The 51,130-nt window shown below is 42.1% G+C and carries 55 protein-coding genes and 1 pseudogene; 5 read left to right on the top strand and 51 right to left on the bottom strand.

Going from position 1 to position 51,130, the window contains the following annotated elements; all coding sequences use genetic code 11:
- Positions 1-262: 262 nt before the first annotated feature.
- From HGO97_RS22235 to HGO97_RS22145, 19 genes and pseudogenes are all read right to left on the bottom strand, one after another.
- Entirely contained in the window at positions 263-1,279 is a 1,017-nt protein-coding gene (locus HGO97_RS22235; RefSeq protein WP_216245350.1) for an ATP-dependent DNA helicase, read from the bottom strand.
- A 112-nt stretch (positions 1,280-1,391) separates the two neighbouring features.
- Positions 1,392-1,688, bottom strand: coding sequence for a Dabb family protein (locus tag HGO97_RS22230; RefSeq protein ID WP_216245348.1), 297 nt, complete (start codon positions 1,686-1,688; stop codon positions 1,392-1,394).
- A 22-nt stretch (positions 1,689-1,710) separates the two neighbouring features.
- Entirely contained in the window at positions 1,711-2,184 is a 474-nt protein-coding gene (locus HGO97_RS22225) for a flavodoxin (RefSeq protein WP_216245365.1), read from the bottom strand.
- 18 nt (positions 2,185-2,202) lie between these two features.
- The gene (locus HGO97_RS22220) at positions 2,203-2,718 is read right to left on the bottom strand and encodes a nitroreductase family protein (RefSeq protein WP_330654327.1); all 516 of its coding nucleotides are present in this window, start codon (positions 2,716-2,718) and stop codon (positions 2,203-2,205) included.
- A complete protein-coding gene (locus tag HGO97_RS22215) occupies positions 2,715-2,948 on the bottom strand; it encodes a flavodoxin (protein ID WP_408610871.1) in 234 nt (77 codons plus the stop codon). The genes HGO97_RS22220 and HGO97_RS22215 overlap by 4 nt, the downstream gene beginning before the upstream one ends.
- 172 nt (positions 2,949-3,120) lie before the next feature.
- Positions 3,121-4,482, bottom strand: coding sequence for a KAP family P-loop NTPase fold protein (locus tag HGO97_RS22210; protein ID WP_216245346.1), 1,362 nt, complete (start codon positions 4,480-4,482; stop codon positions 3,121-3,123).
- Positions 4,483-4,756: 274 nt separating this feature from the next.
- Positions 4,757-6,421 carry a hypothetical protein gene (locus tag HGO97_RS22205; protein ID WP_216245344.1) on the bottom strand — a complete coding sequence of 555 codons (1,665 nt, stop codon included), beginning with the start codon at positions 6,419-6,421 and terminating at the stop codon, positions 4,757-4,759.
- Between the two features lie 293 nt (positions 6,422-6,714).
- A complete protein-coding gene (locus HGO97_RS22200) occupies positions 6,715-7,098 on the bottom strand; it encodes a DUF6262 family protein (RefSeq protein ID WP_216245342.1) in 384 nt (127 codons plus the stop codon).
- Complete coding sequence (locus HGO97_RS22195; RefSeq protein ID WP_216245340.1) at positions 7,073-8,587, bottom strand: tyrosine-type recombinase/integrase; 1,515 nt, start codon at positions 8,585-8,587, stop codon at positions 7,073-7,075. Before HGO97_RS22195 ends, HGO97_RS22200 begins: the two co-directional genes overlap by 26 nt.
- On the bottom strand, positions 8,577-10,340 hold the full coding sequence (locus HGO97_RS22190; RefSeq protein ID WP_216245337.1) for a tyrosine-type recombinase/integrase: 1,764 nt from the start codon (positions 10,338-10,340) through the stop codon (positions 8,577-8,579). Before HGO97_RS22190 ends, HGO97_RS22195 begins: the two co-directional genes overlap by 11 nt.
- Before the next feature lie 12 nt (positions 10,341-10,352).
- Positions 10,353-11,465, bottom strand: a complete 1,113-nt coding sequence (locus tag HGO97_RS22185) for a tyrosine-type recombinase/integrase (RefSeq protein WP_168866725.1) — start codon at positions 11,463-11,465, stop codon at positions 10,353-10,355.
- A 172-nt stretch (positions 11,466-11,637) separates the two neighbouring features.
- A pseudogene (locus HGO97_RS24480) lies at positions 11,638-13,603 on the bottom strand (ATP-dependent DNA helicase).
- Positions 13,604-14,161: 558 nt separating this feature from the next.
- Positions 14,162-14,587, bottom strand: a complete 426-nt coding sequence (locus HGO97_RS22175; protein WP_216245335.1) for an RNA polymerase sigma factor — start codon at positions 14,585-14,587, stop codon at positions 14,162-14,164.
- Between the two features lie 361 nt (positions 14,588-14,948).
- Complete coding sequence (locus HGO97_RS24315; RefSeq protein ID WP_216245333.1) at positions 14,949-15,668, bottom strand: winged helix-turn-helix transcriptional regulator; 720 nt, start codon at positions 15,666-15,668, stop codon at positions 14,949-14,951.
- Positions 15,669-15,888: 220 nt separating this feature from the next.
- A complete protein-coding gene (locus HGO97_RS22165) occupies positions 15,889-16,302 on the bottom strand; it encodes a DUF3788 domain-containing protein (RefSeq protein ID WP_216245331.1) in 414 nt (137 codons plus the stop codon).
- A gap of 56 nt (positions 16,303-16,358) precedes the next feature.
- Positions 16,359-17,270, bottom strand: coding sequence for an alpha/beta fold hydrolase (locus tag HGO97_RS22160; protein ID WP_216245329.1), 912 nt, complete (start codon positions 17,268-17,270; stop codon positions 16,359-16,361).
- Between the two features lie 11 nt (positions 17,271-17,281).
- The gene (locus tag HGO97_RS22155) at positions 17,282-17,548 is read right to left on the bottom strand and encodes a hypothetical protein (protein WP_216245327.1); all 267 of its coding nucleotides are present in this window, start codon (positions 17,546-17,548) and stop codon (positions 17,282-17,284) included.
- 22 nt (positions 17,549-17,570) lie between these two features.
- A complete protein-coding gene (locus tag HGO97_RS22150) occupies positions 17,571-18,680 on the bottom strand; it encodes a DUF4097 family beta strand repeat-containing protein (RefSeq protein ID WP_216245325.1) in 1,110 nt (369 codons plus the stop codon).
- A 307-nt stretch (positions 18,681-18,987) separates the two neighbouring features.
- Positions 18,988-19,212 carry a hypothetical protein gene (locus tag HGO97_RS22145; protein ID WP_216245323.1) on the bottom strand — a complete coding sequence of 75 codons (225 nt, stop codon included), beginning with the start codon at positions 19,210-19,212 and terminating at the stop codon, positions 18,988-18,990.
- Positions 19,213-19,606: 394 nt separating this feature from the next.
- On the opposite strand from HGO97_RS22145, the gene HGO97_RS22140 reads away from it, so the two are divergent.
- Positions 19,607-20,800, top strand: a complete 1,194-nt coding sequence (locus HGO97_RS22140) for an IS110 family RNA-guided transposase (protein ID WP_216245321.1) — start codon at positions 19,607-19,609, stop codon at positions 20,798-20,800.
- A gap of 324 nt (positions 20,801-21,124) precedes the next feature.
- Here HGO97_RS22140 and HGO97_RS22135 read toward each other — a convergent pair whose 3' ends face one another.
- The 7 genes from HGO97_RS22135 to HGO97_RS22110 all read right to left on the bottom strand — a co-directional run bounded on the left by HGO97_RS22135 (position 21,125) and on the right by HGO97_RS22110 (position 27,293).
- The gene (locus HGO97_RS22135; RefSeq protein WP_216245319.1) at positions 21,125-21,562 is read right to left on the bottom strand and encodes a pyridoxamine 5'-phosphate oxidase family protein; all 438 of its coding nucleotides are present in this window, start codon (positions 21,560-21,562) and stop codon (positions 21,125-21,127) included.
- A gap of 47 nt (positions 21,563-21,609) precedes the next feature.
- Complete coding sequence (locus HGO97_RS22130; protein ID WP_330654329.1) at positions 21,610-22,053, bottom strand: ClbS/DfsB family four-helix bundle protein; 444 nt, start codon at positions 22,051-22,053, stop codon at positions 21,610-21,612.
- A 245-nt stretch (positions 22,054-22,298) separates the two neighbouring features.
- Positions 22,299-22,427, bottom strand: a complete 129-nt coding sequence (locus HGO97_RS24105; RefSeq protein ID WP_281420042.1) for a hypothetical protein — start codon at positions 22,425-22,427, stop codon at positions 22,299-22,301.
- Positions 22,428-22,662: 235 nt separating this feature from the next.
- Positions 22,663-23,031: a WHG domain-containing protein gene (locus HGO97_RS22125; protein WP_246597697.1), complete on the bottom strand. Its 369-nt coding sequence runs from the start codon at positions 23,029-23,031 to the stop codon at positions 22,663-22,665.
- Positions 23,032-23,091: 60 nt separating this feature from the next.
- Complete coding sequence (locus tag HGO97_RS22120; protein ID WP_216245317.1) at positions 23,092-25,335, bottom strand: ATP-binding cassette domain-containing protein; 2,244 nt, start codon at positions 25,333-25,335, stop codon at positions 23,092-23,094.
- A gap of 4 nt (positions 25,336-25,339) precedes the next feature.
- On the bottom strand, positions 25,340-26,722 hold the full coding sequence (locus HGO97_RS22115; protein WP_216245316.1) for an MATE family efflux transporter: 1,383 nt from the start codon (positions 26,720-26,722) through the stop codon (positions 25,340-25,342).
- A 67-nt stretch (positions 26,723-26,789) separates the two neighbouring features.
- On the bottom strand, positions 26,790-27,293 hold the full coding sequence (locus HGO97_RS22110) for a GyrI-like domain-containing protein (protein ID WP_216245315.1): 504 nt from the start codon (positions 27,291-27,293) through the stop codon (positions 26,790-26,792).
- Between the two features lie 294 nt (positions 27,294-27,587).
- Here HGO97_RS22110 and HGO97_RS22105 point away from each other — a divergent pair, with 294 nt between their 5' ends.
- A complete protein-coding gene (locus HGO97_RS22105; RefSeq protein ID WP_216245314.1) occupies positions 27,588-28,448 on the top strand; it encodes an AraC family transcriptional regulator in 861 nt (286 codons plus the stop codon).
- Between the two features lie 165 nt (positions 28,449-28,613).
- Here the strand turns inward: HGO97_RS22105 and HGO97_RS22100 are convergent, their stop codons facing one another.
- The 6 genes from HGO97_RS22100 to HGO97_RS23935 all read right to left on the bottom strand — a co-directional run bounded on the left by HGO97_RS22100 (position 28,614) and on the right by HGO97_RS23935 (position 34,603).
- Positions 28,614-29,300, bottom strand: coding sequence for an ABC transporter ATP-binding protein (locus HGO97_RS22100; protein ID WP_216245313.1), 687 nt, complete (start codon positions 29,298-29,300; stop codon positions 28,614-28,616).
- A 14-nt stretch (positions 29,301-29,314) separates the two neighbouring features.
- Positions 29,315-31,792 carry an ABC transporter permease gene (locus HGO97_RS22095; protein WP_216245362.1) on the bottom strand — a complete coding sequence of 826 codons (2,478 nt, stop codon included), beginning with the start codon at positions 31,790-31,792 and terminating at the stop codon, positions 29,315-29,317.
- Positions 31,793-31,814: 22 nt separating this feature from the next.
- On the bottom strand, positions 31,815-32,186 hold the full coding sequence (locus HGO97_RS22090; RefSeq protein WP_216245312.1) for an FMN-binding protein: 372 nt from the start codon (positions 32,184-32,186) through the stop codon (positions 31,815-31,817).
- Between the two features lie 103 nt (positions 32,187-32,289).
- On the bottom strand, positions 32,290-33,714 hold the full coding sequence (locus tag HGO97_RS22085; RefSeq protein WP_216245311.1) for a sensor histidine kinase: 1,425 nt from the start codon (positions 33,712-33,714) through the stop codon (positions 32,290-32,292).
- Positions 33,715-34,419, bottom strand: a complete 705-nt coding sequence (locus tag HGO97_RS22080; RefSeq protein WP_216245305.1) for a response regulator transcription factor — start codon at positions 34,417-34,419, stop codon at positions 33,715-33,717.
- On the bottom strand, positions 34,412-34,603 hold the full coding sequence (locus HGO97_RS23935) for a helix-turn-helix domain-containing protein (protein ID WP_246597695.1): 192 nt from the start codon (positions 34,601-34,603) through the stop codon (positions 34,412-34,414). The genes HGO97_RS22080 and HGO97_RS23935 overlap by 8 nt, the downstream gene beginning before the upstream one ends.
- Before the next feature lie 274 nt (positions 34,604-34,877).
- On the opposite strand from HGO97_RS23935, the gene HGO97_RS24100 reads away from it, so the two are divergent.
- Entirely contained in the window at positions 34,878-35,000 is a 123-nt protein-coding gene (locus HGO97_RS24100) for a hypothetical protein (RefSeq protein ID WP_281420041.1), read from the top strand.
- A 99-nt stretch (positions 35,001-35,099) separates the two neighbouring features.
- Here the strand turns inward: HGO97_RS24100 and HGO97_RS22075 are convergent, their stop codons facing one another.
- The 18 genes from HGO97_RS22075 to HGO97_RS21990 form a co-directional block, all read right to left on the bottom strand.
- Positions 35,100-35,405, bottom strand: coding sequence for a hypothetical protein (locus tag HGO97_RS22075; RefSeq protein ID WP_216245304.1), 306 nt, complete (start codon positions 35,403-35,405; stop codon positions 35,100-35,102).
- Positions 35,402-36,040, bottom strand: coding sequence for an ATP-binding cassette domain-containing protein (locus tag HGO97_RS22070; RefSeq protein ID WP_216245302.1), 639 nt, complete (start codon positions 36,038-36,040; stop codon positions 35,402-35,404). The genes HGO97_RS22075 and HGO97_RS22070 overlap by 4 nt, the downstream gene beginning before the upstream one ends.
- A gap of 30 nt (positions 36,041-36,070) precedes the next feature.
- Positions 36,071-37,414 carry an ABC transporter permease gene (locus HGO97_RS22065; protein ID WP_246597694.1) on the bottom strand — a complete coding sequence of 448 codons (1,344 nt, stop codon included), beginning with the start codon at positions 37,412-37,414 and terminating at the stop codon, positions 36,071-36,073.
- 226 nt (positions 37,415-37,640) lie between these two features.
- The gene (locus tag HGO97_RS22060) at positions 37,641-38,777 is read right to left on the bottom strand and encodes a sensor histidine kinase (RefSeq protein ID WP_216245299.1); all 1,137 of its coding nucleotides are present in this window, start codon (positions 38,775-38,777) and stop codon (positions 37,641-37,643) included.
- A gap of 2 nt (positions 38,778-38,779) precedes the next feature.
- Positions 38,780-39,439, bottom strand: coding sequence for a response regulator transcription factor (locus HGO97_RS22055; protein ID WP_216245297.1), 660 nt, complete (start codon positions 39,437-39,439; stop codon positions 38,780-38,782).
- Positions 39,440-39,590: 151 nt separating this feature from the next.
- Positions 39,591-39,884 (bottom strand): hypothetical protein, encoded by a 294-nt coding sequence (locus HGO97_RS22050; protein WP_216245366.1) that lies wholly within the window; start codon positions 39,882-39,884, stop codon positions 39,591-39,593.
- Positions 39,781-40,029, bottom strand: a complete 249-nt coding sequence (locus HGO97_RS24580) for a Dabb family protein (protein ID WP_216245294.1) — start codon at positions 40,027-40,029, stop codon at positions 39,781-39,783. The genes HGO97_RS22050 and HGO97_RS24580 overlap by 104 nt, the downstream gene beginning before the upstream one ends.
- Before the next feature lie 22 nt (positions 40,030-40,051).
- Positions 40,052-40,525 (bottom strand): flavodoxin, encoded by a 474-nt coding sequence (locus tag HGO97_RS22040; protein ID WP_216245360.1) that lies wholly within the window; start codon positions 40,523-40,525, stop codon positions 40,052-40,054.
- Positions 40,526-40,543: 18 nt separating this feature from the next.
- Positions 40,544-41,059, bottom strand: coding sequence for a nitroreductase family protein (locus HGO97_RS22035; protein ID WP_330654322.1), 516 nt, complete (start codon positions 41,057-41,059; stop codon positions 40,544-40,546).
- Positions 41,056-41,751: a flavodoxin gene (locus tag HGO97_RS22030; RefSeq protein ID WP_246597691.1), complete on the bottom strand. Its 696-nt coding sequence runs from the start codon at positions 41,749-41,751 to the stop codon at positions 41,056-41,058. Before HGO97_RS22030 ends, HGO97_RS22035 begins: the two co-directional genes overlap by 4 nt.
- Positions 41,752-41,765: 14 nt before the next feature.
- Complete coding sequence (locus HGO97_RS22025; RefSeq protein ID WP_216245292.1) at positions 41,766-42,299, bottom strand: flavodoxin family protein; 534 nt, start codon at positions 42,297-42,299, stop codon at positions 41,766-41,768.
- A 27-nt stretch (positions 42,300-42,326) separates the two neighbouring features.
- Entirely contained in the window at positions 42,327-43,190 is an 864-nt protein-coding gene (locus HGO97_RS22020; RefSeq protein WP_330654321.1) for an aldo/keto reductase, read from the bottom strand.
- Between the two features lie 14 nt (positions 43,191-43,204).
- On the bottom strand, positions 43,205-43,618 hold the full coding sequence (locus HGO97_RS22015) for a MerR family transcriptional regulator (protein WP_330654320.1): 414 nt from the start codon (positions 43,616-43,618) through the stop codon (positions 43,205-43,207).
- A 109-nt stretch (positions 43,619-43,727) separates the two neighbouring features.
- Complete coding sequence (locus tag HGO97_RS22010) at positions 43,728-44,600, bottom strand: LysR family transcriptional regulator (RefSeq protein WP_216245290.1); 873 nt, start codon at positions 44,598-44,600, stop codon at positions 43,728-43,730.
- Between the two features lie 102 nt (positions 44,601-44,702).
- Positions 44,703-45,548, bottom strand: a complete 846-nt coding sequence (locus tag HGO97_RS22005) for a GIY-YIG nuclease family protein (protein ID WP_216245289.1) — start codon at positions 45,546-45,548, stop codon at positions 44,703-44,705.
- Positions 45,549-45,688: 140 nt separating this feature from the next.
- Positions 45,689-47,389, bottom strand: a complete 1,701-nt coding sequence (locus HGO97_RS22000; protein ID WP_216245286.1) for a recombinase family protein — start codon at positions 47,387-47,389, stop codon at positions 45,689-45,691.
- A gap of 65 nt (positions 47,390-47,454) precedes the next feature.
- Complete coding sequence (locus HGO97_RS21995; RefSeq protein WP_216245284.1) at positions 47,455-47,634, bottom strand: hypothetical protein; 180 nt, start codon at positions 47,632-47,634, stop codon at positions 47,455-47,457.
- Positions 47,631-48,686, bottom strand: a complete 1,056-nt coding sequence (locus tag HGO97_RS21990) for a replication initiation factor domain-containing protein (protein WP_287842482.1) — start codon at positions 48,684-48,686, stop codon at positions 47,631-47,633. The genes HGO97_RS21995 and HGO97_RS21990 overlap by 4 nt, the downstream gene beginning before the upstream one ends.
- Positions 48,687-49,115: 429 nt before the next feature.
- On the opposite strand from HGO97_RS21990, the gene HGO97_RS21985 reads away from it, so the two are divergent.
- Entirely contained in the window at positions 49,116-49,721 is a 606-nt protein-coding gene (locus tag HGO97_RS21985) for a helix-turn-helix domain-containing protein (protein WP_216245280.1), read from the top strand.
- A gap of 169 nt (positions 49,722-49,890) precedes the next feature.
- Here the strand turns inward: HGO97_RS21985 and HGO97_RS21980 are convergent, their stop codons facing one another.
- Positions 49,891-50,514: a hypothetical protein gene (locus tag HGO97_RS21980; protein WP_216245278.1), complete on the bottom strand. Its 624-nt coding sequence runs from the start codon at positions 50,512-50,514 to the stop codon at positions 49,891-49,893.
- 136 nt (positions 50,515-50,650) lie between these two features.
- Here HGO97_RS21980 and HGO97_RS21975 point away from each other — a divergent pair, with 136 nt between their 5' ends.
- Positions 50,651-50,893, top strand: a complete 243-nt coding sequence (locus HGO97_RS21975) for a helix-turn-helix domain-containing protein (RefSeq protein WP_132273904.1) — start codon at positions 50,651-50,653, stop codon at positions 50,891-50,893.
- The last annotated feature ends 237 nt before the right edge of the window (positions 50,894-51,130 follow it).

Below are 51,130 nucleotides of genomic sequence, written 5' to 3'. Positions count from 1 at the left end.
GCTGATCTGCGATCGGCATGTGCCGAAACGCGGATTGTATCAAATGAGCTGATGCGCGGTCTAACTGCGCTAAACTGCGGCCTAGGTGGGCCGCAGGCCCGGAATAATCAAAGGTCTCTGCACACCCCATCAAGGCAGCAGAGTTACTCTATATTATACCTTATTTCTACTCTTTTGCAAAACTGTTATTTTACTCGTGCGGGCAAAGCTACCGTCTCCACGTGTGATAATTAGGCTATACCCCCAAATGCTATATTTCATTTCAATTTATTTCACTCTTAAGCAAAGCTACATCATGGCTATTATTCTTCGGTTCTATTCTATCAAGAACATTCTTTTCCACAGCTTGTGTCCAATAAATTTTTAATTTCTTTCTTGCACGAGTAATAGCAGTATAAAAAATACTGTGAGTTATCAATTCATCAATCTCATCCGTTATAATAATTTTCACAGAATCATATTCCAGTCCTTGTGCTTTGTGGATTGATACCGCATATGCTATTTGAAACGGAACAATGGTTTTTGTAGCACCATCATCATCTTCATCTGTACTTTTGTTTTTATTAACTGCAAAACGGATAATCGAATGTCCGTTCTCAGCATTTCCAATAATATCAAAATCATAATCATCCACATTTAACTCGATAAGCGGCCTATCAATTTCTATATCAAATTGTATACGCTCGGTTGGCCTGTCTTTATCCCAAGTTATAAAATCTACAATTCGGGCTTTCATATTATTATGAATAATTGGCACTTGTTCTTTATTCCGAGTAAAAAATTTATCAGCAGAATCATTAAACAGAATTGGATCGCCGACTTTATACCGTTGTATCCCTCTCCACATCTCTTTGCGGTTATTATTTTCTTGCATAAAATGGTTAATATTATTAATTCCGTATAGTCTCCCATAATTCAAACAAAGAATTATTTCCTCATCTTCAGCTATTGTAAAAATAGCCGGATCAAGGTTAGCTGAAAATTCACCGCCTTGCAATCTATCAAGAACATCATCTTCCATTTTGCGTACATTATCCCATAACGCAAGCAACTGCTTACTGTTACTTCTATATGGTTTAGCCAATTCATAAACTGCTGATTTGGGTAAAAAGCTACGAACAGCATCAAACCAATTACCAAATTCAATAGCTTCTATCTGATAAGTGTCCCCAACCAAAACAAGTAGATTAAATTTTGCAAGTTCAAGCAATTTTCTCATATTTTGATTACTTATAGTACTACATTCATCAATTATCAGAATGTCGTATTCTCGTCTCAAATTTTAATGAAAAATATGCTTTTTTATTTCTTTCATTCAAAAAAGAAACAGTTGTTTTCATTTCAACTGCTTCTTCGTAGATTTTAATATCAAATTTAAAAATGTAGATTTCTTAATATTCAATCTGAGAAATCACAAAGTTATCCGTTTCAAACGCCTCTGCCGCCTTGTTTCCAACTTCTATATGAGCCGGACTTGCCATAAGTGTATCGAAAGCATTTCTGTCTTTCAGGTCAATTACCATTGTTACAGTATTCGCGGCACCCACCCATCCGAGGCTTCTGTTTACCATAATGCTCTCAATTTCTGGAACACTGTCCTTCATCGCTTTCATTTCTTCCATTTTCTGATTTACGATTTCATCTGAAACACCCTCTTTGATTGTAGCTATAAAAATATGTCTGACCATTTATTTTTCCTCCGTCTTTTCATTAAATTTTTTCTGCCCATGCTTTCAGTTCCTCTGCTCTGGCATTGGAAGAAAAACGCCTGCCTTCCTTCAACTCTGCACCCTTGCAGGAATCTTTCAAGTCTGCATTTGTTCCCCCCATTCCGCTGCTTCCGGATGTGGCAAAAGGTACAATTACTTTTCCTTCCAGATTATAAGATTCCAAAAAAGTGTTGATGATTGTGGGAGCCACATACCACCAGATCGGGAATCCTACATATATCACATCATACTGCTCCATGTTTTCAACCTGATTTGCAATCGCCGGCCGGAAAGATTTGTCATTCATTTCCACACTGCTGCGGCTCTTTGTGTTTGTCCAATCCAAATCTGCTGATGTATATTTCTGCACAGGCAAAATCTCATGTAAATCTGCACCGATGGCAGATGCCAGTGTCTTTGCTACCTTTGCGGTCACACCACTTGCTGAAAAATATGCTACTAATTTCTTACTCATCATGAATTCCTCCGTTTCTTACATATAGGTAACTGTTTCTGAAAGTTCTTTTCTCTGCGTATGCATAGCGAGTGGTGTTGTTCCCTCTACCGGATAGCCGAGGTCAAGAATCATCAGGACTTCCTCATTTTCAGGCAGTCCAAGCTCTTTCGCTGCCACTTCCGGATCGAAGAAGTTAATCCAACAGCTATCAACACCTTCCGCTTTTGTAGCCAGCATCATATGAGTTGCTACAATTGTTGCATCCTCAACACCTGAATCACGCTTTTCTCCCGGATATGTAAATACATTTGTCGTATCAAACGCTACAACGACAACCGTTGCGGCACCATATCTGCAGGGAGTTACCTTGTCAATTTTGGCAAGACCTTCTTCTGACTGTACAACATAGATACGCTGCTCCTGCAGGTTCTTCGCTGTCGGCGCCAGTCTCCCTGCTTCGAGGATTGCATCAAGATGCTCCTTTGCTACTGGGCGTCCATCAAATTTCTTACACGCATAACGATTTTTAACTACTTCAAAAAACTCCATCATCTTTTCCTCCATTCGTTATTTTTCGTTTCTATTCCAAGGCTTTGAACCCAATCCCGGACAGTATCAACATCCGTATCACTTGAAAACTTGTTAGCAGCAAGCCAATTCACATCAGAGGAACACAGTTCCTTTAAATTGCCTTCACTTGTACTGATACCGCTTCCTCCGGATGTACAAAAATCAATCATTGTCTTACCGGAAAAATCATAGCTTTCAAGAAATGTATCTATAATGCGAGGTTCTTCGCCCCACCAAATCGGATGTTAAAATGTAGCCTATCCCTCTTATGTCTTGAATTTACTGGCTTTAACAGAAAACACAATTGTGTACTGTGTATTATTTCTGTGTACATAAAAAGCAAACTGAGTTTTTTTTCATAGCCTCATACTTGTTTCTTTAATTTTAGTAATATGTATATCCATTATACGCTGCAATACATTTTGACTTTGTGTCGCGATCTAAATCGAATCGTTCATAGTATTCGTCACCTTCAAAGTCAAATATATATTTATATATATTTACGACTTCTTCACAACCAATTTTAAATTTTTCCTCTTGTCCGTCTCTGCTTCCATCACCTATAACCCTAAGAACAAATTGCTTATAAATTTCAATCTGAGGCAAAGTTTTTTCTACAAAATCGCTTTTACCTTCTATAAATTTTTTCTTCTCTTTGGCATCAACTATATCTAATAAAATCATGCAAGGCACAAATAATGCGATCAAAAAACTTTCTCCTCGGAGACAATTAACCGCCTGTTTTGGAACTACTTCTATTCTGCTTCTATAAATAAGTTTATCTCTAAGCGATAAATGGTAATGCATCCCTAATCCGTCCGCAATTTTTGTTAACCAAAATGTTTCTTCAGTATTATTGTTATAGCATTCAACAGTACGCCTTGAATAATTACTCATTTCTGGTAAATTTATATTTTCATCAAAAAATTTATTCAAATATCTAGTAGCATCAAATCCACTACCATAATAATTGGATATGGTATGTATCAATTGTTCTTTATTTACAGATACTACAAATATAATGCGGTCATCTTCAAAGTAATGTTTTATCCTTTCTAACATTTCTATGGCAAATGTCGGTTTACAGCGATCTAATTCATCAATAAAAATAATTAATTTCTGTGTTCTTTCCACAATAATATTATCAAAAACATCTTTTACCCTCTCTCGAATTTCTTCTTCTGTTTGTACAATCGATAAAATATCTGTACTTTTACCTTTTATTTTTTCAACCATGCTTGCCAGATTTAATCCTTGCAATACTTCTATTGAGCCTGGTAATGCGGATAGTGTTCCTAATATTTTTTCACTTGTCTTTTCAGAATTTATTTTGGTATTATAAACTCCTTTGCAAATTTTAGTCATTATCAATAAAAGAGACATCAGCGGATCACTGTGATTATCATACGCCCATGCATTATAATATATCGGCAAATATGATTTACTTAGGTTTATAGAATTTGCCATCTGATTATTTCTTAGATACTCATAGGATGGTAATTGATCAACTGGATTTTCTTCGTCTTTCCATTGTTTCAATCTCGCATATTTTAAGACTTCCTCTATCTGACGAACAAAAAACGTCTTACCATCTCCCCACTTTGCGTCTAAACTAATACATGCGCTCCCCTCAATAAGATTCAATCCTTCTATAAAACTCTTTATATCTTTATTTCTGTCAAAAGTATTGTTTTGAATAGATTTCCATATATTTATATCCGTTGCTTCCTGAACATATTTTCTCATAGCTGGTCTCCTTTGAATGTATTACACACTTTTAATTCAATATACTTATTTCCCAATAATACCCCTTTTATCACAACAGGTCTGATTTAAACTTGGTACTAAAATTTCTTCTTTATCTAAACATGGCAATGCTTTCTTTTTACCGATTTTAGTATATCAAATTCATTAAAAGCCGTCCTAAAAGTGTCTTAATTTATGAAACCATTATAATTAACCTCTATCTAATTTCTAACTGTTGTTCAATATAAGGTTTCCTAAAATATTCTAACTGCTTTCATACTTTCATTAAATCAATATATGCATGTGCTAAATCATCAATATTACTATAAGAAGTAGGCGCTGAAGATGATAAATTTTTAATTACCTGCTTCTTATATGATTCTCGAACTATAATTTCACACATTGGATTTAAAGCTTCCCCATACAAATGAAATATATATCCTGCATAATTTACAGGTAATTCTCTTTTAATAAAATCAATCTTAGGATAAAGTTCATCTATTTCTCGACACCCCTTATAAATTTCTTCTAAATTTTGGGCTTCAGCTATACTTTCAAATAGATTTGACGTGCTTACTATTGGCGTGTCCGGTCTGATTTCAACATCTACCCCCAAATACCTATGTGAAACAATAACACCATATATTTTTTTCAAGTCACACTGCAAATCATATTGCTCTTTTAATTTACTCCAGTCCTCAGTAATAGCATTTAATTGCTCCGGCATTTTCTTTAAGGCCTTCATCAGTTCCCTATCAAGCACTTTTTCTTCGCAATATGATTGCGGATTATAGAAATGCTTTATTTCTATATAAACTGCAATTCCAGTTTCGTCCACTAATAATAAATCGCATTCCCTTTTCCCATGCTTTTGTGTCGGTATTTTCACATAAAAGTTGGCAACCGATTTTGTTTTTGGAAATTTATATTTGATCATTTCCCGTATTAAAGGAATTTCTCGCTCTTTAATTTTATCTTTTATTCGTAGATACCTTTCCTTATCACAGCGTCGAAGATAATTCAAGAATTGAGTTTCTGATGAATCATTAAACAATATTACCAGTGAATTTGCGAAAATAAAACCATCCTTAGTCCTAATCAAAGGTGCATCCATTATATTTGATTTTGGATAGAGTGCCTCTCCCTTTGGTTTATAAATATGATCTTCTAAAGCCTGTCGATATAATTCACTATCCTTTGTGGGTACGAATGTCTGCATTCTCGCAACACCTTCAGGCGATAATAAAATCATCATTTTCTGTGAATCCACAGTAACTATATCAAAGTCTTTTTTATACAATTTATTAAATCTACGCATTGCTGCAACAATGAAGAAAAAACTAATACCACCCCAATCCATTCTTGTATAAGGTTCATAATCATCATATTGCAAATTCTCGCTCCAAAAGTGCATGTACAAATCTGCTAGTTTCATAGCGATATCTTCATCATCTGTATTATTTTTTTGAAACTTTCCATTTGCCATTTGCAATGTATAACTCAGACATTTTCTCATACTAAAGTCACTAATAAATTTGTAATTTTTCTTAGGTAGATTTTCAATATTAAAAAAGATTTCGTCCCCCTTCTTATTCATAGTCGCTTTTCCTGAATGGAGCAATGGAAAAACATCGCATAACATAGAATATTGCATACCCAGCAAAACCATTTGAAAGGCTATCGGATATAGGTCATAATCAAATTTATAATCAAATTTATCTTCTTCTTTCAATTTTTTATACGCTATATATGTATTGTAGTTTAAGGAAAAAAGATAGTGACGTTCAAATGGTGTAAATAACATATGTTGATCAACCATTATGTCCGTATAAGCTAAATTGCAATGGTATATATATTTATTCCTTGGAATATTTTCATCCAAATTATCGTATAGCCATCTATCTATATCATTTTCTATTTTATTTACTTGATCTTCCACAAACTTATTCCTCCAAGAGTTTAGAAATGGTGCTACGGCTGTAATGTTATCAAATGCATCACCTTATTTGTCCATTATACTCCTGCTCTTCCCTTAAAACAATTCTGTTAAACTCTACATCCTAACTTTTATCATAGGCTTTGCCTTGAACAAGAACCACAAGGTTCAATCACATACCATATGCCCTGTGGTTCTTATTTAATATTCTTTTCCTTCCCCTCCGCAGGTTCTTTAGAATCTGCAATGCTGAATTTCGATATTATCACCAGAAATCTAAATAACTCTTCTCTTTCTTATAGATTTTTAATGATATTCAAATTTTTCTTATTCAACGCCTTCCGCAGCTTCTCATTCTCTTTTTTCAAATCAGCATTTTCTTTCTTCAGGCCGATGATCTGCTGCTGGAGCATTGCTATCTGCTTCTCCATCGCCATGTTTAAGATTTCACGCCGGGGATCTATCAGCCCGGCCTGCTGTTCCACCGCCTTATCCATCTCCTGCCGAATAACCTCGTTTTTGTAAAAGAACCCTCTGGACAGCCCGGTGATACGCATCAGCTTCGGTACCGTTATCCTCTCTTTCTCTTCCATCAGCTCATATATTGCCCTCTTTGCAAGGTCGATCTTTTCTTTGCTTTTCTTCTTATTTTCTTCAATCATTCGGTCGTATTTGCTCATACTCTTCTCCCCATCCGTCCAGAATCTGGTAAATAACATCTGTCATTATATTTCTCACTTCTCTTGTTTCATCCGCCATCCGCTGGTTGCTCATTTTCCGGTAGTGCTGTACGCTCCCTAGCCTCTTATGTCCCAGCAGCCTTGCTATCGTCCAGTCATCCAGATGCATTTCGGTAAGTTTTACACCGTAGTAATGCCGGAAAAGATGCGTACCAAAATGAAATAGTTCACCATTGTCATCTTTTAAATCCTCTTTTAAAATCATTCCCATGACCTTATGCTTTATGGTTGTGTATTGCAGTGGCCGCTTGGGATTCTTTTCATCCACAAATATGTATTTTGTCTCGCCGTATTTTTCTCTTGTATATTCCAATGCTTTCTGTATCAGACTTGCTAATTCCCTGCTGACTGGTTTTTGGAATACTCTTGTTTTCACCTGATGGATCTGTATCATATCCTGGCCATTTTCCTGATACAGGCAGTCGCACCGGAGTGTGGAGGTATCCGATACCCGTGTTCCCAGCATCTGATGGATGATCAGCCATCTTGCAATCTGTTCATCCAGCTTTGCTATATGTGCATTTAACTGCTGCATTTCCTTGTCGGAATATACTTTAAATTCTGCCTTGATCTCAGGTGGTATATCCGTATTCAGGAACAAGGTCTCCAAATTCGAATATTGATATAACTTTCCAATTCCCTCCAGCAGATTTCGGAGCTTTAATACATTATCACTGTTGCTCCGGTGGGAGCTATCATCCGTCATCTGGCTTATGAGATACCCTTCCAGTATATCCCGGTCAATTTCACAGCAGGATTGTATACTGGGCCATTCTTTATGCAGATAAGCTGAAAATTTCCTCATGGCTGTCAATTCCCTCAGTACGGTTCCCGCTGCCTCATATTGAAGGTTCAGATAGACAATCTTTTTTACTTCTGACCGGATATCCGGCTGGATGATATTTTGAAAATTCACAGTCTCCACATTATAAATCGGATTGTGACGTATTTCGATTCCTAATGCATCCAGCTTCCATATATCCTTTTCCACCTCATCCCGTTCATCCGGCGGCTCTACATGGTGCAAGATTTTCTTTAAATATTGGATCAGCCTTGCGTCTATGACACTGCTTGTACCATAAATGTTCTTTTTCTCATAGGTCAGCTTGATTCCTTTCTGAATCATCCAGCCTTTTAGAAGCCGTATCCATTGGTCCGGCGTTTTATCCAGAAAGCTCCTTATATTCTTCAAATCCTTTTCTTTCATAAACAGTGCGAGCTGATTGAAATATGTTTTATCACTGAGAATAGTGGTATAAGATACCTCTCTCCCTCTTTGAAAAATAAAACTTTTCATCTCTTCTCTGATTTGGCCTTCTGGTAACAGCGACAGATCGTAACACCCACTGCTTTCTTTTGGCCCGGTATTCTTCCTGTCTGCCGCCTTATAACACTGCAGTTCCCTATAATATATCCTGTCATTCTGCATTCGTATCTCCTTTCTTCAGACACGCTGCCAGATTGTTTTCTTTATGGCTGAAAAATTCTTCATTGGCTTCTGCAAGCTTCCGGGGCATGTAATCGATGTACTGCCTTGTCATTTCGTCATAGGTATGTCCCAGATAATCCCGGATACTTTGGAGGGATACCTGATTGTCATAAAACATTGTGGCTACTGTATGGCGGTAATCATGAGAGTTGAAGAGATACTCTCCATTTATGATTCTGTTTTCTTCACATGCTTTTAACATTTGATTGCGGAAGGTCTGATACAAAAAGGCTCCACCTTTTGCATTTTGAAAAATGTAACTGTCCGCCTGTATCCCATGCCTTTTCAGATAAACCTCCATAATCTGGTAAAGTCCCTCCGGTATCGGAACTCTCTTATATGATTTCATTTTTACCTGATATACCTGTATCCAGCAGTCATCTCCCTGTCTGTAGTAAGCATTCCCTTTGAGTGTACATACCTCGCTTGCCCTTAGTCCCACACACCAGAGATGCAAAAACATGCATCGTAAATGCTCCGGGAATTTATATAACTTCTGCAGTATCTCCATGTAGACTTCATATTCTACGCTCCTGTCATGATGGACAGGATGCACTTTCTGCATGTGATATTCCAGCCGGAACGGTACACGTTTGATGTACTGCCGCACTTCCATAAACTTATAAAAATGTCCAATGCCGGATAACCGCTCATTGTATCCTTTCGGTTCAATCTGTTTTTCCAGAAGCAGTTTTGCATATCGCTTAATGTGCAGGGCTGTACATTCGGTGGCTGTCAATCCTTCCTGTTCCAGAAATTCTAAAAAGTTTCTGATACAGAGATATCTTCTTGTTATGGTACTGATGGCCTGCCCGGTAATGCCTAGCTCATATTTCATATATGCCTGCGCGATTTTTCGGTTATCCGGATGCTGGATTTCCATAAAGGAGATGCTTCCTACTGGATTGCTCTCATTCATTCGATCCATTTTTAGATGAAACCGTTCTAAATACCAGACCGTTGCATCCCATGGAATTCTCTCGGCATTTTCAAAGGATATCCTTCGGCAGAAACCGATGATTGAAAGGTGTTTATCTGTTGCTGAGACTCCAGCGTCCCTCAGCCAGCTTTCAAACAGGTCAATCTGTGACTGCTCCAGCATGCCAACATCCTCTATTTGGTGCTGGGTACAAAATGTATAAAAGTTTTGTAGTGCAAGCAGCTTGTTTCGTTTCATATTCCGGTTTTTGTAAGTATCGATCACTTTGTTAAGCGTGTCAAAAACCTGTCTTTTTAACAGTTCCGGACATTCCTTTTTAAAATCCCATACCAGAACCGCCATCTGCCTTGTTACAGCAAACTGTTTCACAATATCTCCGTCTGGATGGTATGGAAGAAATAAAATCGTATTTTGATACTTCCACTGATATCTTTGTTTTCCTGCCAGCGTTTTCATCTGCTGTGCGATTTCATGCTGTTTTACCAGATCAAAAACTTTAATGTATCTTCTTACTGAGACTTTTGCATAGTTAAGTCTATTCAAATACTTTTCATACCGCACCCTCATAGGATAATCCATATCCGAGATACGCCATACCGCCTCCGCTCTCAGGAATTCTTTCAGCCTGTTCAGCGCCACCGCATCTGCAATCCCACTAGCATTTATTTCTTCTACTAAAAGCTGCTGTCGTTTTTCGTTTGCTTCCTTTGTTTCAGTCTGAACTTCTGCCTGCTGTAGCATAAAAACAGGCATGCACCCACCTCCCTATTCCAACAATTTTTCTGCCCCGAAGATAGATGCATGCTTTTCGTAAAATTCGTTGCTGGCCGCTACCAGTTCTTCATCTATCCAGTCCAGATATTTTATTGTTGTATCCAAGTGTTTGTGTCCAAGGGCCTGACTAATCAATTCCAGCCGCCATCCTGCTTTTTTCCTCATATTTGCAAAGTAATGGCGCAACATATGAGGGGTGAGTTTAATTCCTGTCTTTTTTTCCATACGATCAAACATGTCATAAACACTGTCCACCTTTAAAGGTTTCCCTTTGGTGCTGCCCATAATATTTACAAATAAGTAATTCTGGTGCTGCAGTATTTTTCCATATTTTGATAGATAATGCATTAGAAATTCAAAGGTATCGTCACTGATCTTTGCTTTTCTGTACTCTGCATTTTTTGCTCTGGCATCATTCTCATTATCCTCGCGGAAATAGACCCGGATGACGTGATTCCTGTAATCAATATCTTTCACATAGTCAATTCCCAATATCTCACCAATCCGGTATCCTGTCTCTGCCAGTAGTAAAAGCAGGAGTTGGTCCCTGCAGTTTGTACAGGCCTGCAGGACAGTAACAATCTCATTCTGTCTTGCAGATTTCCCTTTGCTCTTTTCTGCTTTCAGGTAACCGTGGAAGGCATTGTTTCTAAGGACTCTTTTCACTCCCACATCGTTGACTGCCACAATCTGATTATATGACAGCACCTTGAGGGTTCCATACTGCTCATATTCACGTTCTATAAAAAGATAGAACCTGAACACATCTTTCAAATATGCGTTACAGGTTCCATTTTTAGGAGAACTCTCTTGTTTTGTATGATTTCCAGCTTTGATCCAGTATAAGAAGTTGACAAAGTGTTCCGTCTGCTCGTCATATGGCATTCCGTATATCTCTGTTATCTGCATGTTTTTTTCTTCCAGATATTCCAGATAATATAAAATGGCAAATGCAGAACGCCGGATGGTATTAGGCGACCTTCTGACCCTTGTCTTATGCATTAGATATTTGGACGGAAGCGTCACAATATCCAATCTTTCCGTATCACGGATGTAGAAATACTTTGTTGCTGCTTCTTTTACCGTCACTACTTCATATGGCATATCCACTTCCCTTCCTTTCCTCTAACGTCATACACAGTATACCCAACTCATGCCAACATATCTATTCACAAATACCAACAATCCGGGCAAAATCCCCTCTGAAATACCACCAAACATTTTCCTCTGTTTTGTCCTGCTTTACAGCAGAACCAACAGTCCCCATGCGCCGGTTTTACATATAATATTCAGTCCCTTTCCTACTGCGGATAAACTGTTCTACATCCTCTATGGATTCTGCCATCCTGCATTCCGGCAGTGCGCTTAGGACATCCTTATGGTACCTGCCTCCTGCCACTGCACGGGTATCCAAAATCGACACCACGCAGGTATCCTGCTCTGTCCGAATGGCCCTTCCAAATCCCTGCCGCAGTTTCTTCTGCATATCCGGCACGATGTTCTCCTGAATATATTCCTCCAAATGCTCATACTGTTCTTTCTCCGCTTCCCTTACCGGGTCCGGAACAGCAAAGGGCAGTTTTACCATAATCAGGGAGGACACCATGTCTCCCGGAAAATCCACACCCTCCCAGCAGGAGCCGGCTGAGAACAGAACCGCGTTCTCTAATGATTTAAACCGACGGATTTCTTCCTGTGAATGCCTCCAGACCTCTATGAGCGGGAACGGCAGGCTGCCCCGAAGCTGCTGGCACACGCTTCCCATCAAGGAATAGGAAGTAAACAGCACCAGCGTATGCCCATAGGTAGCGCCGATCAGCCTTTGGATATGGTCTGCTATCATATGTACCTCCCCCAGGCTTCCCTTTCTCACTGGTTTTAATGTCTGGGGCAGATATAACAGACAGTTTTCTTTATAATGAAACGGGGACTCCGCCACATACTCTTTTACTTTAGATTCCCCCGTCAACCCTGTCACCTGCCGGGTCCTCTCAAATCCATTTCCGGCCTTTAAAGTCCCGCTGGTTAATATAGACGGAAGCCTCTGGCTCCACAGTGTCTCCTGTAAGCGCTTGGGAATCCTGCGGCTGATGGCACAAAAGACGGGAAACTGGTTTCTGCCTTCCTTCCAGTATAAAATGTAGTGGGAATCCTGATTGGCGAAGGCAGTCAGTACCTTTTCTGCTTCTCCCAGCCGGTTTATAAGCCACCGGGAAGTGCCTCCCGTTAGTTCCTGCTGGATCTGCCGGATTTGTGAAAGGCAGTTTTTAAGCGCCTCTCTCTGCTGTACGGAAAGTGATGCGCTATGTCCATCCGGTTCTGTTGTTTCCGCTTGGTTTCGGAAAACTTCCAAAAAAGCATGATAAGCCTCCCGCAATCTCTTTGCCTGTTTTCTCCGGAATTCTTTTTCGAGAAACCTTCCGATCTCCTCAATATCCTCAACACCCAATGTCTTCCCATACATCTGTCTTGCGGCCTCTGAACTGGTGCGCCTCATCCACAACTAATGCCCGGTAATCCGCAAGCAGCGCCTTATAGTCCTTTGCTCTGTGCAGGGCGTCTGCGAGAAGATAATTATGGTTGCAGATCTGGAAAAAGACATCCCTGCTCTTGGCTCTTTTCAAATATTGTTGATAACGGCATCCGTTCCGTCCCGGACAGTCTGACGGGCAGAATTTGGGGACGCATACCTGCCTGCGGTCAAATCCGCTCAGTCCATGGACAGCATCCATGTCGCAGATATCCTTTAATTTTAGGACTGCCTGTTTTTGAAGTGCATTCTTCTGCTTATGCCCGATCGCCTGCAGCCGGGATTCCAGCCTTCTGTCACACACGAAATGCTCTTTTCCCTTTCGCAGCACTGCCTGGATCGGCTGCTGTATCATCCCTGACTCCTGCATTACCTTAGATAAAAAGGGCAGGTACTCTTGCATAATGTCCTTTTGTAGAGCAATGCTGGATGTGGATATGGTCACTGGCCTGTGGTCGCAGACCGAAAAATGACCGAGGGCAGATGCATACTTCCTCCAGATGATGCTGGCCGTCAGATAAGCATAAGTCTTGCCAATCCCTCCCCCGGCATCACACAGTGCGATCTTATTTCCCAGCAGGGTGTCCAGCATTTGGTGGCTTAGCTGTATCTGTGCCTCCCGGACACATAAGCCATGCTTTGGGAGAATGTCCCTGAAAACTTTTTCTATCTCCCCGTGGGCTTTCTTTTCGTATTCTTTTCGATAAAACATACTCTCATCCTTCTCTGTCCGCATGAAGTTGATACCACATCAATGCGGCCATGCTCTTCACAGCCGCATGTATCTGATATCAACCACACACTTTCATTGATTTCTAAATTTAAAATGATTCTGGCTCCGTATTTGACCCCGCTCCCCCGGAAACCTTCCACAATCTTGTGGCGGGAACATTACAGGCAGACATCCGGCCAGATGTCATTCGCAAATTTCCAAAGGGTCTTGCTGATTACAACCCAATGTCCATCCTCTGCTCTTTGGCAGGTAAACGTATCATTATCCCCCGCTTGTAATCATGGCGGAAAGCCAGCCACGGCTTTATTTCAAATATAAGGAATCGCTCGAAACAAAACCAGACAGCGCAGACTGGGGAAAACAAAGTTTCTGATACTTATGTTTCCTTTTTCTGACTGCCGGTCCCATTTGTCCTGGCGCTTACTCTGTCACGCTACTACTTGCGGGAACGTACCTGTAATGCTGATATTGGATTGTCAAAGAGCAAGAGGGGGCAGATTTCCCCCTCTACCCTATAGCCGCTGAAATATATGTTTTTTATTCAAGTTTGAGAAAATTTTTTCTCAGGCGGCCGATTTTTGTATAAATGGTCTGTTCCGGCATTCCTGTCTTATTGGAAATCTCTTTTACAGTAAATCCCATCATCTTCAATAAGATAATCTGCAGCGTCTTCCTGTCTGCGTCCAACAGGATATGTAAGAGCCTTTCATCACCGATAGCATCTAATAGAGGCTGAATTCCTGTGATATCCGGTTCTTCCAGTTCAGAGGTCCAAAGGCCTGATTCCTCCGGGAAAACAACTTGATGCTCCCGATACCGCCGCTCAGACTTAAACTCTTCCCAATCCATACTCCGCAGTTCTTGGATTGCACTTTCGTCCATTCCCAGTTCCCGCAATTGCTTTTCTTCATTTTCCTTCCAATGTCTCCATTTCTTTTCTTCTCTTGCTTTGTTATAGGCCATCCTTTCCTACCTCCGATTTGATATTTTTGAGAAATCAAATCGAAGTGCGGAGGTGACCGGATTCTTTTATTTGAAGTAGTATTTTGTAAATTCTTGACGGGATTTGTCGCGGAAAAAAGTGTCACAATCCATTGCTGGATTATGACACCATATTGATTTTTCCAAAAGAATGCCTCTTTTGTACGACTTTCCTGCAAATATACTGCTCCTTTGCATGATGGGATGGTGAACTATCCCATTTTTTGGCAATATCGCAGTATACTAAACCCAACTGTCAGAAACCTGTTTACTAACTGTCAATTTACTGTCAGTTTTCGCAAGTTTCGACAAAAAAAGAAACAGACCTTTTTAAGAATCTGTTTCAGCTAAAATCTTCCTTATGTAATTCCAAGTAATACCCTATCCCACGAACATTCTTGATAATATCCGCTGCTTTTGGCTCTATAACTTTTAGTTTATCCCGAATACGGTGGCGTAAACACCAGAGGATGTTATTACTCTCTTCATAATAATGCTCTTTCCAAACAATCTGATAAATCTGACTAAACGTATATACCCTCCCTGGTGTAGCAGCCAGAAGATACAAAAAATCAAACTCATGTCTGGTAAGCCTGATTTCTTTCTCATTCCAGAAAACCTTTCGTCTAACCTGGTTGATAATCAATGGTTTCTCCACTATGATTTCCTTTTCTGCAATCATATTTTCATGCCAACATACATACCTTCTGACAAGAGCATAAATCATTAACCTAATCTCTTCACCAGCAGTAGAATACTCTATTATTGCATCAGCTCCTGTTTCAATATAGACTCTTTTTTCATCAATCGTTCCTGCCATAAAAACCAAAATTGGAGTTTTCTTCAATGTTCTGATGGTTTCAATTATACTGCGCGTAATTTCCTCATCTTGTCCCTTTTCTATAATAATCAGATGGTAGGAAATTATAGTGAGATGAAACAACGCATCCTGTAAACCGGTGGCATAATAAATTGTAACCGATTTGTCTATCCAGTCCAGAGAGTCTATATTAAATTGTTTCCCACTTGTGATAATCAGCAATTTAATTTCTATTCTCCCCACTCCTCCATAAACACCAGTTTGGAAAACTGTACCTATATCTGTATTGTCAGCTGCAACTTTTTATTATTCCTCATATGATTTGGTTTTGTCAAATCCCCCACTCCCCTTGATTATTGTTTCATATTGTAATCAAATCTAAGAAAAGCGAACGAAAAGTACACATTTCTCCACAAACCTGTAAAAAAAACATCTTTGCGTATGCCAGACGCTGGGTTCTGGATTAAGTGGAGCATTTAACTGATAATAATCTCCTTATATCATCCAAATGCTCTTTGCATGTCACACGATAATGGATCCAGCCGCCATCACTGCAGGGATATTTATGATTGATATATTCTTGTGCGTATTTTTTTACATTGTCATATTCTAATTCAAACTGAGCATTGGATAACCTCATCATCACCGTAAAAGCGTTTTTCTCTGCAAAAATATTGCAAACCAGGCTCTTCTTTCTCCTATGAGCAACTCCCCAGCCATACTGATTACCGTAGGGAAAAGTGATTTTCTGTGCTGTTTCGAAGTTTTCGCTTAACCACTCATTAAGCTGTGTAAACAGCTCTGCTGTTTCGCCGCAGTATGAAGCCATATCTGCGGGTGTGGGCACCTCTTGTTTATTCAGCATTCTTTCATACATAATAGCGTTCTCCTCTAAAATTTCCGTATATACTTACTGAGCCATTTCTGGTGATGCTATAAAAGCAACTCGGCCATGAGTTTGTTAAACCGCTCACTCTCACTCCATTGTGGAAAATGACAGGATTTTTCAAACCAAAAGAATTTTTTTTCTGTTTCTAACTGGTCAAAATAACTTTTTACAAGGGCGGATGATACATGGCTGTCATACCGTCCTTCAACAAATATGATAGGAACTTCATACTTCGTCTGGCTTTCAAAATTGATTTCCATCAACTCCTGCCATAAGTATTGGATTGCCTGTAAACTGCCCTTCTGCCTCCTGAGCAGATCAGGAATCGTATAGTATTTTGAAAGCAGAAAGGGCTTAACCAAATTATTATAATTCGTTCGTCCATAGAGAGAACCCTTGTGCTTCACAACCTGTCTTGTGACGAAAAGCAAATCGTCTAACCATTTTTCAGAAGAATAGGAAAAGTCAATTTTTTCTAACCGTTTCAAATCTTTTTTGTCAGCATGCATAAGTGCATAATCGTAGGCAGTTTTAGAAGATTTCTTCATATTCACAACCTGCCCGCAGCCGATATAAGTGCGCACCAGTTCAGGGTGAGATTGAATAAAAGAAAGTCCCAGGACACTTCCCCATGAATGACCTGCCAGGAATAAAGCGTTTTGACAAAATCGTGCCAGCAGATATTTTATGAGGGTATGAAGGTCTTGCAGGAAAATATTTATGGTTATCTCACCATCAAATTTATAATAAGACTTTCCTGCTCCACGCTGTTCCCAGATAACAACCGTAAAATACTTTTCTAATTCCTTGTTATACTTCATAACCAGTGGAAGAGCCGCATCCCCTGGCCCTCCGTGAAGATAAAGAAGCAAAGGGGTATCCTTAACTTCTGCGCGTATGGAAACAAATTGCTGCACGCCATTTATCATAATTTTTTTCTGTTCGTTAATATACATTTCCTTTTTCCCTATTCCCATCTTGGCACAAATGCAAATTTATTACACCATACAGTTATGGCTTTCTTTTTTGGTAACCAGGACGCAATAGAAATATCCATTTTCACATACACCTCTTCTATTGTCATACCGGAAGCAAGAAAACGATTTATCACCGTTTTCATATCTTCACCAACCTCTATGATATATCCGTCTAAATCATAAAATCTAATGACGCGTTGACCCCACGGGCTTACACTATCTTGTACATATTTCCACAGAGCATCATATCTGCTCATCACGTCTTACCCCTTAAAAATTTCAGTTTACTGTAAAGCTCAATATGCCATTGGGCGAGGCAGAGAGTTCCAGCACCGGCTTTCCAGTGCCAACCGTATAGCCGTCATGCCAGCCCTTGAGCAGTTCCGCTCCCCAGCGTCCGTCCCAGCCGCCGGACAGATGGAAGACCAGATTTTGAGGCTCCTTAGTCAAATGAAACTTTAGCATACCGTTTTCCACGCCGGCGAACACATTTTCTCCCACAGCGTCGATCTCGGCCGTAATCGAGCCGTTTCTGGATTCCAGTCTGGCATTGTCCAGCTGATCCACCTTTATGTCCATACTGCCGTTCTTGGTGGAGAGGTCCGCTTTGCCGGTAACGGTTGCAGCGGTGAGCGCCACACTGCCGTTTCTGGCGTTCAGGATCACGGGCGCGGACACCGTGGTACCCTGGACGGCCAAAACGCCGCGGTCGCATTGAAGTTCCACGGAAGCGGAAATCGTATTCCCAGTCACCCGGATTAGGCCGCTGTTCCCTATACCGCGGACCGGCACATCCACGCCGTTTACCAGCAGGCTGCCTACGCCGCAGTCCAGGCGGATCTCCTGTAAAACCCCGGTGGGTACACCCACGAGCACCGTGTTCACCCGGAAGTCCGGGTCGGTGTTCACGTAGCCCTCCGTGGGCATGGCGCCGGTACAGGTCACAGTGAGCACACCATCCTTTATCGCCGTTTCTACGGCGATGTCCCCGGCTTCCTTGACTCCTATGTAGCTAAACTCAAAGCTCCCGCTCTCAGAGGGCTCCACCGCTACACCGCAGAGATCGGCATTCACCCGAAGGGTCGCGATATTTTGATTGGGGATGGTCTTGATGGCCGTCACCGTGTTGGGAGTGCTGGCCGAGCGCAGGGTGGCCCAGAGATCGCTGCCGGAGTGCTTATAATAACCGCCGTCCGATTTAAACGCGAGTTTCCCAGTGGATGCGCTTACCATCGTGGACATGGCAGGATTGTCCTGATAAAGAGACTCCGCCGCTAAAGCACTGGTTGGCGGCATATCCGCACTGGCCCTCGTCACAGCGCACCCACAAAGCGCTATGGCAGCAAGTCCGGCAGCGACTGCAATGCTTAGCTTAGATCTTCGTTTCATGTCACTTTACCTCCACAAGTTTGTTATTTTGCCGTCTTCCGGCAAACTGAATTTTATGCTAATCTATTTATCTGTTAAGTTATTCTTTGCCAGAACGCATTAGTTCGTCAACGATTTCTGATAGGTGGCTAAAGTTTGGAATCATTTCGTCCATAAATTTTTCTACATCTCCATACCTTTTAATTGCATCTCTTGCAATTGGTTGTGATAGTGAACTCTCTATTTATCACGATACGTTAGGGTCAAGGATTTTCGTATTTTTTTGTTAACCTTAGCCTTTATTCTTATCTCACAAACTGGGATTTACTCAATTCATTTTCTTTCGGATTATCCACATGGCTACAAGGATTATTACAACAATAACAGCAGTAAAAATTCCCCGAATCTCAATTGATAAATACCAAGGAGCAGATTGCATTTCGTATAACCCAGGGTGAACTTTGTAGTCATAGTATTGATAGATACTGCTGCCTATAAATACACCAATGAAGCACCATAATATGGTTTTTAATATACTATATAATTTTTTCATACCTACCTCCATAACTTCTAATTTTCTGCCCGACAAGCTGGAAGTTACTTTTTTCTGGTTCTCTATTTCTTATTCATTTTATCTACCCAAGGTTTTGTTATTAACTCAATAATGCCTGCTATAAAATCAACCATACATTGTCCCTCCAAATTCCAATTCGTAATATATAAGTGAGGGTTTTAACAGCCTTCACTTTTCTTTTATACTGAAGGTGATTGGCTAACGGAATTTCCAATTGGGATACCACGCCCGGAGACAAATGTGTTAGCCAGCCTTCATGTTCCTGCATTCGATTCAGCAAGTTGTGACAGTTTATCTGCTCCCGTTTCACTAACGAATATGAATGGACCCTGAAGCGTTGGAACCAGTCAAATCTTTATTAGGAGGTATCACTATGATTGCTGTTGGAATTGATGTTTCAAAAGCGAAAAGCACCGTTGCTGTTCTTAACTCAGATGGTAGCATACGTGCCAAACCATTTATTATGCATCATACCCTTTCGGATATGGATGCTATGGTAAACTATTTAAATAGCCTTGATGATACTTTTATTATCCTCTTGGAATACACTGGGCATTATCATTATCCAGTATTAAAAAAACTTCAAGAAGAAGGATTCCCTGTATGTCTCGTAAATCCATATCAAATGAAAAAATATGGAGATGTTGAAATCCATAAGGCGAAAACTGATAAAAAGGACGCCTTGAGAATCGCAAAATACGCCTTGGAAAAGTCATATATGCTTACGCCATACACTTCTTTGGAACAAAAATATGAAGACCTGAAGTTTCTTTCCCGTCAGTACAACCAACGTATTTCAACGGTAACCTATACAAAGACACAGCTGACAAATCTTCTTGATGAAACCATGCCAGGAATAACGTCTTTGTTAAAGCTGAAAAGTCGCAAACCCGATGAGTGTGCCTTGTTACTTTTTATTAAGAAATACGGTTCTTTCGATCGGGTTAAGGCAATGGGCAAATCAAGATTCCTATCTTCCTATGCCACACTTATGAAAAAGAGCCATGATAGATATGCTCCACAAAAAAGCTTATCTATCTATGAATTAGCCTGTGACAGTATAACAACTCGTGGAGACAATGACTACATAATTGCCGCTCAAAATCAGTTAGTTGATTTATTGGCTGCTGTACAAAACGCTGCTGATGAAGAAATCGCTCAAATGCAAAACATTGCAGGAACAATACCTGAATACAGGATTTTACGTGCAATGAACGGCGTTGGAGACAGGTTAGGTCCCATTATTCTGGCTGAAATCGGAGATATCCGCCGTTTCCACAGCGCAAAGGCTCTCAACTCCTATGCTGGAAACGATGCTCCCCCATATCAGTCAGGGCAATTTGAAAGCAGGAACCGCCACATATCCAAGCGTGGCAGTTCTGCTCTCAGAAAAGCTTGTTTTGAGGTCATGCAGGCTCTCAAACTGACAAAACCTCAAGATGATCCTGTTTACCTTTTCATTCTCAAAAAGGAACAGGAAGGAAAACCTTACAACGTTGCAAAAATGGCTGGCGTTAATAAGTTTCTCCGAATTTACTATGCTCGTGCGATGGAGCTTTATAAGTAAATCATCTTAATTCTATACTTCTTTTTTCAAATCTACAATATGGTAGATTTATTAAGGTTACTCTTTTTTCTTCTGAAAAAATCAAAAAAAGGGTTGACAAACATTAGCAAGATTTATCGAGTACGCCTTTATCGCCAAGTGTGTGCTTTCCACCTATTGGCTCCTTTACCCAAGAAAATGTACTAGAACAGCCCTACAAACAATAGTTAGTGTTTCTTCCGGTGATTTCTGCGAATAATAGCAACTACTGCTCCTGCCAACATAATAGTCATATGCGTATTGATATTCTTTCTCGCAAATACACCTCCTGCTTAGAACGGATATTCAAATATCGATTTCAAATGGAATGGTAGGCACCCCATCCGAAGTCGGAATATCATCTTCAAATGCCCATCCTTTTAACTTCAATGGCTCAAATAAAATGAATTCCGCATCTCTGCCTCCCAGGGCAACACCTTCGTCAAAAGCCCCCGGAAATTTTTCACAGTAGACCTGGCGTAATTCTTCATTAGAATCCATCATCGTTGCACCTAAAAATACGGCTTTTGCTTCTGCAAAAAAAGGGCCGGCAGCAATGCAGCAGTTAGGATTTGCTTTTAGCTGCTGATATTTCAGTGAACCGGGATCCGTGAAAATTAAAATATTTCCTCTATAACCAACCGGACTAACCTGCCGCATAGTAACGCTTTCACCTGATGCCGTAGCAAGCACTACACTCATGTCCTTGCGTATAATATCAAAAAATCGAGTAATTCTGTCCATTCTTTCTCCTATCTACCTATTCTGTACTTGAAGTATATCGATATAAATCAATGGCAAATCTCTGCACGCACCTTCTTCCACTTACGAATTTTACTCCGAAATGTCTTAAAGGGTGCGGCTGTATTAATATGAATCCATTTCCAAATTGGCCAATTAGAGGGGGTGGATTGTGCCCATTTTCGACCTCCCGGTTGGAAAAGCTCGTCATCTGAAAAGTCTTGCAGCCAGTTTAGTAAGTCAGCAACTGCCTGTTTATACATTTGTTTTAGCTCTGACAGGCTCTGTGCATTATAGGTGGCATAAAACCCTTCATAAATCGCACTCATTTGGTTCCATTTATATCCCGGCGCTGGAGTAATCACTTCTTTCCCTGCCAGTTCATCACTATCCCATCCGCGAATGAGCCCCATCCAGCCAAGCTGATAGGCAAGCATTTCACGGGGCGTTCTATCCACACCCTCCAACCTTAAATCGCTGTCATCTTCTACTATGTTATCAAATTCTCCTATAAATTTAGCTGCTGTTTTTTTTTATTTCTTCAACCAAATCCTCTTTACTTGTGTATTCCTGCATCATGCACCTCCATTTTTCTTTTATTAAAACTTAATTATGATATTACTTACCAATTTAATGCAACCACGGTTGACCTCCCTCCACAAACCCTATGAAATTACAGAATCACTGACCAGCCAAGTTTTCGCTTCCTCCATATCGGTACAATAAAGCATGCCCGTTCCTAGCGAAGTGATGTCTTATCTTGAAGAATCTGATGGCATGCTTCAATCATTTCTATGTAATCAATTACTTTATCATAAGCAAACTCCTTTGTCTTGAAAAAAAACGACATTTCATCAAATCCTGCCATACATTTCTGATGCCTTATTTTTGATTATATCAGGAAAAGAGGGATTGTATTTTCGTTTTATCTTCGTGGTGTATGAATTCTTATTGACGAAAATCATACGATTTTCTGACAATTGAAGATACTATATGATAAATCGGATTTATTCCTCCACATGGTATGCGGTAATAACGCAGTCATCAAATTTAATTTCTATCGCTTTTTTCTCCCAGTTCTTTCATCCCGGCAATCAATACCTTTAGAGAAAACTCAATGTTGTCCTCCATCGGCAGCGAATGGCCAAATGCATCGTTATTAACCAGCAGTGAAAGTTCTCCAAAAACGCGCGGAATGTACGAATCAGATGATTACAGTTTTCCTCAGAAATATGTAGCGAAGAAGTAATTTTCGAGCAGATAGCAAATAGCCTTTTTGTAACCTTCTCTGCTTCATTATTCTGGTATTTGTTATACCAGAGCATAGCGCTAAAAACACCTGGATTTTCTGTCGTATAATCATAAAATGCCCTGCAGATTGCCTCCCATGCATCGTATCTACTGACCCCCACTGCAGCCTCCAACATCCTTTCTTCCATATGCCGCCAGCCATAGAGCATGAGTTTTGTCAAGCTCTGTTCTTTCTCTTCTCATTAATTTTCTAATCAGAAGCAGGGAAAACAGGAATTCGTCTATGAAATACTGGATGCACGCAGACAGTCCGCTGTCAGTGTCTTTGCATTTTGAAGCATCTCCTCCGGTGTCCCTGCAAATACCACCTCTCCCCCGTTCTTCCCTCCATCAGGGCCGATGTCGATGATCCAGTCCGCCTGCTTCATCACGTCCAGGTTATGTTCAATCACCACCAGCGTATTTCCGCCGGACACAATCCCATCAAACAGTTTCAACAGATTTTCTATGTCAGACCTGTGAAGGCCTGTGGTCGGCTCATCCATGACAATGATACTGCCCTTCTTCCCCAGGTTCTTTGCCAGCTTGATCCGCTGCCGCTCTCCCCCGGACAGGGTACTAAGGGGCTGCCCCAGCGTCAGATAGGATAATCCCACCTGCTGCATTACGCTCAGGCGTTTCCTGATCCTGGCATCCTCAAATAGTTCCATCGCCTGGGAAGCGGTCAGCCCCAGCAGTTCCACAATATTCCTGCCCTTGTAGGTACAGGCAAGCGCTTCTTTGTTATACCGCACACCGCCGCAGGCTTCGCATTCAGTGACAATCGGATCCATAAAGGCAAGTTCCGTAACGAGAACGCCTTTACCGCCGCAGACCGGGCAGGCGCCGGCGGAATTAAAACTGAACAGGCTTTCCGGCTTACTGTTCTCCCGTGCCAGAAGTTTTCGTATCTCATCAAAGAAGCCCAGGTAGGAAGCTGGTGTAGAGCGGCTGGTGGCTGTAATCGGCCCCTGGTCCACCATCACCACTTCATTCTCATATGCTCTCGCAAATACCTGGGAAATGAGGGTACTCTTTCCCGAACCGGCCACACCAGTCACCACCGTCATGATTCCCAGAGGGATGTCCACATCCACATGCTTTAAGTTATGAAGGCAGGCATCCCTTACCGGCAGGCTGCCGGTGGCTTTACGTGGCATCTGTTTTATGGGGAACGACTTTTGCATGGCTTTTCCCGTCGGGGTATCTGCCCTAAGTAGTTCCGGATAGCTTCCCTCAAACACGATTTCACCGCCGTTTTGTCCTGCCGCAGGCCCCACGTCAATGACATGGTCTGCAATGGAGATTACGTCTTTATCATGTTCCACCACAAGGACTGTATTTCCTTTATCCCGAAGCTTCTTGAGAAGATGATTCATACGGTAGACATCCCGTGGATGCATCCCGGCACTGGGTTCGTCAAAGATATAGGTCATCCCGGTCAGACTGCTTCCCATATACCGGACCAGCTTCAGCCGTTGTGCCTCCCCGCCGGACAGGGAGGGTGTTTCCCGGTTCAGATGCAGATAAGGGAGTCCAATCTCGATCATCCGGTCCAATCCCTCCAGAATGGTATGAACCAGCAGACCCACTGTCTGGTCCGTGATCTGTGTCAGGACTTCACGCAGGAGAGTCAGCTCCATCTCGCACATGTCTGCAATAGAATACCCGTTTATTCTACAGTTCAAAGCCGCCTCATTCAGCCTTTTTCCATGACAGTCACTACATTCTATTTCCGTGATCAGGTTTTTTGACTTTTCTTTGGTGTGTCTGCTTTTGCTGCTGATATCCCGGTTTAAGAGGGTTTTCGTATACTTATGGTACAATCCAGTTACTTTCGGGTTCTCCGGCTCTCCCTTACCATCACGGGCACCATAGAGAAGAAGGTTGTATTCCTCTTTTGTGTAATCCCGGATGGGTTTATCAAGGTCGAACAGCCCTGACTCAGCATACTGCTTCCAATACCAGGATCCTGGACGGTACAGGGAATCCTTCACACAGCCCTGGTTCCAGGATTTATTCCGATCCAGGACTGCTTCCATATCCACTTTTGTAACTTTTCCGAGACCGGAACAGGTCTTGCACATCCCGTTGGGGTCATTAAAAGAGAAATAGGACGCAGTTCCCACAAAGGGCTGCCCAATCCTGGAAAACAACAGCCGCAGGCTGGCATACAGTCCGCTGATGGTCCCTACTGTGGAGCGTGCATTTCCCCCTAAGGAGGACTGGTCCACCACAACGGACGGTGTCAGATTGTCAATGCGCTCCACTGCCGGTTTGGGGTATTTGGGAAGCCTGGACCGTACAAATGCCGGGTAGGTTAAGTTCATCTGCCGCTGGGATTCCGCTGCAATCGTGTCAAAGACAATACTGGATTTCCCTGACCCGGACACCCCGGTAAATACCGTAATCCTTTCCTTCGGGATTCTGAATGTGACGTGTTTCAAGTTATTTTGGGTAAGCCCATGTACCATAATATCTGCCATTTGATTACACTCCTTTTCTCTTTTTCCTGCTGTCATATCCAACCAAACCTGCTGCAATCAGAGCCGTAAGGATGTCTGCTGTGGGACCTGCGTACAGAATCCCGTCCATTCTCCAGATACCCGAAAAAATATAGATGAGCGGTACCATCAGCAGAAGTGGCCGGAGGATGGAAAGCAGCATCGCTTTCACTGCCTGTCCGGCTGCCAGATAATACTGGGCTGACACCACCTGAAATCCAGCAAACACCAGTCCGAACAGGAAAATGCGCATACACTTGATACCAAATGCCATAGATGCCGGCTCATTCATCCCAAAAATCTGCAGAATCTCCGCCGGGAATAACTCACAAATAAGCCAGCCAATCACAGAAACCACCGTAGCTGCGCCAACCGCCTTTTTATAGGTTTCTTTGACCCGGTGTTCGAAACCAGCGCCTTTGTTAAATCCGATAATCGGCTGCATCCCAAGTGCAATCCCCACACAAATAGAAACCACTACAGAACTGATTCGAAGCACAATCCCAAGACTGCTAAGTGCCGCTTCGCTGCCAACGCCTGCCATTTTACAGCCCACCACCGCTTTGTTCAGTTCAATCTGCAGAATTGCTGCCGCCACCTGAATCATGCAGGCTGGAAGCCCGAACGCAAATATCTGACCGCAGATGGGTAATGTCGGGCAGATATTTTTTCTTCTTAACCGGATATGCCCCTTCTTTAAAAAGTAAACCAACAGTATGACCTCGGACATGATCTGCGAGGTTACGGTAGCGATTGCTGCACCCTTCACTCCCCAGTTAAAAACAAATATATAGATTGGATCCAAAATCAGGTTGATTACCGCTCCGACCAGGAAGCATCCCATAGCCAGGATGGGGCTGCCATCCGCTCTGGCCATACTGGACAGAGCAATAGCTGCCATACTAAAGGGTGCGCCAAGTAAAATGATCGGGGCATAATCCAGTACATAGGACAGTGAGCCCTGTACCCCCTTTGTAGCCCCAAAAGCTAGTGCCAGCGGTTTCAGGAAAGTAAGGCATATAACGGTAAACAGAATACCTGTGGCAACAGACAGGATAAATACCGTTCCAAGGGTTTTTTCGGCTTCTGCTTCTTTTCCTGCCCCTAAGTTCATGGACGTATAGACACTGCCGCCAATCCCCAGCAGGGTGGCGATGGATAAAAGAATCGTGACGAAAGGAAAAGTAACCGTGGTTGCAGCAATGCCAAGATATCCCACCCCACGCCCAATGAATATCTGGTCTACGATGTTGTAAAGTGCATCCACCAGCATGGATAAGACAGATGGGATTGCAAATTTTATGAGCAGCCTGCCGAGAGGTTCGGCTGCAAGAGGGTTTTCCCTCACTGTTTTAATAGTTTTGTCCATTTCTTTTTCTCCTTTGATTTTTTTCATCATTTACGCTGGATTAGTATATCAAAGGAGCGCAACCCATTCATGATACTTTTTGCGGTTTTTCTTCATCCGAAGGCCTGACGGCAAACCATGCCTCCTGAATCGGCGTCTCCATGCCCCTGCCTTCTATAGGATATACCTCGATATCCGGCAGCTCTGCATAAAAAAGGCCTGATGATGGCAGAACTTCTAAATGCAGATACCGGAACATGTCATCGGAAGTCACATGGCAGCATGGATCTGCTGTTACCATGCACCAGGTGGCTTCAGGTATCCGAAACTCTTCCATTCCTGGGGGTACAGGCCGGTTTGTGGCCGCTGCTATATAATAGTAGATATGCTGCGGGTCAAAATAAGCGCTGATACCAAGGACTCCATAAGGTTCCAGCTCCGCCATTTTACTGATCTGCTGAATCTGTCCTGTCCCAATGGTCTGCTGCCAAAATCTTAGGATAAGGAGCATATTTACCTCGTGTTCTTCCACAAGTGGGATTTTTACGCCGACTATCCGGATTGTGCTTTTTTTACAGATTCTATACTGCATGATTCCCCTCCATCGGATTGATTTGTTCTTGTCTCACAAACATCCTCCCTTACATTTAAAGTCATAACCTGTTTCTATTTTACGTGTCATAGAAGTATTGTGCATGATATTTTTTGCGCTTTTAACAAATACAAAAATTCAAAGTTATTGTTTTTCTGTCTCTTAGAACGTCTATAGTTATGTCTGGAAATTTCTGCTGCTAAAATACTGTTTTGCATACCAAAACACCAGATATTTCCGTTGCCATGCCCACAATATTTGCTATAATAGTAAAAAACGGATGGAGGTGCCTGTTTGAAACGATATCCCCCTTTAGAAAGGGCCATTACCTATATCGAAGCACATTTAAATGAAAATATCGGTCTGAATGAAGTATCAAGAGAAACCGGCTACTCCTACTACCACATGACCCGACTGTTTTCTTCTGTTTTAGGTGAATCCGTGGGACACTATATCAACCGTCGGAGGCTTTACAATGCGTCCGAAAAACTGATTCATTCCGACCAGAAGGTCATTGATATTGCACTTGACTGTGGTTTTGAATCGTCAGAGGCGTTCAGCAGGGCCTTTAAAGCTGTTTTTGGATACAGTCCTGTAGATTACCGGAAAGCCGGACTTGATTTGGTGATAAAAGCAAAAAAAGAACTGGTGCCGGAAGATGTGTGCCATATTGCCAATCATATTTCACACGCTCCCAAAATCATCCTGTTAGGTGAGACAAAAGTAGCCGGGCTTCGTGGGACTACTTCCCTGTCTGACAATCAGCTGCCCGGACTATGGGAACAGTTCCATGGTCTTAACAAAGATTTTTTCACCACATCTGCGGGATATGGCATTTGTGAAACGCAAAAGACGGCTTATACAAAAGACGGCGACGTGTTATATTCCGTCATGATCGGCGGTCCGGTGAAGGATTTTGATTGTCTGCCGCTGGAACTGGCAAAAAAGACGCTGCGTGCAGGAAGATACGCTGTTTTCACCCATCGGGGCACACTTGGAAACTTATATAAAACATATCAGTATATCTTCGGAACATGGCTGCAGACCACCAGGGAAGAACTGGATGACAGGGAAGATTTTGAAGTTTATGAGCATGAAATTTTATCATTTGATGATCCAGATAATGAAGTTAAAATTTTTATTCCTATCAAATGACAGGACACCGTTTTGTATACAGGCACTGACGGTGTTTTACATATCACCGAGTATTTAGATTATCACTCCATCTTTTACACTGTTCACCCGTCTGCTGCTTTTCGACGGCTTTTTTTCTTTGCCGTCGTCCGGCAGATTACATTTCTATTCGGTTAAATGGTGTGGTTATTCAAGTAGTCCGTCACTTACGGTGACAACACGGTTGCTGCTTTTTGCCGCTTCCGGTGAATGAGTAACCATGATAATTGTCTGTCCACGTTCCTTGTTGATACGCTGCAATAAATCCATTATCTCTGCTCCTGTATGACTATCAAGGTTTCCCGTCGGTTCGTCTGCAAACAGGATTTCGGGATTTCCAATTAGCGCGCGGGCGATTGCGACGCGTTGCTGTTGTCCCCCGGACAATTCGCGGGGCGTATGCCCTCGTTTGTCAGATAAGCCGACTACCTCTAAAATATCTTTCAGCGGTTTTTTGTAGTCCCGCATTTTCTTTCCGTCCAACAAAAGTGGAAGCATGATATTTTCTGCCACATTCAAATTAGGGATAAGGTTGTAAAACTGGAAAACAAATCCTATGTTCTGCCGTCTGATCCGGCTCATTTTTTCATCATTGAATTTTGAAATGTCCATGCCGTTCATAAAGACAGAACCGCTTGTAGGTACATCAAGCCCACCAAGAATATAAAGCAGCGTACTTTTTCCAGAGCCGGACTGTCCCATGATAGAAACAAATTCACCTTGTTTCACTTTCAGTGATATGTTTTTAAGCACTCTTGTTTTGGTATCGCCAAGCTGAAAGTCCTTAATTATATTCTTGCCCTCAATGGCAACTTTCTCTGTTATTATGTTCATTTGTCAAGCTCTCCTTACTCAAATTTGATTTCTTCCACCAGTTTCATTTTTTGACTTTTAAAAATTGGTACTATGGAGCCAAGTAGGGTAACGATAATTCCTAATGTCCCCGCAACGAGAAATGTCCAAACGTCCAGTTCCGGTGTCATCGAAATTTTTGGTCCCGCAACAAGGAAAATGGTCTGTATTTCCATGTAAGAAACGACAATAGCAATGACAGCACCGATAAGCCCGGAAGAAAAGCCCTCTATCAGTGTCATCTTCCTGTTTTGACGGTTACTTAGCCCAATGGATTTATACATGGCAATGGTGCGCCGCTTTTGTATATAGTTGATTAAAAGGTTATTGATAACGCCGACAGTCGCAAGCAGCAGGATAAAATAGGTCATGCTGTGCATTGGTTCTAAAAATGCGCCAACAGTTGCGAGCGCGTCGTTGTTAAATTCCTCCACGGTACGGCTCCAATTTGAGGTTTCCCCGAATAAAGCCCGTATCTGTACCATAATTGCGTCGGGGTCTGTGGCGGTATAAGCTAAAAAGTCATAGTCAGACGCGCCAAAGTCAGATACGGCGTACCTAGAGGGAATAACTGCTTCCACATCAGTTGCCCTTGATTTGAAACTACCTACCACTACATAGGAATTTCCGCTTGTTCCATTTGATAGTGTAATCGTATCGCCTATGGAAAAACCGCCCCGCTTCATGCAATCTTCGTTTATAATTACTGCCCGTTCACCAGAAGCAAAAGAGAGTGCAGCCTGTTCGCTCATGGGACTATCCGTGTAATTAAGTGCAAACATAGAATTATACCATTCCAAATTATCCGTTCCTTCTAAACGGGAAATGGGTTCACTATTCCCCTGCACATTGTTCTTAAACACATAAAGAGGTAATACCTTTTCTACTCCGTCCATATCTTTTACCTGTTCCACAAATTCCGGCTTCATGTGTCCGTCGGCAAAACCTTGAAGCTCTGCGCCATGAAATACGTCGCCGATATAAGTTGTTACAAAATTCCCCACAACATTGATTGCAATAATCGCTGATATGCTGATGAACAGCAGCGTAATATTCTGCGTGACATTCTTATTATCTTTCATGTTACGGGCGGCAATCCTGCCCTCATTTCCCGCTAATGCACCATAGAAGTGTTCCAAGCCTGCGCTTGCTATATTTGTGAAAATCGGTATCACAAGTATAGTAGCGGCAATCAGACCTAACAGAGAAAAACCACCTGCAAGATAAAGCATAGTGCCGGACGCAAAGTGCGGTAATAAAGCGGACACGATAAACAGCACAATTCCTGTTCCGACAATCAGAGGACGCGGGATATGCTTTTCCTCCACCGTACCTAAGACGATATCTTTTATCGGTAGCCGGCTTGCCCTGTGGACAGGCAGCCATGCCGAAAACAAAGACACGATCACGGCAACTGCAAAAGAAAGAATAACACCGGGAATAGAGATAACAGCGGGGATTTCAATTCCCTGTGATAATGATTTGCCCATTCCCTGCAAAATGCCTTTTAATACAATCATACCAATAGGAATACCAATCAACCCACCTGTGCAGCCGTAAAACAGGCTTTCCAAAAGCAGAATACGGGTTACGGTCTTTTCCGTCGCGCCGATACTGCGGAATGTGCCAATGATCGGTAAACGGTCTAAGGTAATGACTTTATAGCTGCTGTAAATGATAAAAATACTCATAGTTAATGAAAAGAAACTGATTAGAAAAAAAGGCATGGATTTCTGCCTTGCGTCGGCGGCTATCTGCGCTTCATTGACAATTTCCGATACCCGGTACTTTCCATTATCAAGAGCATTTTGCAGTTCAGAGACAAGATTGCCTGTTGTACCTTTTTTGACGGGTTCAATCAGAATTTCGCTGTAACCGTCCTCCCACCCCAAAACTTCTTTTATGGTTTCCAAAGGCAGAAGTGCTGTTGCGCCCCTTGTGTGACGCAGGAAAACTGTGTCATAAGCGGCAATTTCCGCTACTTCAAAATCCACTGGTGAGCCATTTATTTGTAAGGTAACAGTATCGCCTTTTTTTATGCCATATTTTGATGTAAACCTGTCCGGCAAGATAATCTGATTGCCGGAAAATGCGGTAACTTCGCCGCCCCCAATTAGTCGTGGTTTATTGATTTGCTTTAATGCTTCCATATCAGCCGCTAAGAGGTCAACTGTTTCATAGTATCCGTTTTCATGGTAAAGGGAAGTTCCCTCTACAATTCCTGCTTTTGTCTGTATGTCTGGCAGGGCGGGAATATCGTCTGCATGAATACCGCCCTCCACACTCTGAACAGAAACAGTCGCACTCCCCGCCATGCCGCGTGCCATTTTCCGCTGTGCACTTTCATAGGAAACGCCGATAGAAAAGGAAACGAACAGCAGCATAGCAGACAGCAGGATTGAAAGAAGCATAATGAAAGTTCTTGCTTTACGCTCTTTTACGTTTGTTAAGATATACTTTAGAATGATTTTCAAATTCACACCTACTTTCCATGCGTTATTTCAACGCATTTTCGATTGCTTTCAGAACGGTATCACTGGTAAGCGTCGCGCCCGATACAGCGTCAACCTGTAATGTTTGTTCGGCACATACTTTCCCGGCGATTGTTTCAGCCTGCTCCATGTAAGAAGCCTTATGCTCCAATATCTCAATATCCGCTATTTCATGGTTTTTTACGCAAACTTTGACAACGGCTATTAAAATCTTGTTTTGATAAACGCCGATATATTCGCCATCTGTAACTGTGTTTAAGTCCACCGTCCCAATCTCTAATGTCTGCGGACGCAACAGTAATGCAAAGGCGGCAAAGCACACAAGGGTGGTAATCAGTATCGTTACTAACAATGAAATCACCTTTTTCTTTTTCATGTTCCACCTCCTCGTCTATAAATAGAAAAAAGGTTGACCGTCACTACACTTAACATAGTAAACGGTCAACCTTAATCTAATTTTTATTCTACCTTAATTAACCTTAATTGCCGGGAAAACGGATAAGAAAAGAAGTCCCAACGCCGGGGTTACTGTAAACAGAAATTGTACCACCATGAAGCTCTATAATGTTCTTTGCGATTGCAAGCCCTAAGCCTGTACCCTCGGTTTTGCTCTCCGTATTTGTCCCTCTGTAATATCGCTCAAATAATCGTTCTGCCTCCACATTGCTCATGCCGTAGCCATTGTCTGATACGTTTATAGTCAACTCACTTTCAGAAGCCCCAATTTTTAGGGTTACTTCCGTGTCTTTAGTTCCATGCACAAACGCATTGATAATCAGATTTTGAAACGCCCTTGTGAAAAGTTTTGTGTCAAAAGATAAGAGTGCTGTTTCGTCTGTAATATTATTGCTACACTCGAACAAAATCATGCGGTTTTCGTATTCGGGGCAGTTCAATATATCAATGGACAATTCGCGCAAGAAGCGGACAATATTCTGTTCCTGCCTATTTACTGGAAATGTACCGTTTTCTAATTGCCATGTTAATTTTAAATCTTCAATCAGAGTTTCCATATATGCCGCGTTTTTTAGAATAATACCCGCATATCGCCTGTACTCAACTGCTGCTTTTTCTGTGTCATCATATAAAATTTCCGCATAGCCTTTAATCGGGGATAGTGGGGTCTTTAAGTCGTGTGTAATGTTAGCAATCCATTCCCGGCGTATAGTTTCCGTTTCCTCCCGCAGCTTATCGCTTGCCTTTACGCCCGCGTCCAATTCATTCAGACTATTGTATAGATCGCCAAATGCACCCTTTGCCTTAACAGGAAGATAACATCGTCCAGAAATATCCTGTATGGACGTTACTAATTTACGGATAGTTTTTGTCATAAGAAAACCATAAACCAACCCTAAAAAAATGATAACTGCTAATAAAATGCCAATCGTTGAGAAAACAATTTTTTTCCCGCCTGTAAATCGTTCCCCGTTTAAATACATGGTTACTTTTTGAATGTTCATAGGGAAATGGAGAATATAGACATAGTCCTTTCCGCGCTCTGTTACGATACCTACAAAGGAAGTCCTATTCTCTGTATCAAGGTTTCCAGTTTGATTAAGCTGCAAAAGGTCAGCGTTAGAGTAAGTGTCCTGTGCATTGTCCAGCTTTTGGTACGCATATACTTCATTTCCGGCGGTGTCCAAAATTTGCAGTCCGATATGGTTATCCTGCAATCGTTCTATGCCTGTCTGTTTTACTGTGGGGCTACCATCCACAAAAATAATGCAGTCCGAAAAATCCAAAGTAAAATTTTTAGCCCAATCACTGCGGACATTTTTGCCGTTCGGGTCTGGTGCGGTAATAAGCATGGCAAAAAGGCAGCACGCCACAAGGAGCGTCCCTAACAGCGACAAGAAGAATATTGAATATATGTGAAAAGTGGTACGGTAGCCGGATTGTTTCATTTAATCAGTCCTTTTCTTTAGCTTATAGCCCAAGCCTTTTATCGTAATCAGTTGTTTCGGGGTTGACGGGGTATCTTCAATCTTTTCCCGAATATGGCGAATATGTACCATGATTGTGTTATCACAAATGCTGCTGTATTCACCCCACACCTGTTCATATAGCCGTTCCTTGCTAATAATCTTATCTGCATTTTCCATAAGATAAGACAATAGCAGAAATTCCCTCCCGGTCAAGTCAATTTCCTTTCCATTTTTATAAATCCGGCTGCTTTCCTTATCAAGCGCAAGTCCTCCGACAGTCAGCAGCCCTTTTACGTCTGTTCGTATGACAGACTGGTATTGCTGGCGGCGGAGCTGCGCTTTGATACGATAGACAATCTCCCGTGGGCTAAAGGGTTTTGTGATATAATCGTCGCCACCGCAGGACAGCCCAAGTATCTTGTCAATATCATCATTTTTTGAGGAAAGAAACAGAATAGAGCAAAAAGAGAACTCCCGTATTTGCTTGCATACCTCGATACCATCAATATCCGGCAGCATAATATCCAAAACAATCACGTCCGGCTGATATTCCCGGCATATCTGAACAGCGTCCATACCTGTGTACACTTTCTTAATGTTTTCAAAACTATCTTGACGTAATACTTCTTCTATTAAATCAGCAATGTCTTTTTCATCATCTACTAACAATATTTTGCTATTCATTGACTACACCGCCTTTTCTTTTTCTCCTGCCGTCAACAGGCTTTTTTGCGTCCTTTGGTATAAGCCACATATAACTAAGTTTAGAAACACCAGGTATACGGTTTTCCTCACATAGCTTCTGTACCCGCCTTTCTGAAATACCCCAATTTTTTGCTGCCTCGGAAGCTGTAATGTACCCTGTCATATTATCTACGCCCTTTCTTAAATCACATTATATACGGACTTACGAATAATAACAATAGACAGGTTGCAAATAATATGCTCTATTGTTGTCAATCATATCCAAAGCAGAAAGGTGAACGGTAAACAGAAATAACAAGTTTGAGCAGTATTCAGGATTTGGCATCACGCTATCCGCAGATGGCGAAGTTTTGTATCACAGAGGCCAGCGCGTAAAGCTTTTCATTGACCAACTTTCTGATGGTAGTTTTGTAACTTTTTGATCGGATGAAGCAGGTATGATCAACTTATCCGTTGTAAGAAATTCGGCCGGGCAGATTACTGCGATTGAGACTATCACAGAAGAACAGGCAGAAAAATACCTTACAAAGGCAGAAGCATTGTCCAATGCAAATTGGTAAATCGAATCATTCTAATACGTCGGGCCAGTTCAGCCCGACGTATTATATTTTTCAAACAGAAATTATTTTTGTAAATTTGTTCAAAAAAGGAACTATTTGTTATTTCTTTGGGACAAGTTCTATGTTATTACTGTCACCAGGGTTTTTAAACCGCACAGTGGTGTCGCCAGTATCTTTGGGTTTTTCCATATCAGAACCGTCTGGATTACTGCTCTTATCCTCCGGTGATTCTGTCAAATCCTGTTCGGAGGAGGAATCCTCTCCAGAGATGGAATCTTTGGTCACATGTTCCGATTGAGACGGTGAAGCGGTCTGCTTCTCCTGGTTAGCCATACAGGCAAACAATGAAAAAATCAAGATTAGACAGAGGCACATACAAATCCATAGAGTAATACGCTTTTTCATAGTATCTCCCTCTCTTTCAATTTTTTGTGTTTTAATTCTAAAACAACGTCAGCCTTTTCTGCCACTGCCTGGGAGTGTGTCACCACAACCACACATTTTCCGAACTGGTGGGCACTTTCCCTTAAGATGTCTGTGAGTTCCGAAGCAGTGTTCTCGTCCAGATTGCCCGTAGGCTCATCCGCCAGGATGACCGAAGCGGCGCTGATAAGAGCCCTGGCAACAGCCACCCTCTGCTGCTGGCCGCCGGAAAGCTTGAGGATGTTCCGCCGTGCTTCTTCCTTAGTAAGCCCCAGACGCTTAAGAATCGGCATGCCGTCCTGTTTCGCTATTAAAGCAGTATTTTCAAGGGGCGTCATGTAGTCAATCAGGTTATAATTCTGAAAAATCAGGGAAACCCGGTTCCGCCTATGGTACTCCAGCCCTTTTTCCAATATATCCTCCCCGTTAAACAGGATGTTGCCTTTCGTCGGTGTATCCAAACCTCCTAAAAGAGAAAGCAGGGTTGACTTGCCTGAACCCGATGGGCCAAGAACCGCATAAATCTTTCCTGTTTCCAAAACCGCACTAACTTCGGATAAAATCCATTTCTCTTTTTCGTAAGCATAACATATATTTTTAAATTCTAATGTTGACATCTGTCTTCCTCCTCAACTTATTTCTGACACTTAACTCATTTTAGACAAGATTTCCCGTGGCTTCAGCCGCATGACCGTCACAGACGAAACGCCCACTGCCGCAATGATTACTGCAAAGCCAATCAAATAGAGTTCTGCAAGGTTCACAAGTCCTACCGATACCTGAATCTCTTCGATGCTTGTATCAGAATTGATAAGAGAATCATTGCCTCCGACTACTGCCGAGCCGCCCGGATCCGACGCAACCGCCCCCTGTTGCTGGTTTTCCGCCCCATTCTGCCTGCTTTGTTCTAAAAGCTGATTGCCAATCTGTCCTGCAATGGCGCTACTGGTGAAAAAGGATAACCCAAAGGCAAGTACGGCAATCATCATCACCTCGACCAGAAACTGTCCGATAATGTCAGATTTCTTCATTCCCACAGACAGAAAAACACCGATTTCATGGATACGGGTTTTCGTCCAGAGTGTCAGGATTAAGGCCAGTATGATGACACTGACTATCACAATCACGGTCAAAAGCGTCACAATCAGACTGCCCAGTGCTTTAAGAGGCTGGGCTGCTTTCTCATAAGCCTCATTATCCACCGTAACCGTAAAGGCATCCCAGTCTATGGAAGACAATTTTTGCACCTCAGACACGATCCGTTCCATATCCTGGGGATCCTCCACAGTAACATGGATTACAGAAAAACCCTTGATTGCGGGACTGTCCTCAATTTTGACCGCCGTATCCAGATCCGTGAAAATCCGGTTTTGAATCTTATCATAGCTGGTGACCATCTCTTCCACCCCTTCGACTTTCGCCGGAGCAAATAATCCTACAATCTGAACCTTTATCTCTTTTCCCTTCGTACTTTGGGTTGTCAGATAGTCTCCCACGCCCACCCCGCTTTTTTCTGCCAGGTCAAGACAGATTACAGCTTTGCCAGTATCCTCCTGGGTGAGGTGCCTTCCTTCCACTAAAGAAAGTGTACCGGAAGCAAACAGTTCGTTCTCCTCTGTTCCCCAGACGCCCAGCACCTTCGTCAGTTTCCGGAAGTCTTCATCTATCGGAATCTTTCCGGCAAATAGCGATAATTGCTCAAAAGCCGCCAGATTTTCTACAGATGCATCACAGTATTTGACACCCTCCATCTGCCTGATTTCCTTTACCTGTTCAGGGTTTAGCTGTTTGGTGGAATACATCAGAAAATTCGTGGCCTGCTTCCCACCGTCATTCTCCGGCCCGTTTACCGGCTCCCTGACCAGATAGGGGTTTTCATCCGACCAGTCCACTGCCACCTCAAAACTGGCTCCCAGGCTTTGCCGCAGTCCAAGCTGTGCACTCTCTGACGCTCCCCAGATGGAAATCCCGGTCAGTACAAAAGTTGCCATAATAAGAAGAATTGCAAATAGGAGAACTGTTTTCCCCTTTTTTCGTGTGACGTATAGGAACGCCCGTTTCATAAAACTCATAGCTTCTGATACCTCCTGTATTAATTTTGTTGTTCTGAACGTATGATCAGAATAGCATCTCCATATGGAACCAGTATGAAATCAGCATAGAAACAGGGCATAAAAAATGCGTAACAGATGTAAAAATCCGTTACGCAATAAAAGTCTAACTTTTTGGGGGCACATCAATAAGCTGAATGGTGAAGCGCATCCCTTCCGGTTCATCCATGGGAGCAAAGGAATAAGGAATGTGTAAAGTTTGAAAGATTGTATCCACAATATACAACCCCAGGCCATTCCCGCCGCTGTCCCGGCTCCTGGAAAAGTCAGGCCGGTAGAACGGCTGAAACAGACGGGAAATTTCCTCTTTGTGGATTGGGGTACACTCATTTTCAATGAATAAGGTATGTTCCACCATATATACAGAAACAGACTTCCCTGACTCCGTATAGGCAACTGCATTTGCAAGGATATTAGAGACAGCCCTGCCAAACTCCTTTACCGGAATTCTGACTGGAAAAGCCGCTGGCATTTTGAAAGAAAATGAGATCTGGTGGGCCGCTGCAATCAACTGATACGGTTCACAAAGTTCTTCCATCAAATCCGGTAAATTTGTCTCAACCGGTTCCTCCTGCGATACTGCCATATTTAACCGGGAGGTTTCTAAAATATCATGAATCATAACGGCAAGCTGTTCCACCATCTCCTTGCATTCCGGCAGATAAGCCTCGCAGTCCTGGTATTTCCCCACGCCAAGTATCATGTTTTCCAGAGTCGCATTTAAGGCAGTCACCGGAGTTTTCAGCTCATGGGATGCTGCCCGCAGGAAATCCACCTTTGACCGTTCCAGCTCCCGGACATGGTTCTTTTCGCCTTCCAAATGCTCAATGGTGGACAGCAGGTTAAAATAAAGCCCATTGATGTTCTCCGCCAGCAATCCAATCTCGTCCTTAGAGTGGATGGTACATCCTGCTGTTTTGTCCAGTTTCTTCATCGGGTCTGTAGAAGCAGAGATTTCCTGAATGGGTTTTGTAATTCCTTTGGTCAGCAGGAGTGAACAGACAACGGAAATCAGCAGCGAACAGCACAAGGAGATGGGAAGTGCCTTCTGTACCGCCTCCGTTACAATCCTCTCTCTTGCAATGCTGACTGTAATGTTCCCTGCCGCTTCTGTGGCAGGTGTGAAATCAACCTGCATCCTGGGGGCAAGCAGATAAAGGAAACCATGTATGAGTACGATGAGCAACAGCATAATACCCAGTGTATAAAGAAAAAACTTAGGAAACAGCTTTAATCTTCTCATCTTCATACCTCATACTTGTACCCCACACCCTTGACAGTGACAATGCAGTCAAGATGGAGCTTCTTTCTCAGATTTTTGATATAGGTGTCTATGGTACGGTCTATGATTGGATTCTCGTCTCCCCACAAATCGTCCAGAATCTGGAAACGTGTGAGAACCAGCCCTTTATGCTCAACCAAAAGCCGGAGCAGGTCCATTTCCTTTGGGGTAATGTCGATTTTCCCCTCTGGTCCGCTTGCCGTATAGCCGGAGAAATTGACCGTAATCTCACCAAAGGTCATCACCTCCAGCGGCTTCGTCTGTCCGCTCCGGCGCAGAAGCGCTGTAATCCGTTTTCCCAGAAGAACCATGGAAAAGGGCTTTGTCATATAATCGTCAGCCTGTTCATCAAAACTTACCACCTGAGTCCCTTCGTCTTCCATTGCGGTGAGCATCAGAACGGGTATGGAACTTGTCTTGCGAATCTCGTGCAGTACGGACAATCCCGTGATATGAGGAAGCATGATGTCCAGAACAATCAGATCAAGATTCCCCTGGCGGAAAATGTCCATGGCCTCCGTGCCATCATATGCCGGAATCACCTCGTGTCCAGCAGGCCTTAAATATTCACAGATACATTCATTTGTCCTTTTATCGTCTTCTACAATCAACAATCTTGCCATAAAATCTTATCACCTCTTATATCTCAGTGTAGCATTTTTATGTGGAGCCAGTATGAAATCACCGAGAAATCTTAGCTAACCGTGAGCATATAACCAGATTTCATTATACTATATCAGTTCCAACGAGTAAAACTCGTATTTACTTGATTTCTTATTCCATGTCCATTATCTCCTTTGTGCTATCAAAAAAAAGGCGAATCTGTTTATCGGGCTGCTCTTCTCCCGACAAAATAATTTCTGCATACTCCTCATACCAGGTGATTTTCCAACAACTGCTATTTACCGGACCGCCATCGTTCTTTAATTCAAAATCTTCCTGGGATATTTTCTTCTTATCTTTCTCAAGAACCAGCCGTCCTCTTGCTGATCCAAAAGGCCAGTCGGGTTCCCCGATTGCCTGCAGTGTCAGTGTATAGGTTCCATCCGGTGAAACAGACCGCGGCACCCACCCATCCGAGGCTTCTGCCTACCATAATGCTCTCAATTTCCGAAACGCTCTCCTTCATGGCTCTCATTTCTTCCATTTTCTGATTTACGATTTCCTCTGAAACACCATCTTTGATTGTGGCTATAAAAATATGTCTGACCATGTATTTTTCCTCCGTCTTTTCATTAAATTTTTTCTGCCCAGGCTTTCAGTTCCTCTGCTCTGGCATTGGAAGAAAAACGCCTGCCTTCCTTCAACTCTGCACCCTTGCAGGAATCTTTTAAGTCTGCATTTGTTCCTCCCATTCCGCTGCTGCCGGATGTGGCAAAAGGTACAATTACTTTTCCTTCCAGATTATAAGATTCCAAAAAAGCGTTGATAATTGTGGGAGCCACATACCACCAGATGGGGAATCCTACATATATCACATCATACTGCTCCATATTTTCAACCTGATTTGCAATCGCCGGCCGGAAAGATTTATTATTCATTTCCACACTGCTGCGGCTCTTTTTGTTTGTCCAATCCAGATCTGCTGATGTATATTTCTGAACGGGCAAAATCTCATGTAAATCTGCATCAATGGCAGATGCCAGTGTCTTTGCTACCTTTGCAGTCACACCACTTGCTGAAAAATATGCTACTAACTTCTTACTCATCATGAATTCCTCCGTTTCTTACATATAGGTAACTGTTTCTGAAAGTTCTTTTCTCTGCGTATGCATAGCGAGTGGTGTTGTTCCCTCTACCGGATAGCCGAGGTCAAGAATCATCAGGACTTCCTCATTTTCAGGCAGTCCAAGCTCTTTCGCTGCCACTTCCGGATCGAAGAAGTTAACCCAACAGCTATCAGCGCCTTCCGCTTTTGCAGCCAGCATCATATGAGTTGCTACAATTGTTGCATCCTCAACACCTGAATCACGCTTTTCTCCCGGATATGTAAATACATTTGTTGTATCAAACGCTACAACGACCACCGTTGCCGCACCATATCTGCAGGGAGTTACCTTGTCAATTTGGGCAAGACCTTCTTCTGACTGTACAACATAGATACGCTGCTCCTGCAGGTTCTTCGCTGTGGGCGCCAGTCTCCCTGCTTCAAGGATTGCATCAAGCTGCTCCTTTGCCACTGGGCGTCCATCAAATTTTTTACACGCATAACGATTTTTAACTACTTCAAAAAACTCCATCATCTTTTCCTCCATTCGTTATTTTTAGTTTCTATTCCAAGGCTTTGAACCCAATCTCGGACAGTATCAACATCCGTATCACTTGAAAACCTGTTAGCAGCAAGCCAATTCACATCAGAGGAACACAGTTCCTTTAAATTGCCTTCACTTGTACTGATACCGCTTCCTCCAGATGTACAAAAATCAATCATTGTCTTACCGGAAAAATCATAGCTTTCAAGAAATGTATCTATAATGCGAGGTTCTTCGCCCCACCAAATCGGATGTCCAATAAAGACCGTATCATAATTCTCTATATTTTCAATAGTATTGGAAATCTCCGGCCTGGATGTGCTGTCATTCTGTTCCCGATTTGCCCTGCAATCATCATTACCGTAATCTAAATCCTCACTGCTGTAAGCATCCACCGGCATGATTTCAAACAGGTCTGCTCCCGTAACTTCTGCAATCTGTTCCGCAATCTGTTTTGTAGTACCTGTCGCTGAAAAATAAGCAACCAGTATCTTCGTTTCAGATTTCTCTGTACCGTCAGCACCTTCTGCAGGCTCTGTGTTTTGTTCTTCTGACTCTGCCTCTGTATTTACCTTTTCTGTTGTATCCACATTCTCAGACTCTGTGCTATTTCCTGCATTTCCACATCCTGCAAGCGTTAAAACCATTAGCATAGCTGCCAAAAATAATGAAAAATGTTTCATTTACAGACCTCCAATCAAATAGATTTTCCAAGTTTATAGGCCGCATCCATATGTGCCGTTCCACGAGTCATAGATGCGGTTCCGCATCCGGTACCGAGAATCATGCCGCAATCCTCAAAGCCAAGATAATTGCAAATTCCCAGATAGTGGTCTTTTAAATAACCCAATGTCTTAGGATTGCTGTCCCATGCTGCTGCAATAAGGACTGTTTTCAGACCTTTTCCTGAAATACTGCTGTTGAAACTGTAAAAACGGTCAATTACCAGTTTCAGCTGTGCTGACATCCCAAAGTAATAAATAGGTGAAACAAAAGCCACCATATCTGCACTTCTCATTTCCTGCTCAACAATCTGCATATCATCATTCTGTACACAGCTCCCACGCATACCACAGGCATCACACCCCTGACACGGATGAATATTCATATGTGCCACATCCAACACCTTTACATTATGCCCGGCTTCTTCCGCGCCTTTGATAAATTGCTCTGCAAGGGTATTGGAAGAACCTTTTTTGTGAGGGCTTCCCTCAAGTACCAAAATCTTCATTCGCTTTTTCCTCCTGAATCTTAGTTTTTACATAATCCCAAATCTGGAGAAGAAGTTCTCGATGTGGGCGGGATTCTCATGGTCCATGAAAATATTGCTGCCCTCATCCATCCCTTCGATCTGTTTCATTTCATCTTCTGTAAGCACAAAATCGAACACATTTAAGTTCTCTGCCATACGCTCTTTATGGGTAGATTTTGGAATCACCACAATGCCGCTCTGAATCATAAAGCGAAGCGCTGTCTGTCCTGCATTCTTGCCATACTTAGCACCAATCTCCGTAAGTACCGGATGAGAAAACAGGTTCTTCTCGCCTTTGGCAAACGGTGCCCATGCCTCAATCTGTGTTCCAAACTTATCAAGGTACGGTCTGATTGTTTTCTGCTGCTGGAACACATGCGTTTCAAGCTGATTTACCATAGGCTTAATTTCTGCAAAGGATGCAAGATCAAGGTATCTGTCTGCATAAAAATTACTTACACCGATCGCTTTTGCCTTACCTTCTTTATATGCTTCCTCCATTGCCCTCCATGTACCATAATAATCATTGTATGGCTGATGGACAAACAGAAGGTCAATATAATCGGTCTGCAATTTCTGTAAGGATTCCTCAATAGATGCTTTTGCTTTTTCATATCCGGCATTGGCAACCCAGATTTTTGTTGTAAGGAACAGCTCTTCTCTTTTTACTGTTCCTGCTTCAATCGCTTTGTGAACGGCATTTCCTACACCTTCTTCGTTGTAGTATGCCTGAGCTGTATCAATACTGCGATACCCCACATGGATTGCATCAGTCACACAACGCTCAGTTTCTTCATTGCTGATTGTAAATGTACCGTATCCAAGTACAGGCATTTTTACGCCATTACTTAATGTTACATATTCCATCATTCTGCATCTCCTTTTTATTTGTTATTCCGTATTTCATTTCTTAAATAGTCCATTCTTTCCAGTTGCCGTTCTTTCAGATGGATTTCATCCAGAGCCTGGCTGCGCTTTTCATTCAACATCTTCATCCGTTCCCATTTTGTAGAATCCCCGGCAAGCAGCAGTTTCATATAAACTTCCACTTCCAGACTGGTGAAACCCATGTCATGAAGCGCCATAATCAGACTAAGGTGTTCTAAATCCTGATTGTCATACCGCCACTCATCCATGGTCATCTTTACAGCACGGCACAATCCCCATTCCTCATATTTCTTTAGGACTTTTAGTGGAATCTGATACCTCTCACTGATCTCATCGGCAGTCAAAAGCCTCACCTCCTCAAAAACAATAGGTGCAGCAAAGATTTTTATTTCTCTCTTTGCTACACCCATATTCTAAATCTATTTTTTCACTATGTCTAATGCTTATATTACATAATCAGAAATACAGTTTTTGTATTTCATCATGACCTTATATTACCTTTCATTACCTAACTGCTTTCTATCGGTATACGTCCTTGACATACTTTATAAAAGCAGTTGTTGCCTTTGAATAGGATTGTTGATCTTTCCATGCAAGCACCGAACTTAATTCCAGTTTCGGCTCCAACGGAAGAAACTTCATATCATCATAGTGACAGTCCAGCTTTACGCAGATGGCTGCACCCTTCCTTTCCCTTGCTGCAATTACCGCATTATAAAGCAGGTTATAATTCACGCAGGATTCCATCTGCCTTGCAAAATCTCCTGACCAGCCTGCCAGCTCATGATGCACCGGGGTATTCAGATGCACCGTTACCACCTGCGTCCCTACAAGGTCACCGGGACGTATCACATCCTGGGATGCAAGCGGCGCATCTTTATGAATCAAAACGCCCCACTGCTCTTTTGTTTTCATACGGATAAAATCGTATTTCACAATACTCACAGGCTCCAAAAGAAGCCCCATATCCAAAGTTCCCTGCTCCATCCGCTCTTTGATGTCCTCGTTATTTCCGCTGTACAATTCAAATTTCACAAGGGGATACCGCTCCTGGAACCCGGTAATCAGCTTCGCCACCTCCTGCACACCACGCATCTCCCCGCATCCGATTGCAATGATACCGGATAAAGTCTCTTCCTTCTGAGTCAGTTCCTCTTGGGCCTTCTCCGCAAGATTAACCAGTTCCTGCGCCCTGCGGCGGAAAACCATCCCTTCATCCGTCAGATATACACTATGGTTGCTCCTTTGGAACAGCTTTACTCCCAGTTCTTCCTCCAGCTGCATGAGCTGCCGTGACAGCGTTGGCTGGGTGACATGCAAAAGCTGGGCGGCTTTGGTTATATTCTCTTCCCTTGCAGCCATAAGAAAATATGACAATACACGAATATCCATATCTACATTCCTCCTTCTACATGTAACGGGCAGCTAACAGATTATCATTCTTACAGGCGTTACTTTCCTACACCTAGCCTGACTGCAACTTCAACCTATCTATTATTTATTATCTAATTCCTTTAAGGATACTCCTTGGTTGTTTTTCCATGTCCTGGGTCCGCTAACACTATATCCAAGAAGAAAATCCGCGGCGGCCGAAGAACTAGAAAATAAAATATCTTCTGTGGTTTTCAGATTCTCAACCTTTCCCTCACGAAATAATTTTTCTCTCAATTTCACTGCTCCCGGAGACAAAGATTTCTCAGATACCTTTTCATTCACACCGCTCCCTGCCAATACAACAAAACCTTCTGTTGTTACCAGACCTTTGGCTTTCACTGAGCCAGTATGAATATACAGAACATCTTTCTCATCTTCCGCTTTCTTATGTTGGAGAACAGGTTCAAATACCTTATAACCAAGAGCATTGATAAGCACTCTCACATGTGCGATAAATTCTTCCATAACCGCAATCTGCGATTCTTTTAATACCGTATTCTTATATGTATTTTTTGTCAGTATATGATACCTTTTACATTCTTTTGCCAACTCGAAAAACCGATTTTCCAAATAACGTATGTGGGCTTTATTCAAATCACGTCCCACAAAAATTACGGCGGTCGTCCAGTAGTACTTTTCCTTTTCAGCCTGATAATCACGTAAATGCTGTATTAATCTTTCCTGAACCTTTTCAGCTTCTCCTATATAAACGGAATCTGTTCCGTCTTCTTCTTTGCAAAACAAAAAATATACACCTGGCCCAAGAAGTTCCTCCCTCTGAGTTGTCTGAACTTCGATTCTTGGAATCTTAATTGCCTTCCCGTTCCAGTTGGACAGTTCTGCTGTTACAAGACTGTCTGCCGTTCCGTTAACCAGGAAAAGTTCTATTGATTTGCCATATGCCATACCCGTCTCCTTTAATCAAATATCTTTTGCTAAAACGTTCATTTTTCTTACCCCACCTCAGTAACACCAAACAAATTTCAGTCCATCCAAACAAAAAAACACAACCTCATATCTGAACCAAACCGCTGAAACCCTTTGATTTACTGGGCTTTCTTGGACAGAAGGCAGACGGTTTCGACATGTGTTTCTTTCACCCGTAAAGACTGAATCACATCTTCTTCAATTGGGAATGAATACACAATACTCTTCACTGCATGCCCCTGCTCCTTCTGTTCTTCCGGCATATACAGCTTGATTTCCTTTATCATGCATTTAATCAATTCCCGTTTCTCCCTGTCATCCATTTTATCATAGATTTCATCAAAGGACAGCAGAATCTTATAAATCATCTCCACATTCAAAGACTCCTGCTCTGCTATAACACTCCTTCTTCTGCACCCTTCTATCCTATCTTCTGTTTCATAAATCTGATTGTATATCTTATCCAGCCTGCGATTGAACTCATTCCGTTTTCTTTCCACATACTTATCATCTGGCAGATTATCTATATCCTGTTCTAAATTCATCCTGCTTCTAGCCAGACGCTTTAACTCCTTCTCATAGTTCTTTATCTCTTCCTGTATCTTCGTCACATCTACAGCAACGCCTATTTTCGCCTTAATGTCACGGGCAAATTTAGGATTCCGCAGAAGTTTCTTCGTATATTCCAGCACCTCCCGTTCCAGCCTTTCCGCTGATATTCCATTTCTCCGGCACTGTTTTGTTCCTAAAGCCCGTTTATAATGACTGCATACATAGGTAAATGTTTCCCGGAACGTACCGTCTTTATTAGTCCACTGGTTACAATCCACGTTCATTGCAGAACCGCATTGCGGACAGCGTGCAATCCCGGACAACAAATGCGCTCTGCTCTGGCTGATGTTATGGTTTCCCCATGATTTTTCTTTCATCACTTTCCGAATTTCCTGTACTTTCTGAAAATCCTCTTCTGACACTAATGCTTCGTGGCTTTTCTTCTCACTCATTACAAATTCTTCCTGTTTTACAAGACGCTGTTCGTTGTTTGAACCTTGTACCTTCTCCGTCCTTCTCCTGCCCCATGCGATCCTGCCAGTATACAGTGGGTTATCCAGAATCCGCTTTATCTGGTCTGCTTTCCAGTCATTGAATTTGGGATTGACCGCATTAGGAGCTGGTTCTCTTGTATAACCATTCTGATTCAGAAACCGAGCTATTGTAGAATATCCCATCCCTTTATTCAAAAACAGGTCGAAAATCATCTTCACAACCTCTGATTCACCTTCTTGTGGCACTAATTTCCCCTCTTTCAAATCATAGCCATAAGGCGCAAATCCTCCATTCCATCCCCCGGATTTTGCCTTTTCTTCTCTTCCTAACAGGCTTTGCGCTATGATATTTTCCCGCTCCAATTCTGCTACTGCCCCAAGTATGGTTATCATCATCTTTCCCATTGATGTAGAAGAATCCAGTCCATCCTCTACGCACATCAGATGTACGCCATACTGCATAATAAACTCAAGCGAATTCAAAACATCCCTTGCGTTCCTCCCAAACCTTGATAGTTTATACACAAGTACATAATCTGTCTGCAAAGCCCCCCGTTTAATCTTGTCAAGCATTGTCTGAAATGCTGTCCTTCCCTCTATGCTCTTTCCGCTTTTTCCCTCTTCCACATAAACTGCCAGCACTTTCATTCCCTGCCGCTCCGCACATTCGGTCAGATACCGTTTCTGTCCATCAAGACTATATCCTTTCACCTGTCGTTCACTGCTTACCCGGATATAGATAACACATGTCTTTCCTGTTCTTGTCTGATACATTTTCCTGTACTCCTTTCATGTTTTAAAAACGGTCAGCCCTTATGGGGAACTGACCGTTGTAGATTCTATTTCTTATAGCACTTCTCTTCTGCCACATATTTTGTTACAATATTAGACAGCACATTGATAAACCTCTGATAACTCTGCTGTTGTTCCATATCGGCTTCATTCCCTGCCGGTATATTTATTTCCACACCATTTTCGGTGGTGTATGTCTTATATTTTCTGTGAGTCTCTGGTTTCAAGAAACTCCCCCTTTCTTCATATCGTCCTGTATGTATGGTATTAAATCTTCTCTATTAATCCTGCTTAAATGCCCAATCATCTTATTTCCAAGTGCCGGGCTGTATTTTGCATGTCTCAGCATATCCTCTATCCGTTCCAGACCACCTAATGCTTCGTGTTCTTCCAGAAAACAGAATCCCTTTACCGCAGACAATACGCCGCCTTCTTTAAGCCACCTCTGGGTTTCCAGAAGGGTACTCCGGGGAGTTTCCGTATGTAATTGTAAAGGTTCGACTGCCCCCAGAAAACGATTCCAAAACTGGCACGTTTTCCAGCGGCTTCTGTTACTCTGTTTCTTGTCTGGTACAATGAATCTTAAATTTCCTGCCAAGAGGTCAAATGCCAGTTTTCCCAATTCCAAAGGATTATCTTTAAAAAGCATAGCAAAGGTATGCGCCTTATCTTCACGCAACTGTATCTCCGTCCGTTTCCAGCTCCCTATCTCTTCATATGGCTTCTGATACTTCATACTGACTTCCTTATCCTTATCATAGAAGCGATAAGACAGATTGGATTTCCCCGCCCCGATATACACTGTTTTAGCGGTATCCTTCTCCGTATAACTGCTCTCAACAAACCGATAACTGTTGCTGTTTCCAATAAACTCTTCCCTTTCACATTTCCGCTTTATCTGCTCTGGTGTAAAAAATGGCGTTTCGTTCCTGTCATCTATTGCTATATCCAGTCTTGTAAACCGGAACTCACTGCCATATAACCTTTCACAATGCCGGAATAAATCCCCAAAAGAATAACCGTGCATATCTAATATGCGGAAAATTTCGTCACATCCCATACCGCTTAATACAAGATAACACCCTGTCCCATCTGGATTATCTTCTGTCTGTTTGGAATCCCCGAACACTTTAATGCTTCCTGCCTGATATAAGCTCTGATATGACTTATGTTTGACCTTTGCTGGATACTTCGTAAAAATATCTATCGGGAGTTCCAGCACCTTCCGAATGACCTCTTCTGCCCTGGCAGAATCAAATACAATGCTGATGTAATCAATCTTGATACTCACATTGTCACGTTTTGCGATTGCCTATCCTCTCCTTTCCGGTGTGCTGGTTAGTACACCTTTCAAACATCTACAAACGTTGATTTCTGGCTGTTTCTGAATTATCAATCCTGTATATGCAGGGCGGTGTTACTTCTACGCCCTGCCGGAACGCCTGCGGCGTTCCTTCCTGCCCATTTTCCGCTTTCCGCCTTCGGCACAGCGGAGAATGGCAGGAACCTTAGTTTCCCACTCCAAAAGGATTAAATAATGCTTTTAGAATTAAAACTCTCATGTTATAATGCTTATGTAAGCAGATAATTAACGCCGTTACGCTTAATCAATCATTTCTACTTGATATTAACGCTACTGCGCTTATTTGTCAATATTATTTATGGTTTTTTTATATTTATTAAGTCTAATAGACTGAAAGGAGTTCTTATGAATTATCGACTGTTAGGACATAACATTCAACTAATCAGAAAGTTAAAAGGATTAACACAGCAGGAACTTTCCGACCAGATTGGAATCAATCTGCAAAGTCTGTCCAAAATTGAGCGTGGAATCAACTATCCCACTTTTGAAACATTGGAAAAATTGACAGAAGCATTAGGTGTTACCCCAAATGAACTTCTTGCCGGGGAACTAAAAAGCACTGCCCATATAGAATCTGACATTCTGGATTTTCTGGATCGTGAAGAGCGGCTGAACGTAGAACTTGCCCACGGTCAATATGACAATCCACTGGATGAAGAGGAATGGCTTGAATATGAATTACAAAAACTACAGGAATATATTTCCGATTATGTTCATTCAGAGAAACGAAGTGCCGCAGACCTTTATCCCTTGAAAAAACTCATTCAGTACCAGAAATTTCAAAAGCTTTTGGACAGATATGACGATTACCTTTGTTTTGATATTTTTGGTGAAACGATTGAAGGTCATAAGCATGTGAATCCTTATGCAAAAGAAATCATCAAGACGATGACTACGGATGAAGAAGGAAAGATTTCTTCTGAATTGGACTATCCAGACGATTTTGACTAATTTCCCTTATCCTCCTCCCGAAAGGTACAGGAAAGCAAAAAGCCTTGTCAAGAATGCTCCGCACCGCTTACGCGGCTAGTTCTTGACAAGGCTTTTCCCTTTCCCGTGAAGAATAATCAAGAGGATAAGGTGAAAGACTGCAAAGGTATTTGCAGACCTACACTACATACTACTCGTTCGTTAAATTAAACTCCTTTAAAACCTCATAGGCATCTAACATACCTGCCATATAAGAATTTATGTGATAATCATATTCTCGTTCCTCTTTTCTGGCAATAAGTGTATCCACGACGCTCCTCTGTTCATCCGTCAGTTCTAGCTCATCTACTGCTTTCAGTGCCTGTTTCTCTTCTTCCAGCCTTTTCAGATATTCGGTGTCCTTTTCCAGCAATTCCGTTAATGTGCGATTTTTCATGCTGTCTGCTGCCAGTTTCAATAAATCTGTAATTCTGCTCATTTGTTTCTCCCTCTGTTCTATTTCTTGATTTGCTTTATGGTCTCTTTGCTTACCAGTTATATTCTGAATCATGTCTTTCATAAGCAGGATACCTGCCTGTATGCCTATTTCCGCATAAACACTTGCGCTCTCACTTGCCATAGCATTTGCGAGATTAAGTAACTCAAACTGTTTATCTTTATCACACTGTAATGCCAGTTTTTCATATTCAAGATAAGTGTCATCCAGTCTTTCTTCATAGCTTCTGTTATCTTCCTCTGGACTAAGACCATATAATAAATAGTCTGCTACCCCTCTTATAGTTGCACGCTTGAATATTTCTTTTGTGAAATCCATTACATCCCCCTCTCATTAATGTTACACCGTTAATTTATCACAGTTTATTTCCCTTGTCAACCGTGTACCATTAACCTTTCAGTTTGAAAGCTCCTATACTCGTCTTAACCGTACAAAGTTAAGGAGATGGACTACTATGACATATTCAGATGCTATTATCAAACGATTGACGGAATTATGTTCAGAAAGAGAAATCACAATAAACCGACTTGCCACACTGTCTGGTATCACACAGTCTACCGTAGACAATCTGATGAAAGGCAAGACAAAGAACCCTAAATTAAAAACACTTCATAAATTAGCTGTGGGATTGGATATGACAGTATCTGAACTACTTGACTTCCCAGAAATGAATGAGACTGCTTTTGAGGATGAATAATAACCGCAGAACATTAATATATACGATTCTTAACGGTATACCATTAACATTTATTTTTGTTTGATTCTATACTTTGAGTAGTTTTTAGACCATTTAGGAGAATCCCCATGACATATTCAGATGTTATTGATTATTCCGGGCCTGCGGCCCACCTAGGCCGCAGTTTAGCGCAGTTAGACCGCGCATCAGCTCATTTGATACAATCCGCGTTTCGGCACATGCCGATCGCAGATCAGC

This window comes from Faecalicatena faecalis (assembly GCF_012524165.2).
Lineage (GTDB): Bacteria > Bacillota > Clostridia > Lachnospirales > Lachnospiraceae > Faecalicatena_A > Faecalicatena_A faecalis.
The sequence above is the reverse complement of the archived record's forward strand: the minus strand, read 5'-3'. Positions and strand labels throughout refer to the sequence as shown.

Coding starts and splice junctions, on each gene's coding strand:
- HGO97_RS22100 (WP_216245313.1), bottom strand. CDS start 29,300: ATGAACATAATAACAGAGAAAGTTGCCATTGAGGGCAAGAATATAATT.
- HGO97_RS22080 (WP_216245305.1), bottom strand. CDS start 34,419: ATGAATAGCAAAATATTGTTAGTAGATGATGAAAAAGACATTGCTGAT.
- HGO97_RS22220 (WP_330654327.1), bottom strand. CDS start 2,718: ATGATGGAGTTTTTTGAAGTAGTTAAAAATCGTTATGCGTGTAAGAAA.
- HGO97_RS21985 (WP_216245280.1), top strand. CDS start 49,116: ATGAATTATCGACTGTTAGGACATAACATTCAACTAATCAGAAAGTTA.
- HGO97_RS22120 (WP_216245317.1), bottom strand. CDS start 25,335: ATGGCAGATATTATGGTACATGGGCTTACCCAAAATAACTTGAAACAC.
- HGO97_RS22015 (WP_330654320.1), bottom strand. CDS start 43,618: ATGGGTGTAGCAAAGAGAGAAATAAAAATCTTTGCTGCACCTATTGTT.
- HGO97_RS22065 (WP_246597694.1), bottom strand. CDS start 37,414: ATGGCAACTTTTGTACTGACCGGGATTTCCATCTGGGGAGCGTCAGAG.
- HGO97_RS22175 (WP_216245335.1), bottom strand. CDS start 14,587: ATGGCCTATAACAAAGCAAGAGAAGAAAAGAAATGGAGACATTGGAAG.
- HGO97_RS22030 (WP_246597691.1), bottom strand. CDS start 41,751: ATGAAACATTTTTCATTATTTTTGGCAGCTATGCTAATGGTTTTAACG.
- HGO97_RS22005 (WP_216245289.1), bottom strand. CDS start 45,548: ATGGCATATGGCAAATCAATAGAACTTTTCCTGGTTAACGGAACGGCA.
- HGO97_RS22185 (WP_168866725.1), bottom strand. CDS start 11,465: ATGCCATATGAAGTAGTGACGGTAAAAGAAGCAGCAACAAAGTATTTC.
- HGO97_RS22035 (WP_330654322.1), bottom strand. CDS start 41,059: ATGATGGAGTTTTTTGAAGTAGTTAAAAATCGTTATGCGTGTAAAAAA.
- HGO97_RS22140 (WP_216245321.1), top strand. CDS start 19,607: ATGATTGCTGTTGGAATTGATGTTTCAAAAGCGAAAAGCACCGTTGCT.
- HGO97_RS22225 (WP_216245365.1), bottom strand. CDS start 2,184: ATGAGTAAGAAATTAGTAGCATATTTTTCAGCAAGTGGTGTGACCGCA.
- HGO97_RS22115 (WP_216245316.1), bottom strand. CDS start 26,722: ATGGACAAAACTATTAAAACAGTGAGGGAAAACCCTCTTGCAGCCGAA.
- HGO97_RS24100 (WP_281420041.1), top strand. CDS start 34,878: ATGATCAACTTATCCGTTGTAAGAAATTCGGCCGGGCAGATTACTGCG.
- HGO97_RS22060 (WP_216245299.1), bottom strand. CDS start 38,777: ATGAGAAGATTAAAGCTGTTTCCTAAGTTTTTTCTTTATACACTGGGT.
- HGO97_RS22075 (WP_216245304.1), bottom strand. CDS start 35,405: ATGAAAAAGCGTATTACTCTATGGATTTGTATGTGCCTCTGTCTAATC.
- HGO97_RS22085 (WP_216245311.1), bottom strand. CDS start 33,714: ATGAAACAATCCGGCTACCGTACCACTTTTCACATATATTCAATATTC.
- HGO97_RS22190 (WP_216245337.1), bottom strand. CDS start 10,340: ATGCCTGTTTTTATGCTACAGCAGGCAGAAGTTCAGACTGAAACAAAG.
- HGO97_RS22150 (WP_216245325.1), bottom strand. CDS start 18,680: ATGAAACGAAGATCTAAGCTAAGCATTGCAGTCGCTGCCGGACTTGCT.
- HGO97_RS22135 (WP_216245319.1), bottom strand. CDS start 21,562: ATGGACAGAATTACTCGATTTTTTGATATTATACGCAAGGACATGAGT.
- HGO97_RS21975 (WP_132273904.1), top strand. CDS start 50,651: ATGACATATTCAGATGCTATTATCAAACGATTGACGGAATTATGTTCA.
- HGO97_RS22165 (WP_216245331.1), bottom strand. CDS start 16,302: ATGTATGAAAGAATGCTGAATAAACAAGAGGTGCCCACACCCGCAGAT.
- HGO97_RS23935 (WP_246597695.1), bottom strand. CDS start 34,603: ATGACAGGGTACATTACAGCTTCCGAGGCAGCAAAAAATTGGGGTATT.
- HGO97_RS22020 (WP_330654321.1), bottom strand. CDS start 43,190: ATGATGGAATATGTAACATTAAGTAATGGCGTAAAAATGCCTGTACTT.
- HGO97_RS24105 (WP_281420042.1), bottom strand. CDS start 22,427: ATGGCAGGATTTGATGAAATGTCGTTTTTTTTCAAGACAAAGGAGTTT.
- HGO97_RS24580 (WP_216245294.1), bottom strand. CDS start 40,029: ATGGTCAGACATATTTTTATAGCCACAATCAAAGATGGTGTTTCAGAG.
- HGO97_RS22055 (WP_216245297.1), bottom strand. CDS start 39,439: ATGGCAAGATTGTTGATTGTAGAAGACGATAAAAGGACAAATGAATGT.
- HGO97_RS22040 (WP_216245360.1), bottom strand. CDS start 40,525: ATGAGTAAGAAGTTAGTAGCATATTTTTCAGCAAGTGGTGTGACTGCA.
- HGO97_RS22200 (WP_216245342.1), bottom strand. CDS start 7,098: ATGAGCAAATACGACCGAATGATTGAAGAAAATAAGAAGAAAAGCAAA.
- HGO97_RS22160 (WP_216245329.1), bottom strand. CDS start 17,270: ATGTATATTAACGAACAGAAAAAAATTATGATAAATGGCGTGCAGCAA.
- HGO97_RS22010 (WP_216245290.1), bottom strand. CDS start 44,600: ATGGATATTCGTGTATTGTCATATTTTCTTATGGCTGCAAGGGAAGAG.
- HGO97_RS22025 (WP_216245292.1), bottom strand. CDS start 42,299: ATGAAGATTTTGGTACTTGAGGGAAGCCCTCACAAAAAAGGTTCTTCC.
- HGO97_RS22210 (WP_216245346.1), bottom strand. CDS start 4,482: ATGAGAAAATATGTTCAGGAAGCAACGGATATAAATATATGGAAATCT.
- HGO97_RS22070 (WP_216245302.1), bottom strand. CDS start 36,040: ATGTCAACATTAGAATTTAAAAATATATGTTATGCTTACGAAAAAGAG.
- HGO97_RS22000 (WP_216245286.1), bottom strand. CDS start 47,389: ATGTATCAGACAAGAACAGGAAAGACATGTGTTATCTATATCCGGGTA.
- HGO97_RS22195 (WP_216245340.1), bottom strand. CDS start 8,587: ATGCAGAATGACAGGATATATTATAGGGAACTGCAGTGTTATAAGGCG.
- HGO97_RS21980 (WP_216245278.1), bottom strand. CDS start 50,514: ATGGATTTCACAAAAGAAATATTCAAGCGTGCAACTATAAGAGGGGTA.
- HGO97_RS22145 (WP_216245323.1), bottom strand. CDS start 19,212: ATGAAAAAATTATATAGTATATTAAAAACCATATTATGGTGCTTCATT.
- HGO97_RS22110 (WP_216245315.1), bottom strand. CDS start 27,293: ATGCAGTATAGAATCTGTAAAAAAAGCACAATCCGGATAGTCGGCGTA.
- HGO97_RS22090 (WP_216245312.1), bottom strand. CDS start 32,186: ATGAAAAAGAAAAAGGTGATTTCATTGTTAGTAACGATACTGATTACC.
- HGO97_RS22230 (WP_216245348.1), bottom strand. CDS start 1,688: ATGGTCAGACATATTTTTATAGCTACAATCAAAGAGGGTGTTTCAGAT.
- HGO97_RS22155 (WP_216245327.1), bottom strand. CDS start 17,548: ATGAGCAGATATGATGCTCTGTGGAAATATGTACAAGATAGTGTAAGC.